This window comes from Acidiferrobacter sp., from assembly GCF_054609335.1.
The window spans coordinates 1-55,416 of record NZ_JBTRWP010000005.1 but is presented as its reverse complement, the minus strand read 5'-3'; the positions used below and the strand labels follow the sequence as shown (position 1 = coordinate 55,416).

The 55,416-nt window shown below is 63.0% G+C and carries 60 protein-coding genes and 1 pseudogene (1 of these 61 only partly in view); 21 read left to right on the top strand and 40 right to left on the bottom strand.

The genetic code is table 11. The features are described 5' to 3' along the window. The 8 genes in view from hrpB to ACYCTF_RS02275 are tightly spaced (at most 37 nt apart) and all read right to left on the bottom strand, a layout consistent with a single transcriptional unit that may run on beyond the window. Positions 1–1,992: the 5' portion of an ATP-dependent helicase HrpB gene (gene hrpB, locus ACYCTF_RS02310; RefSeq protein ID WP_461282518.1), read on the bottom strand. 483 nt of this gene lie to the left of the window's left edge; 1,992 of the gene's 2,475 nt are visible here — the first part of the coding sequence; it begins with the start codon at positions 1,990–1,992; its stop codon lies beyond the left edge, outside the window. Next, positions 1,989–2,903, bottom strand: coding sequence for a polysaccharide deacetylase family protein (locus tag ACYCTF_RS02305; protein ID WP_461282519.1), 915 nt, complete (start codon positions 2,901–2,903; stop codon positions 1,989–1,991). The genes hrpB and ACYCTF_RS02305 overlap by 4 nt, the downstream gene beginning before the upstream one ends. Before the next feature lie 4 nt (positions 2,904–2,907). Further along, positions 2,908–3,942, bottom strand: coding sequence for a bifunctional UDP-4-keto-pentose/UDP-xylose synthase (locus ACYCTF_RS02300; protein ID WP_461282520.1), 1,035 nt, complete (start codon positions 3,940–3,942; stop codon positions 2,908–2,910). A 37-nt stretch (positions 3,943–3,979) separates the two neighbouring features. After that, positions 3,980–4,897 (bottom strand): formyltransferase, encoded by a 918-nt coding sequence (locus ACYCTF_RS02295; protein ID WP_461282521.1) that lies wholly within the window; start codon positions 4,895–4,897, stop codon positions 3,980–3,982. After that, a complete protein-coding gene (locus tag ACYCTF_RS02290; RefSeq protein ID WP_461282522.1) occupies positions 4,887–5,828 on the bottom strand; it encodes a glycosyltransferase in 942 nt (313 codons plus the stop codon). Before ACYCTF_RS02290 ends, ACYCTF_RS02295 begins: the two co-directional genes overlap by 11 nt. A 3-nt stretch (positions 5,829–5,831) precedes the next feature. After that, positions 5,832–6,998 carry a DegT/DnrJ/EryC1/StrS family aminotransferase gene (locus tag ACYCTF_RS02285; protein WP_461282523.1) on the bottom strand — a complete coding sequence of 389 codons (1,167 nt, stop codon included), beginning with the start codon at positions 6,996–6,998 and terminating at the stop codon, positions 5,832–5,834. A 1-nt stretch (position 6,999) separates the two neighbouring features. Then, the gene (locus ACYCTF_RS02280) at positions 7,000–7,365 is read right to left on the bottom strand and encodes an EamA family transporter (protein ID WP_461282524.1); all 366 of its coding nucleotides are present in this window, start codon (positions 7,363–7,365) and stop codon (positions 7,000–7,002) included. 2 nt (positions 7,366–7,367) lie between these two features. Beyond that, complete coding sequence (locus ACYCTF_RS02275; protein ID WP_461282525.1) at positions 7,368–9,044, bottom strand: glycosyltransferase family 39 protein; 1,677 nt, start codon at positions 9,042–9,044, stop codon at positions 7,368–7,370. Between the two features lie 171 nt (positions 9,045–9,215). On the opposite strand from ACYCTF_RS02275, the gene ACYCTF_RS02270 reads away from it, so the two are divergent. Further along, positions 9,216–9,668, top strand: a complete 453-nt coding sequence (locus ACYCTF_RS02270; RefSeq protein ID WP_461282526.1) for a c-type cytochrome — start codon at positions 9,216–9,218, stop codon at positions 9,666–9,668. Here the strand turns inward: ACYCTF_RS02270 and ACYCTF_RS02265 are convergent. From ACYCTF_RS02265 to ACYCTF_RS02245, 5 genes are all read right to left on the bottom strand, one after another. Further along, positions 9,665–10,189: a metallophosphoesterase family protein gene (locus ACYCTF_RS02265; RefSeq protein WP_461282527.1), complete on the bottom strand. Its 525-nt coding sequence runs from the start codon at positions 10,187–10,189 to the stop codon at positions 9,665–9,667. The two genes, ACYCTF_RS02270 and ACYCTF_RS02265, sit on opposite strands and share 4 nt — an antisense overlap. Before the next feature lie 137 nt (positions 10,190–10,326). Then, a complete protein-coding gene (locus tag ACYCTF_RS02260) occupies positions 10,327–12,375 on the bottom strand; it encodes a sodium-translocating pyrophosphatase (RefSeq protein ID WP_461282528.1) in 2,049 nt (682 codons plus the stop codon). Positions 12,376–12,439: 64 nt separating this feature from the next. After that, on the bottom strand, positions 12,440–12,655 hold the full coding sequence (locus tag ACYCTF_RS02255) for a hypothetical protein (RefSeq protein ID WP_461282529.1): 216 nt from the start codon (positions 12,653–12,655) through the stop codon (positions 12,440–12,442). A gap of 2 nt (positions 12,656–12,657) precedes the next feature. After that, complete coding sequence (locus ACYCTF_RS02250) at positions 12,658–13,923, bottom strand: 6-phosphofructokinase (RefSeq protein ID WP_461282530.1); 1,266 nt, start codon at positions 13,921–13,923, stop codon at positions 12,658–12,660. A 56-nt stretch (positions 13,924–13,979) separates the two neighbouring features. Continuing rightward, positions 13,980–14,336, bottom strand: coding sequence for a hypothetical protein (locus ACYCTF_RS02245; protein WP_461282531.1), 357 nt, complete (start codon positions 14,334–14,336; stop codon positions 13,980–13,982). Positions 14,337–14,576: 240 nt separating this feature from the next. Here ACYCTF_RS02245 and ACYCTF_RS02240 point away from each other — a divergent pair. Together ACYCTF_RS02240 and hemB are read left to right on the top strand one after the other, a co-directional pair. Then, a pseudogene (locus tag ACYCTF_RS02240) lies at positions 14,577–15,215 on the top strand (adenylate kinase); the annotation flags it as partial. A gap of 597 nt (positions 15,216–15,812) precedes the next feature. Beyond that, positions 15,813–16,838: a porphobilinogen synthase gene (gene hemB, locus ACYCTF_RS02235; protein ID WP_461282532.1), complete on the top strand. Its 1,026-nt coding sequence runs from the start codon at positions 15,813–15,815 to the stop codon at positions 16,836–16,838. On the opposite strand, the gene phoU is transcribed toward hemB, so the two are convergent. The 8 genes from phoU to phoB form a co-directional block, all read right to left on the bottom strand. Then, positions 16,835–17,566 carry a phosphate signaling complex protein PhoU gene (phoU, locus tag ACYCTF_RS02230; protein ID WP_461282533.1) on the bottom strand — a complete coding sequence of 244 codons (732 nt, stop codon included), beginning with the start codon at positions 17,564–17,566 and terminating at the stop codon, positions 16,835–16,837. The genes hemB and phoU overlap by 4 nt on opposite strands. A gap of 16 nt (positions 17,567–17,582) precedes the next feature. After that, positions 17,583–18,353 (bottom strand): phosphate ABC transporter ATP-binding protein PstB, encoded by a 771-nt coding sequence (gene pstB, locus ACYCTF_RS02225; RefSeq protein WP_461282534.1) that lies wholly within the window; start codon positions 18,351–18,353, stop codon positions 17,583–17,585. Between the two features lie 201 nt (positions 18,354–18,554). Continuing rightward, entirely contained in the window at positions 18,555–19,817 is a 1,263-nt protein-coding gene (locus ACYCTF_RS02220) for an OprD family outer membrane porin (protein WP_461282535.1), read from the bottom strand. A gap of 233 nt (positions 19,818–20,050) precedes the next feature. Further along, entirely contained in the window at positions 20,051–20,380 is a 330-nt protein-coding gene (locus ACYCTF_RS02215) for a precorrin-3B synthase (protein ID WP_461282536.1), read from the bottom strand. Positions 20,381–20,408: 28 nt separating this feature from the next. Then, complete coding sequence (locus ACYCTF_RS02210; protein ID WP_461282537.1) at positions 20,409–21,164, bottom strand: DUF481 domain-containing protein; 756 nt, start codon at positions 21,162–21,164, stop codon at positions 20,409–20,411. A gap of 76 nt (positions 21,165–21,240) precedes the next feature. Beyond that, positions 21,241–21,864, bottom strand: a complete 624-nt coding sequence (locus ACYCTF_RS02205; RefSeq protein ID WP_461282538.1) for a hypothetical protein — start codon at positions 21,862–21,864, stop codon at positions 21,241–21,243. Between the two features lie 12 nt (positions 21,865–21,876). Next, on the bottom strand, positions 21,877–23,199 hold the full coding sequence (phoR, locus tag ACYCTF_RS02200) for a phosphate regulon sensor histidine kinase PhoR (protein ID WP_461282539.1): 1,323 nt from the start codon (positions 23,197–23,199) through the stop codon (positions 21,877–21,879). Between the two features lie 2 nt (positions 23,200–23,201). Beyond that, positions 23,202–23,891: a phosphate regulon transcriptional regulator PhoB gene (gene phoB, locus ACYCTF_RS02195; protein WP_461282540.1), complete on the bottom strand. Its 690-nt coding sequence runs from the start codon at positions 23,889–23,891 to the stop codon at positions 23,202–23,204. A gap of 85 nt (positions 23,892–23,976) precedes the next feature. On the opposite strand from phoB, the gene ACYCTF_RS02190 reads away from it, so the two are divergent. Genes ACYCTF_RS02190 through ubiB form a run of 5 tightly spaced genes read left to right on the top strand, consistent with a single transcriptional unit; the run spans position 23,977 to position 27,855 of the window. After that, positions 23,977–24,339, top strand: coding sequence for a gamma-butyrobetaine hydroxylase family protein (locus ACYCTF_RS02190; RefSeq protein WP_461282541.1), 363 nt, complete (start codon positions 23,977–23,979; stop codon positions 24,337–24,339). 3 nt (positions 24,340–24,342) lie between these two features. After that, positions 24,343–25,101: a bifunctional demethylmenaquinone methyltransferase/2-methoxy-6-polyprenyl-1,4-benzoquinol methylase UbiE gene (gene ubiE / locus ACYCTF_RS02185; RefSeq protein WP_461282542.1), complete on the top strand. Its 759-nt coding sequence runs from the start codon at positions 24,343–24,345 to the stop codon at positions 25,099–25,101. Then, positions 25,101–25,595, top strand: a complete 495-nt coding sequence (locus tag ACYCTF_RS02180) for an RDD family protein (RefSeq protein ID WP_461282543.1) — start codon at positions 25,101–25,103, stop codon at positions 25,593–25,595. Before ubiE ends, ACYCTF_RS02180 begins: the two co-directional genes overlap by 1 nt. Before the next feature lie 2 nt (positions 25,596–25,597). Beyond that, positions 25,598–26,194: a ubiquinone biosynthesis accessory factor UbiJ gene (locus ACYCTF_RS02175; protein WP_461282544.1), complete on the top strand. Its 597-nt coding sequence runs from the start codon at positions 25,598–25,600 to the stop codon at positions 26,192–26,194. Then, entirely contained in the window at positions 26,194–27,855 is a 1,662-nt protein-coding gene (gene ubiB / locus ACYCTF_RS02170) for a ubiquinone biosynthesis regulatory protein kinase UbiB (RefSeq protein WP_461282578.1), read from the top strand. The genes ACYCTF_RS02175 and ubiB overlap by 1 nt, the downstream gene beginning before the upstream one ends. 44 nt (positions 27,856–27,899) lie before the next feature. Here the strand turns inward: ubiB and ACYCTF_RS02165 are convergent, their stop codons facing one another. Continuing rightward, positions 27,900–28,100 carry a hypothetical protein gene (locus tag ACYCTF_RS02165; RefSeq protein ID WP_461282545.1) on the bottom strand — a complete coding sequence of 67 codons (201 nt, stop codon included), beginning with the start codon at positions 28,098–28,100 and terminating at the stop codon, positions 27,900–27,902. 12 nt (positions 28,101–28,112) lie between these two features. On the opposite strand from ACYCTF_RS02165, the gene ACYCTF_RS02160 reads away from it, so the two are divergent. Further along, a complete protein-coding gene (locus tag ACYCTF_RS02160) occupies positions 28,113–28,439 on the top strand; it encodes a BrnA antitoxin family protein (RefSeq protein WP_461282546.1) in 327 nt (108 codons plus the stop codon). Positions 28,440–28,597: 158 nt separating this feature from the next. Here ACYCTF_RS02160 and ACYCTF_RS02155 read toward each other — a convergent pair whose 3' ends face one another. The 6 genes from ACYCTF_RS02155 to gpmI all read right to left on the bottom strand — a co-directional run bounded on the left by ACYCTF_RS02155 (position 28,598) and on the right by gpmI (position 34,258). Further along, complete coding sequence (locus ACYCTF_RS02155) at positions 28,598–29,092, bottom strand: PIN domain-containing protein (RefSeq protein WP_461282547.1); 495 nt, start codon at positions 29,090–29,092, stop codon at positions 28,598–28,600. Further along, entirely contained in the window at positions 29,082–29,324 is a 243-nt protein-coding gene (locus ACYCTF_RS02150; RefSeq protein ID WP_461282548.1) for a CopG family transcriptional regulator, read from the bottom strand. Before ACYCTF_RS02150 ends, ACYCTF_RS02155 begins: the two co-directional genes overlap by 11 nt. A gap of 391 nt (positions 29,325–29,715) precedes the next feature. After that, positions 29,716–30,192 carry a GNAT family N-acetyltransferase gene (locus ACYCTF_RS02145; RefSeq protein ID WP_461282549.1) on the bottom strand — a complete coding sequence of 159 codons (477 nt, stop codon included), beginning with the start codon at positions 30,190–30,192 and terminating at the stop codon, positions 29,716–29,718. Positions 30,193–30,196: 4 nt separating this feature from the next. Continuing rightward, positions 30,197–31,522: a S41 family peptidase gene (locus ACYCTF_RS02140; protein ID WP_461282550.1), complete on the bottom strand. Its 1,326-nt coding sequence runs from the start codon at positions 31,520–31,522 to the stop codon at positions 30,197–30,199. 25 nt (positions 31,523–31,547) lie between these two features. After that, positions 31,548–32,714 carry a murein hydrolase activator EnvC family protein gene (locus ACYCTF_RS02135; protein WP_461282551.1) on the bottom strand — a complete coding sequence of 389 codons (1,167 nt, stop codon included), beginning with the start codon at positions 32,712–32,714 and terminating at the stop codon, positions 31,548–31,550. After that, entirely contained in the window at positions 32,711–34,258 is a 1,548-nt protein-coding gene (gene gpmI / locus ACYCTF_RS02130; protein ID WP_461282552.1) for a 2,3-bisphosphoglycerate-independent phosphoglycerate mutase, read from the bottom strand. The genes ACYCTF_RS02135 and gpmI overlap by 4 nt, the downstream gene beginning before the upstream one ends. Before the next feature lie 138 nt (positions 34,259–34,396). Here gpmI and ACYCTF_RS02125 point away from each other — a divergent pair, with 138 nt between their 5' ends. The 5 genes from ACYCTF_RS02125 to ACYCTF_RS02105 all read left to right on the top strand — a co-directional run bounded on the left by ACYCTF_RS02125 (position 34,397) and on the right by ACYCTF_RS02105 (position 37,276). After that, positions 34,397–34,741, top strand: coding sequence for an ArsR/SmtB family transcription factor (locus ACYCTF_RS02125; protein ID WP_461282553.1), 345 nt, complete (start codon positions 34,397–34,399; stop codon positions 34,739–34,741). Positions 34,742–34,750: 9 nt separating this feature from the next. Next, a complete protein-coding gene (locus ACYCTF_RS02120; protein WP_461282554.1) occupies positions 34,751–35,164 on the top strand; it encodes a rhodanese-like domain-containing protein in 414 nt (137 codons plus the stop codon). Positions 35,165–35,172: 8 nt separating this feature from the next. After that, positions 35,173–35,430 (top strand): glutaredoxin 3, encoded by a 258-nt coding sequence (gene grxC, locus ACYCTF_RS02115; protein WP_461282555.1) that lies wholly within the window; start codon positions 35,173–35,175, stop codon positions 35,428–35,430. A 348-nt stretch (positions 35,431–35,778) separates the two neighbouring features. Next, complete coding sequence (secB, locus tag ACYCTF_RS02110) at positions 35,779–36,246, top strand: protein-export chaperone SecB (protein ID WP_461282556.1); 468 nt, start codon at positions 35,779–35,781, stop codon at positions 36,244–36,246. Further along, positions 36,227–37,276 (top strand): NAD(P)H-dependent glycerol-3-phosphate dehydrogenase, encoded by a 1,050-nt coding sequence (locus tag ACYCTF_RS02105; RefSeq protein WP_461284509.1) that lies wholly within the window; start codon positions 36,227–36,229, stop codon positions 37,274–37,276. The genes secB and ACYCTF_RS02105 overlap by 20 nt, the downstream gene beginning before the upstream one ends. Here ACYCTF_RS02105 and ACYCTF_RS02100 read toward each other — a convergent pair. From ACYCTF_RS02100 to ACYCTF_RS02080, 5 genes are all read right to left on the bottom strand, one after another. Next, positions 37,273–37,860 (bottom strand): thioredoxin fold domain-containing protein, encoded by a 588-nt coding sequence (locus tag ACYCTF_RS02100; RefSeq protein ID WP_461282558.1) that lies wholly within the window; start codon positions 37,858–37,860, stop codon positions 37,273–37,275. The two genes, ACYCTF_RS02105 and ACYCTF_RS02100, sit on opposite strands and share 4 nt — an antisense overlap. Before the next feature lie 44 nt (positions 37,861–37,904). Beyond that, positions 37,905–39,743 carry a protein-disulfide reductase DsbD gene (gene dsbD / locus ACYCTF_RS02095; protein WP_461282559.1) on the bottom strand — a complete coding sequence of 613 codons (1,839 nt, stop codon included), beginning with the start codon at positions 39,741–39,743 and terminating at the stop codon, positions 37,905–37,907. 88 nt (positions 39,744–39,831) lie between these two features. Beyond that, positions 39,832–42,126, bottom strand: coding sequence for a type I DNA topoisomerase (topA, locus tag ACYCTF_RS02090; RefSeq protein WP_461282560.1), 2,295 nt, complete (start codon positions 42,124–42,126; stop codon positions 39,832–39,834). 85 nt (positions 42,127–42,211) lie between these two features. After that, on the bottom strand, positions 42,212–42,694 hold the full coding sequence (locus ACYCTF_RS02085) for a DUF494 family protein (protein ID WP_461282561.1): 483 nt from the start codon (positions 42,692–42,694) through the stop codon (positions 42,212–42,214). A 92-nt stretch (positions 42,695–42,786) separates the two neighbouring features. Further along, the gene (locus ACYCTF_RS02080) at positions 42,787–43,824 is read right to left on the bottom strand and encodes a LysM peptidoglycan-binding domain-containing protein (protein WP_461282562.1); all 1,038 of its coding nucleotides are present in this window, start codon (positions 43,822–43,824) and stop codon (positions 42,787–42,789) included. Positions 43,825–43,907: 83 nt separating this feature from the next. Here ACYCTF_RS02080 and def point away from each other — a divergent pair, with 83 nt between their 5' ends. The 4 genes from def to ACYCTF_RS02060 are packed head-to-tail and all read left to right on the top strand — an operon-like array spanning position 43,908 to position 46,956. Next, complete coding sequence (def, locus tag ACYCTF_RS02075; protein WP_461282563.1) at positions 43,908–44,411, top strand: peptide deformylase; 504 nt, start codon at positions 43,908–43,910, stop codon at positions 44,409–44,411. A gap of 7 nt (positions 44,412–44,418) precedes the next feature. Further along, positions 44,419–45,342: a methionyl-tRNA formyltransferase gene (gene fmt, locus ACYCTF_RS02070; RefSeq protein WP_461284508.1), complete on the top strand. Its 924-nt coding sequence runs from the start codon at positions 44,419–44,421 to the stop codon at positions 45,340–45,342. Continuing rightward, entirely contained in the window at positions 45,335–46,618 is a 1,284-nt protein-coding gene (gene rsmB / locus ACYCTF_RS02065; protein ID WP_461284507.1) for a 16S rRNA (cytosine(967)-C(5))-methyltransferase RsmB, read from the top strand. The genes fmt and rsmB overlap by 8 nt, the downstream gene beginning before the upstream one ends. Continuing rightward, entirely contained in the window at positions 46,615–46,956 is a 342-nt protein-coding gene (locus ACYCTF_RS02060) for a tetratricopeptide repeat protein (protein WP_461282566.1), read from the top strand. The genes rsmB and ACYCTF_RS02060 overlap by 4 nt, the downstream gene beginning before the upstream one ends. Positions 46,957–47,113: 157 nt before the next feature. On the opposite strand, the gene ACYCTF_RS02055 is transcribed toward ACYCTF_RS02060, so the two are convergent. From ACYCTF_RS02055 to ACYCTF_RS02030, 6 genes are all read right to left on the bottom strand, one after another. Further along, complete coding sequence (locus ACYCTF_RS02055) at positions 47,114–47,404, bottom strand: type II toxin-antitoxin system RelE/ParE family toxin (protein ID WP_461282567.1); 291 nt, start codon at positions 47,402–47,404, stop codon at positions 47,114–47,116. Then, positions 47,397–47,642, bottom strand: coding sequence for a type II toxin-antitoxin system ParD family antitoxin (locus tag ACYCTF_RS02050; protein ID WP_461282568.1), 246 nt, complete (start codon positions 47,640–47,642; stop codon positions 47,397–47,399). Before ACYCTF_RS02050 ends, ACYCTF_RS02055 begins: the two co-directional genes overlap by 8 nt. A 70-nt stretch (positions 47,643–47,712) precedes the next feature. Next, positions 47,713–48,609, bottom strand: a complete 897-nt coding sequence (locus ACYCTF_RS02045) for a lysophospholipid acyltransferase family protein (RefSeq protein ID WP_461282569.1) — start codon at positions 48,607–48,609, stop codon at positions 47,713–47,715. After that, positions 48,602–49,492, bottom strand: coding sequence for a lysophospholipid acyltransferase family protein (locus ACYCTF_RS02040; protein ID WP_461282570.1), 891 nt, complete (start codon positions 49,490–49,492; stop codon positions 48,602–48,604). The genes ACYCTF_RS02045 and ACYCTF_RS02040 overlap by 8 nt, the downstream gene beginning before the upstream one ends. Continuing rightward, positions 49,485–50,423: an LpxL/LpxP family acyltransferase gene (locus ACYCTF_RS02035; protein ID WP_461282571.1), complete on the bottom strand. Its 939-nt coding sequence runs from the start codon at positions 50,421–50,423 to the stop codon at positions 49,485–49,487. Before ACYCTF_RS02035 ends, ACYCTF_RS02040 begins: the two co-directional genes overlap by 8 nt. 34 nt (positions 50,424–50,457) lie before the next feature. Then, positions 50,458–51,141 carry a tRNA 2-thiocytidine biosynthesis TtcA family protein gene (locus ACYCTF_RS02030; protein WP_461282572.1) on the bottom strand — a complete coding sequence of 228 codons (684 nt, stop codon included), beginning with the start codon at positions 51,139–51,141 and terminating at the stop codon, positions 50,458–50,460. 232 nt (positions 51,142–51,373) lie between these two features. Here ACYCTF_RS02030 and metK point away from each other — a divergent pair, with 232 nt between their 5' ends. Genes metK through metF form a run of 3 tightly spaced genes read left to right on the top strand, consistent with a single transcriptional unit; the run spans position 51,374 to position 54,729 of the window. Beyond that, positions 51,374–52,558, top strand: a complete 1,185-nt coding sequence (gene metK / locus ACYCTF_RS02025) for a methionine adenosyltransferase (protein WP_461282573.1) — start codon at positions 51,374–51,376, stop codon at positions 52,556–52,558. A 9-nt stretch (positions 52,559–52,567) separates the two neighbouring features. Further along, positions 52,568–53,881, top strand: coding sequence for an adenosylhomocysteinase (ahcY, locus tag ACYCTF_RS02020; RefSeq protein WP_461282574.1), 1,314 nt, complete (start codon positions 52,568–52,570; stop codon positions 53,879–53,881). A 2-nt stretch (positions 53,882–53,883) separates the two neighbouring features. Then, positions 53,884–54,729, top strand: a complete 846-nt coding sequence (gene metF, locus ACYCTF_RS02015; protein ID WP_461282575.1) for a methylenetetrahydrofolate reductase [NAD(P)H] — start codon at positions 53,884–53,886, stop codon at positions 54,727–54,729. 64 nt (positions 54,730–54,793) lie between these two features. Here metF and ACYCTF_RS02010 read toward each other — a convergent pair whose 3' ends face one another. Continuing rightward, positions 54,794–55,258, bottom strand: a complete 465-nt coding sequence (locus ACYCTF_RS02010) for an RloB family protein (protein WP_461282576.1) — start codon at positions 55,256–55,258, stop codon at positions 54,794–54,796. Between the last annotated feature and the right edge of the window lie 158 nt (positions 55,259–55,416).

Here is a 55,416-nt window from a genome sequence, read left to right as displayed (position 1 = left end):
GGGCCACCCGTCCGCGGGCCGCGACGAAGCGAGCCACTGAAGCCGCGCGCGCAGCGCGCACGCCTCATCATCCCAGGCCAGCACGCCCAAGCCGCCGCGCCGCACCGCCGCTTCCAAAATACCCCCGAAATCGGCATCCACGGGCAAGGGGGCGGGCAGGGCCTTAAAAACGATGTCCCCGAGCGCCCGCTCCCGGTGCGCGGCGAAGGCCTGCGCCCGCTCATCCCAGCGCGTATGCAAACGCTCGACCGCCGTCTCCTGTAGTCGCGCCCACACGCGGCTTGGTATGGGGGTTGCCAAGCGGATCCACGGACCGTCCGCGGTCTCCTCGACGATCAACGCAACAAGCGCCTCCTCGCGACTCAAGGGGTCCGCCAGCGGCAGCCGCGCCCGCGGGCCGCAGGCGAGCTTGAAGACCGGGGCCTCCCCACTCTCTACGCGCAGGGCAATGCGATCGCGATAAGCGGGGATCAGAAGCTCGGCCAGGACGTCGGCGGTGGCGTCCGTCCCCCCCCAGGGCGGCACCCCCATCCGGCGCGCGAGCCTGCGAAGCCTCAAGCCAGGCGCCGAGCGCGGGTGTGCTCGTAAGAGCGCAAGGCGCGTGGTGACCGACGCATCGTCGCGATCGCGTGCGAGGTCACGTTCGTCCAAAAGGGCACCCAGTGCGCAGACGAGTGGATAGCGTGCGGGGTCGGCCTGCGCCAAGACCGCACCCAATCGCGGGCTCAGGCCGTAGTCCACGGCGCGACGGCCGGCAGGGGTGACGGATCCGCCACCGTCCACGAGCCCCAGATCCCGAAGAAGACCGCGTGCGGCATCGAGCGCGGCAATCGGGGGCTTGGTAAGCCACTTGAGGGCCTGGGCATCGGGCGTGCCCCACGCGGCCAGATCGAGTGCAAGCCCGCTTAGGTCGCTCTGCTCGATCTCGGGCTTTGCGAAGCGCGGGCGCCCCCGGTGGTCGCCCTCGGTCCAAAGACGCAGGCAATGGCCTGGGCGCACACGGCCGGCACGGCCGGCACGCTGATCAGCGAGGTCCTGGCTTGCCGGGGAGGTGAGAAGACGCGTCAATCCACTCGTGCGGTCGAAAGATGCAGCGCGCACGAGACCTGCGTCAACCACGGCATCGACGCGCGGCAGGGTCACGCTGCTCTGCGCGACAGCGCTTGCCAGGATCACGCGACGGCGCCCGGCGTGCTCGCGCACCAGATCCTGTTCGGACGCGCTCATCGTTCCATGGAGGCGATGGACTGCAAACCCCATGCTCGAGGCATCTTTCAAGAGGGCGCGTTCACAGAGGACGATCTCGCGCATGCCCGGGAGGAACACGAGGACATCGCCGCGCGTAAGCGCGAGGACCCGCAACACGCCATCGCGAACGAGGCGATCGAGACGCGCATCGGGCGGTCTTGGCAGATACTCGATCGTGACCGGGAACTGCCGGCCCTGCGATTCGATGAGGGGCGCGTCCGGGAAGTGTTGGGCGACAGTCTCCATGGCCAAAGTCGCCGACATGAGCAAAACGCGCAGATCCGGCCGAAGACCGGCCTGGACGTCACGCACCAGGGCAAGTCCGAGGTCAGTGGCGAGATGCCGCTCATGGACCTCGTCGAAAATGACAAGACCGGTGTCATCCAGCCCGGGGTCGCGCTGCAGACGTCTCGTCAATATGCCCTCGGTCACGACTTCGATGCGCGTCGCGCGTGAAACGACCGTTTCGGTGCCCGTGCGGTAGCCGATCGTCGCCCCTACGCGCTCGTCACGGCTTGCCGCCATCCATTCGCACGCCAATCGCGCAGCGAGCTTGCGGGGCTCGAGCATGAGGATCTTGCGGGTTTCAAGGAACGCGAGGTCGAGCAGGGCAGGCGGTACGAAAGTGGTCTTGCCGCTGCCTGTGGGTGCCGACAGAACCACCACTGGGTGGCGCATGAGGGCCGCTTTGAGCGCGCCCAGGCTTTGGCCTACCGGCGGCGGATCGGACGCAAACCCGCTCAAGCGACGGCGTTGCCCTGGACGGCGAGCGTCCCTGAGCGCCCATCGATCTCGGCCAGGATAAGTTCATGCGCGGGTATAATGGCAGGGGTCGCAAGCGCGGCACGCGCGACGTCCGCCAAGGTGACGAACTGCACGCGCATAGACACTGCACGCGTCAGAAACTCGCGAAACCAGGCATATTTGGCCATGCCCTCGATTTCCGCGTGGAGGGTCATGACATTGACGTCATTACGGCGCAGCAGAGAGAAATAGTGGGTCGCGAGCGACTCTTCGGGGTAATCAGGGCGCCCCAAGAGTTCATCCAAAGTCGGTAGGGTGCTCGGGATCTGGAGGGTTTGAAACCGCTCTTTGCGAACCGTCGGAAAAAACGGGCAGACCCCGCGTGCATCGCTCGCGTACGTGAGGCCCGCCTCGTCATAGACGGTGAGGCTCTGAGCGTCGGCCTGCCAGCCGGCGGCCGCCGCAGAGGTCGCCGGGGTCCCGAAGACCCGCTCGAACTCAGCACGCGCCCGCCCGAATTCACGACGCACCTCGCCTATGCGCATGTGATGCAGGCCGTCCTGCCAGCGGATGTGGTCGTAGCAGTGGATGCCGACGTCGTGGCCGGCATCCCGCACCGCGCGCATGAGCCCGGCATGACGCACGCCGATGTGTGGACCTGGCCACAGTACGCCATTTAAGAGAGTGCGAACGCCATAGGTGCTCACGACGCTGGTGCGCCTCACCTTCTTCAAGAAGCCGGGACGAAAGACCCGCCGCAGGGCGCGGCCGGTGTTGTCCGGCCCCAAGGAAAAGAAGAAGCTCGCGCGTATCCCCAGCTCGTCAAAGACTCGCGCCAGGGCCGGGACACCGAGGCGCGTACCGCGCTCGGTATCCACATCGACTTTCAGGGCGAGAACGAGGTCGGGCATTCCCTTATTGGAGCTCCTGCGAAGGACGGCCGAGATGATAATCCAGCGTCTTGCGTAGCGCCGTCGTCAGGTCGGTCCGCGGCTCCCATCCCAGATAATTCCGGGCATTCTCTATGGACGGTACACGCGTCAGGATGTCCTGATAGCCTTCGCCGTAATACTCCTTCGAGTTCACCGCCACGATCTTCACCTGATCGGCAAGCTTGGCATAGCGCGGGTAAGACCGGACTAGGTTTACAAGGGCATCCGCCAACTCTTTGATGGAGCAATCGTTGCGGGGATTGCCGATGTTGAAAATCCGGCCATCGGCGCACCCGTCCCGGTTTTCTATGATGCGCAACAAGGCATCGACACCATCGTCGATGTAGGTGAAGCTGCGCCGCTGGTTACCGCCGTCGACGAGCTGGATGTCCTTGCCCCGCAGGATATTGCCGAGGAACTGGGTCAGGACGCGCGAGCTGCCTTCCTTGGGTTCGAGGATATTGTCGAGTTTCGGCCCGATCCAGTTGAAAGGCCGGAAGAGCGTGAAGGGTAGGCCTTCCTTCCCGTAGGCATAAATGACGCGATCCATGAGCTGCTTGGAGCACGAGTAGATCCAGCGCTGCTTATGGATCGGCCCCAGAACCAGATGGCTCGTCTCCTCATTGAAGGGCGTATCCGCGCTCATTCCGTAGACCTCCGAGGTCGACGGGAACAGCACGCGCCGCTTATGGCGCACGCATTTGCGCACGATATCGAGATTGGCCTCGAAGTCGAGCTCGAAGACGCGCAAGGGATCGGTCACATAGGTCGCAGGGGTGGCGATAGCCACCAAAGGCAGCACGACATCGCACTTCTTTATGTGGTATTCGATCCACTCGCGATTGACCGTTATGTCGCCTTCCACGAAATGGAAGCGCGGATTCCCGAGACAGGTCTCGAGCTTGTCGTTGTTCATGTCCATGCCGTAGACCTCCCAATCCTTCTGCTCGAGGATGGTCTGCGTCAGACTGTTACCGATAAATCCGTTGACTCCCAGAATAAGGACTTTCAGGGCCATTACGCTTCTCCAAGATAATGACGGGGGGCGGTTGCCATCAACCGACGCGCTCGCCTGTTATGAATTGCCGGCTTTCGGGCGCGACAGTACTCGCCCATTCCAACCTTTCGACACGAAATCCACCATCACGGGTCGCCACGATGAGCGGCTCGACTGATATCACATGACCGGGGGTCGGTGGCGCGAGCGCGGTCAAGTCGACGGGTCGACCCCACCAGATCACGAAGCGCAGGCCCCGCACCTCACCGAAAGCGCCCGGATAGGGCTCAGTGAGCGCACGCACGAAATTGAATATCGACGCCCCGTTGCGATCCCAGTCGATACGTCCATCCTCCGGCCCCCGGCCGCTAAAGGTCGTGGCCTTGCTCTCGTCCTGAGGGCGGCGGGGCGCGCGGCCCGCCCTGATCGCATCATGGCTGCGCGCAAGCACCTTGACGGCGGCATCGGTCACCTTTAAAAAGACGTCTTGCGCGGTATCGTCGGGGCCTATGGTGCAGGCCTCCTGATCGACGATATCACCAGCGTCAGCGCGCCCAACCATGTGATGAAGGGTGGCGCCGGTCTCGCGCTCGCCGTGAATGATGGCCCAATTGACGGGCACCCGCCCCCGGTAGCGCGGCAATAGCGACCCATGCATGTTAAAGGCGCCAGCAGGCGGGATCGCAAGGATCTCGCGCGGGATCATGTTCCGATAATAAAACGAGTAGATCACATCCGGACGCCATTCGCGAATCCGCGCGACGATCGCCGGGTCCTTCAAGGACGAAGGGACAAGCACCGGTACGCCCGCCTGCCGCGCCAGGTCCGCGACCGAGCGAAACCAGATCCTTTCGCGCGGATTATCCTCGTGCGTAAAGACCGCCGACACCACCACCCCGCGCGCAAGCAACCACTCGAGGCAGCGGTAACCCACCTCATGGTAAGCAAAGACTACGACGCGCGCGCTACTTGTCATCGATCGCCTGAATCACCTCGCGGATCACAAAGCGAGGTCGCTTACGCACCTCCAGATAAATTCGGCCAATGTATTCGCCGATAATGCCGAGACCGAAGATCCCAAGCCCCACAAGAAAGTACATGATGCCAAACAGCGTGAAGACGCCCTGAACCTCGGGACCCACGAAGATCCGCTGCAAAAGGAGATAAACCACGAGCAGGGCGCTCAAGAGCGACACCGCAAAACCGAGCATGGTGAAGATCTGGAGCGGCACCAGCGAAAAGCCGGTCATGAGATCGAAATTCAGCCGCAACAGGTTGTAGATGTGGTACTTCGAATGCCCGGCGGCACGCGGCGCGTGCGCCACTTCGATCTCGGTAGGCTTGGCGGCGAAGCTGTAGGCGAGCGCGGGTATGAATGTGGAGACCTCGCCGCTCGTCGCGATATTGTCCACAATATGCCGGCGGTAGGCACGCAGCATACACCCCTGGTCGCGCATCTCGATACGCGTGATACGCGCCCGCACCATATTGATAAAGCGCGAGGCGTTGCGGCGAAACCAGGTGTCCTGGCGATCGCGTCGGTAGCCGCCGACGACATCGTAGCCTTGCTCGATCTTCTCGACGAGCCGGGGGATGTCCTCGGGCGGGTTCTGCAGGTCGGCGTCGAGGGTCACGATGATGTCGCCGCGCACATATTCGAAGGCCGCCATGATGGCCATATGCTGGCCAAAGTTGCCGTTGAAGTCGATCACGCGCACCTGGTCCGGGCGCTCTTGGTGCAACTCCCGAAGGATCTCGCCGGAACGGTCGGCACTACCGTCGTTTGTAAACACGATCTCGTACGGCCGACCCATGCCATCGAGGACCGCGATCAGGCGCTCAAAAAGGGGGCGTAGATTCTCCTCCTCGTTGTAAACGGGAACGACGGCGCTCAGGTAAGGGCGCATCCGTCAGGCCTTCTCGAACACATCGGCCATGGCCGCGATGACACGGTCCTGGTCGGCGTCCGACATCATGGGAAAGAGCGGCAGACTCACGATACGCTCCGAAATGGTCTCGGCGCGCGGAAAATCGCCCACCTGATAACCGTAGTGGTCCCGGTAGTAGGGATAGAGATGCGCCGCGCGGTAATGGATGGCCGTGCCGATATTACGGGCCTTCATCTCGGCCATGAAGCGCTCGCGGTCCATACCCGCCGCTTCTGGGTTCAACAAAGGCGCAAACAAGTGCCAGGCCGGGCGATGGGGATAGGAAGGCGATCCCGGCAACTCCCATTGGGGCCAGGCAGCGAGCCGCTCGAGATAACGCTGCGCGAGCTCGGTGCGTCTCTGGATGAAACCCTCCAGGGCCGGAAGCTGATGGAGACCCAGCGCCGCCTGCATGTCCATCATATTGTACTTGAACCCGGGCGCCACGATCTCGTAATGCGCCGCTCCCTGCTTGCCGAACCGATTCCAGGCCTCCCTATCCATGCCATGAAAGCGCGAGAGCGCGACATCGGCGGCCAGGTGTTCGTCCGTCGTTATGACCGCACCGCCTTCGCCGGTCGTGATGTTCTTGTTGGGGTGGAAGCTAAAGACTTGCGTATCGCCGAACGCGCCGATGCGCCGGCCCTTGTATTCCGTACCTATCGCATGGGCCGCATCTTCTATGACCCGCAGATTATGCTTACGCGCCAGCGCGTAGAGCGGGTCGAGATCCACAGGTACGCCCGCGAAATGCACGGGCACGAGCGCCCGCGTACGGGGCGTGATTGCCGCCTCGATCCGGGCGACATCGATGTTATAGGTGCCGGGCTCGACATCGACCAAGACCGGCCGGCCGCCCGCTATCACGATCGTGTTCAAGGTGGCTGCGAAGGTCATGGGCGAGGTTATGACCTCGTCGCCCGGGAGCAGGCGCAGGGCCGCGAGCGCCAGGTGGAGGCCCGCGGTCGCCGACGACAAGGCGAGCGCGAATCCGCCCCCCGTGTAGGCCTTGAGGGCCTCCTCGAACTGCTTGACCCGGGGTCCTGTCGTAATCCACCCGGATCGCAGGCAGGCCACCACCTCATTGATCGCCTCCTCGCTCAACGTAGGGCGCGAAAAGGGGAGAAACTCCTCCTCGGAATGACTCATGTCAGCTCCTTGTTATGAGGTAGGTGCCGAGAATGATGACGGCGATCCCGGCAAGCCGCACGGGGGTCAGTGCTTCCTGGAAGAGGTAATAGCCCGCCACCGCGTTCATGATATAGCCGAGACTCAGCATGGGGTAAGCAAAGCTGACCTGGACGCGCGACAAAACCAAAAGCCAAACTACGAAGCTTATGACATACATCGCAAGCCCGGCGAACACAAAGGGGTTGAAGGCGACGCGCAAGCCAATGGGGACGATGTTCGCCCAATCGAATGCGAAATAACCGATACGCCGCATCCCCTCCTTCAAGACGAGTTGGGCCGCTGCATTCAGGAACACGCCAAGAAGTATGAGCGGCAAATAACGCATGGTCAGGACGCCTTATTGCCCACGATGACATTGAAGTGGTTGCCGACCACCATATACATCCGGACCCCACGTTTACGCAGGCTCTGGTAGGTCGGACGGCTCGTGACCATGTAAACGGTGCGATTACTGTCCCACTGCCGCCAAAACGCCGGACCCCGCATGACCCAGGGCGTCTTCTCGAGCGTCGTGCCGTAGCCGAGTTCGCCCTTGTAGTTCACGATCTCGACGCGTCGGCGCAGATAAAAAGGCACATCCTGGTAGTACCAACCATAGCAGGCGACGATCGCCTTCGGGGTAAGCAAGGGCCGCAGTTTCAAAGCCAAGGTCTTCACGCTGCGCGTGTCGAGGTAGGGGGCCGTGGCATTGACGCCCAACAAAAAGAGGCTGAAGCCGGCAGCAAGCGTGAAGACCCCGGCCGCAAGACCGCGCTTCAAACCGGCCCAGCTCGCCGCTACCGAAGTCAGGGCCAAAGTGGCGCCGAGCACCCCCATGGCGATGGCCATGGCATGAGGATCCAGGCTCGGGCGAGTAGCAGGAACCACGAAGGCGGCAGCTGCACCCAAGGCGAGCCCCACGGGCGCAATCGCCCGAAACGCCCATCGGTCACCCCGACCAAGGGGTTCGTCCCAACGCGCGTCGAGGTAACGGCCGATCAGGATGGCAAGCGGCGGGAACACGGGCAGGATGTAGGGGACAAGCTTGGAATCGGACGCCGAGAAAAAGACAAAGATCGAGCCTATCCAGATGGCGAGCAGCAAGGTCTCGGCGTGCGCCGCCCGGTCGCGCCATAGGGGCCTTAAGTTGAATCGCAGGCTTTGGACGATGAATGCGCTCCAAGGCAGGATGCCCGCCAACAGGATGGGCAGAAAATACCAGAACGGCTGATAGCGGTGCGCGACGTCCGTAAGGTAGCGCTCGAAGTGCTGGCGGACGAAGTAATAGTGCAGAAATGTCGGATGCTTCAACTGCACGAGGATGTGCCAAGGGGCGGCCACCAAAAAGAAAAGGGCGAAGCCGGTCGGCGCATACATACGCCGCAGGATGGACCAGTCCCAGAGCGCGATGATCCAAAGTCCGATGGCCATCATCGGAAAGACGACGCCGATCAGACCCTTGGTGAGGGTGGCGAGCGCCGCCAACACGAATGCCGTCCACATGCCCAATCGCCTACGCCACCCTGGGGGTTCGCGATGGGCTAACATGAAAGTGAAGAGCGTAAGCGACAGCAGCACCGAGACCGTCATGTCGAGCGTGACGAGATGACCCATCCCAAAATAGAGCAGGGAGGTCCCGAGGACTAGGGCAGACAGAAGTCCCGCGCGCCGCCCATACAAAGATCGGCCGACAGCATAAACCGCCACGCAGCCCAGAACCGCGAAAAACGCCGTCCAGAACCGCATGGACCACTCGCTTAAGCCGAGCACCCGAATCGACAGGGTCTGTAGCCAGTAGAAAAGCGGCGGTTTCTCGAAATACAGCACGCCGTCGAGTCGCGGGGTAATGTAGTGTCCGGTCGCCACCATCTGGCGCGGAATCTCGGAATAACGCGCCTCGTCGGGCACACCGAGCTCCCGGCTCCCGAGCATAATGCCAAAGAGGAGCGCCGCCACGAGAGTGACGAGAAAGACGTCGGACGACCAGGAGCGACGAGGCGACGTGGTTTGGGGAGTCAAAGACATGGCACAACGGGATCTGGAGTTGCGCGGCAGGGTAGCACATATGAGGGGCATAAGGCAGACCGATATTGCCGCCGGGCCTGTTTTTTCCCGTGAGGTCGGGGCGGTTGCGCCGTTTATCGCCATCCGCTACCCTAGCACGGTTAAAAAAACCGATGGATGGAGCCTTGAACGATGAAAAATTCGCGGATCAGAATACTGGTTGGCGCGGTCACCTTAGCGGTAACCGCGACGGCCTTCGCCTCCCCCGCCTCTGTAGCCCTCTCGCAAGCCGTGCAAAGAGGGGCGCACATATTCAACACCGACAGCTTTGGCAGCCATGAGCGCAATGCTCACGGGCAGCACACGACCTGCTCCACCTGCCATATCGATGGAGGTCGGGTCATGGGGCGCCTGCCGAACGGCAAGAGGATCCCGAGTCTTGTGAACGCGGCCGCCATCTTTCCGCGGTACAACCCGAAGATGCACAAGGTCATCACCTTGGAGACCCAGATCCGCTCGTGCGTGCATAACGGTCTGCTCGGACATCCGCCCGCTTACGGGAGCCAGACCATGGCCGACCTCGTCAGCTACCTCGGATCACTCGCCCATGGGCAGCGGGTGATGATAGGCGGCAAGCCGCACTAACGCGGCTTGGGCGGCGGCACCTCGCGAATCGCAAAGGTCATCTCCTCGAGATCGGCCATAATATAGGTCGCCGCCGCGCCCACCCCCCCCACGGTCCCCGGGTTGACCATGGTGGTCTTGCCACCCTTCACGTTCGGGACCGCTTTGACCTCGGCCACGTGATCGTGCCCACAACACACGATATCCCAGTCGCCCGTGCACGCCAGCGCGTAGGCATAGTGCGGGTAATGCACAAGAAAGACGCGGCGACCCCCGAGCCCTATGTCAGCGTCCTGGCCGTAATAACGCACAAAAGTCTCCGGTTCGTGGCCTAGCCGCGACATATGGAACGTGTCGCCGGTGTTGTTCCCGTGGATGGCGTGAACCGGCAAGCCGTGCCGGCGCAGGGTGCGCAGGGTGCTTGGGGCGACGATGTCGCCGCAGTGGAGCACGGCTTGCGCCCCGAGGACCCGGGCCTCGGCTACGGCGGCGTTCAGGAGTTCACGGTTGTCGTGGCTATCGGAGACGATGCAGATCTTCATGCGCGCAGTCTAACAAGTTCGGTGACGTCCGACACCTCGCGGTGAGATGCAGGCACATGCGGGCCGCCCCGGCGAACAGGCGCGCGAGGGGAAGAGACCCGCGGCCCGGTCGGGCCGCGGGCAGGAACGAAGGACCCCTAGAAGTGGAGCAAGGGGACCAGTAAGAGCGCCACGATATTGATGATCTTGATCATGGGATTGACCGCAGGCCCCGCCGTGTCTTTATACGGGTCGCCCACCGTATCCCCAGTCACGGCGGCCTTGTGGGCCTCCGAGCCTTTGCCCCCGAAGTGGTTGTCCTCTATGTACTTTTTGGCGTTATCCCAGGCACCGCCCCCGGTCGTCATGGAGATGGCCACGAACAAGCCCGTGACGATACTGCCCATCAAGAGGCCGCCCAAGGCCTGCGCCCCGAGCAGGATACCGACGGCCACCGGCACAAGAACTGGCAGCAGCGAGGGGATGATCATCTCCCGGATCGCCGCCTTCGTGAGCATGTCGACCGCGCGCGAGTAATCGGGCCGACCACTGCCGTCCATGATGCCTGGGATCTCCTTGAACTGGCGACGCACCTCGACCACGACCGCGCCCGCCGCCCGGCCGACCGCCTCCATAGCCATGGCACCAAACAGGTAGGGGACAAGCCCGCCCAGGAAGAGGCCGATGATCACCATATGATTAGAGAGGTCGAAGCTCACGACCCGGCCTGTGCGCGCCGTGAGCTCGTGCGTAAAGTCGGAAAAAAGCACGAGCGCGGCAAGCCCCGCCGATCCTATGGCATAACCTTTGGTGACGGCCTTGGTGGTGTTCCCCACGGCGTCGAGCGGGTCGGTCACCGCTCGCACCGCAGGCGGCAGGTTGGCCATTTCGGCAATGCCGCCGGCGTTGTCGGTTATGGGGCCGTACGCGTCAAGGGCGATGATCATGCCGGCAAGCGAGAGCATAGCGGTCGCGGCGACCGCTATGCCGTAGAGTCCCGCGAAGTGATACGCGAGACCTATGCCCCCACAGATCACGAGCACAGGTGCGGCCGTAGCCTTCATCGACACCGCAAGCCCGGCTATGACGTTCGTCCCATGCCCCGTAGTCGAGGCCTGCGCAATCGAACGGACCGGCTTGTACTCGGTGGCCGTGTAATATTCGGTGATGACGACCAACAGACCCGTGACGAGCAGACCGGTCAACGCCGAATAGTAGATGTCGTGGACCGACAAGGGCAGGCTACCCGCGGAAAAGGCGGGGATCCCGCGCATGAGCCAAACCGTGACCGGATAGAACGTGATCGCCGCGATCACCCCTGTGACGATCAAGCCGCGGTAGAGGGCGTTCATGATCTTGCCCCCATCGCGCGCCCGCACAAACCAGGTGCCGATGATAGAGGCGACGATGGAGGCGGCACCCAGCGCGAGCGGGTAGATAAGCGCCCCGCGGAAACCTGGAAAATCCAGATGGCCAAGCAATAAGGTGGCGACCACCGTGACCGCGTAGGTCTCGAAGAGGTCGGCGGCCATGCCGGCGCAATCGCCGACATTGTCCCCCACGTTATCGGCGATGACGGCGGGGTTGCGCGGGTCGTCCTCCGGGATACCAGCCTCCACCTTGCCCACGAGATCGGCACCGACATCCGCGCCCTTGGTAAAGATTCCGCCGCCCAGACGGGCAAAGATCGAAATCAACGAACCCCCAAAAGCGAGCCCCACGAGGGGCGAGACGTCGATATGGCCCGAGGCCGGCGTGAGCGCGAGCAGCACCGCGAAGTAGCCGGCCACGCCCAGGAGGCCCAAGCCCACGACCAAAAGACCGGTAATGGAGCCGCCGCGAAAAGCGACACGCAAAGCCGCGTTGATGCCGCCCGAGGCGGCAGCGGCGGTGCGAACGTTCGAACGAACCGAGACGTTCATGCCGATATAGCCGGCAAGCCCCGATAAGATTGCGCCGATGGCGAAGCCAATGGCCGTCAGGGAATGAAGGAAGAAGAAGATCAGAACGAAAAGCAAGACACCGACCAGGGCGACGGTACGGTATTGGCGATTCAAGTAGGCCTTGGCGCCTTCCTGAACGGCTTGCGCAATCTCCATCATGCGCGCCGTGCCGGTGGGTTGCTTCATAACCCAAAGCGTGGAAATACCGCCGTATAACAGTGCCAATAGGGCACAAAAGAACACGACCGCAAGATCGACAAACATGCTATGGCTCCCCTAGGATGACAATGCAAAAAATGGCAAATCCCGGGGGCGGGCGCCTTTGATGTTATGACTTCTTTAGCGCCAACCCCCCTTCGAACCGGGTACCCGGCTCGAAACCAAAAACACGGTCCAACCCCACCTCGCGGATCAAACCGTCGACCGCAGTCTGCCCGTGCTCGCGGAAGACCTCCGAAAGTATGACCTTGGCTGCGTTGCCGTTATAAAAGCCCCCAAAGTCAGCTTGCACCTGCAAGAGCTCGCGGGCCTTGTCAATTGTCATGGTCAGACCTTGAATTCGCCGCGCAGCTTCTTCTTGACCGCCGCGTTTTTCAGGCGCACATACTGGGGGAGACCGTTCTTGTAAGGGGGATAGTCTTCTCCCTGGATCAAAGGCTCGAGATAGGTCCGGCATTTCCGGGTGATGCCGAAACCATCTTCTGTAATGAAATCGTCCGGCATCTTCTTCTCGACATTCGCCACATCCGCGAGATTCGCGACGCCAAGCTCCCACTTATAGGGACGGCTCGACTTGCGAACGATGATCGGCATGACGGCATTATGGCCCTTCAGAGCCAACTCCACCGCCCTCTTTCCAAGGGCATACGCCTGCTCGACGTCGGTCTTGGAGGCGATGTGGCGTGCGGCGCGCTGCAGATAGTCCGCGACCGCCCAATGGTATTTGTATCCGAGCTTGTCCTTTATCCGTTGAGCGACGACCGGGGCCACGCCGCCCAATTGGGCGTGACCGAAGGCATCCTTGAGACCACTCTCGGCGAGGAACTTTCCATCCTTGCCCTTCACGCCCTCGGATACCACGATGGCGCAGTAGCCATGGGCCTTTACGGCCTGGTCGACACGCGCAAGGAATGCGGGCTCGTCGAAGACGCGCTCGGGGAACAGAATGATATGGGGCGCATCGCCCACTTTCTCGGCCGCCAGCCCGCCGGCTGCCGCTATCCACCCCGCATGGCGCCCCATGACCTCCATGACGAAGATCTTGGTCGAGGTCTTGGCCATACTCGCGACATCGAAACCCGCCTCGCGGATAGAGACGGCCACATATTTCGCGACGGACCCGAAACCCGGGGAACAATCCGTGAACGGCAAGTCGTTATCCACGGTTTTCGGCACCCCGACGCAGACCACGGGGTAGCCCAGGCGCTCGCCGATCTGCGAGACCTTATATGCGGTATCCTGGGAGTCGCCACCACCGTTATAGAAGAAGTAGCCGATGTCATGGGCGCGGAAGACTTCGATGAGACGCTCGTACTGCGCCTTATTCTCCTCCAACCCCTTCAGCTTGTAGCGACATGAGCCGAATGCCCCCGCTGGGGTATGGCGCAGGGCCCGTATGGCCTCGATCGACTCCTTGCTCGTATCAATCAGGTCCTCGGTAAGTGCGCCGATGATGCCGTTACGTCCAGCGTAGACCTTGCCGATTTTGGTTTTATACCGACGGGCGGTCTCTATAACCCCGCACGCCGACGCGTTGATAACGGCTGTCACGCCGCCTGATTGGGCATAGAACGCGTTTTTGGGCTTTGCCATAACTCTCGTCTGCTCCTTGGGCTAAATGGAAAAAGGGAAGGGTGTCATTCATGGCTTCAAGCATCGGGGTGGGCGGGGGGGTCGCGGCGGCTTTCGTGGTCAGCTTGCAGCTGTAAGAGGTGGGTTACACACTCGCCGATGTCATCATAAACATCGCGGCCCGTGCCGTAGTGCTCGTTGGGACCATAGAAGAATTGGCATCGATAGCGGCCTTCGCCAACCTTGAAGGCCACGAAGCTGGCCCCGCGTTCGGTCCAGAAGAGGGTGGGGCAGACAGTCAAGACCGGCGAGTCGGGGTCGAGCCGCAACTCACTATCAGCGGCCTCCAGGGGCACGGCCTTGCCGTAGCGCTCCGCAACCGCCGACCGGACTATCCACAGCTCCGTATCGTTAAAGTCTGGTATGTCTGGCATCGAGAAGCGCCTCTCCGCAGGCGAGGCCCCAGAACCAGCCCCGCAAAGTGCCGCTAGCGTAACGCAAAAAGGTCCGGAATACAGGATGTGTCGCAGACTTTTTTTGCCTTCGCTTGTTCCTCCAAAAACATTGACGGCAAGGGAGGCAGAATGTAGCTTACGATATGGGATAGACCCTGCTCAGGGAAAACATATAAAGAACCACAACCTGGTCAATTCGAGACTAAAAGCGAGACTACCATGCGAATCGTGTTATTGGGAGCACCGGGCTCCGGAAAAGGGACACAGTCAAAACTGTTGGTCGAAAAGTACAAGATTCCCCAAATCTCCACAGGCGATCTTCTTCGAGCGGCGGTCGCCGCGGGGACCGAGCTTGGTAAGCGGGCCAAGGCGGCGATGGACAACGGGCAACTCGTGAGCGATGAAATCGTGCTCGGGATGATCCAAGACAGGCTGAGCCAGGCCGATGCGAAAAATGGCTTCATCCTGGACGGCTTTCCGCGCAACAACCCCCAAGCGCAAGCCCTCGATTCCCTCCTCGCGCGCCTCGGCCAACCTCTGCAACTTGCGCTTCTCGTCGACGTCAACCACGAGATCCTCCTGAAACGCCTGACCGGACGGCGGACCTGTGCCGACTGCGGCCAGATGTATAACATCTACTTCCAGGCATCCAAGGTGCCGGGGCGCTGCGACAAGTGCGGCGGCACGCTGCAAGAGAGGGCGGACGATAAGGAAGAGACGATACGCAAACGCCTCGATGTCTACGAACAACAGACCGCCCCGTTGATCGCCTACTACAAGAGCCAAAACAAGCTGCGCAGGATTGTGGGCGAAGGCGACGTGCAGGAGATCTTCAGAAACGTCGCGAACATCATTGAGGGCCACATCCACCCCCTGGCAACCTTACGTCCGGTGGCGACACCACCCCCGGCGGCCAAACTGAAGCCCGCGGCCGTGAAGCCGCAGCCGATCAGCGCCGTCGCGACCGGAAAGCCGGCCCTGCAAAACGCCGTGACGGAGAAGAAGGCGGCACCAAAGAAGGCCACTGCGGTAGCGGCCACGCCCAAAAAGGCCAGCGTGAAGAAGGTCGCACCCAAGCAGGCGGCAGCGACAAAGAAGGCGCCGGCAAAAAAAGCGGCGGTGAAGAAGGTCGCACCGAAGAAAGCAGCGGCGGTGAAGAAGGTCGCACCGAAGAAGGTGGCGCCCAAGAAAGCGGCACCCAAAAAGAAGGCGGCCGTGAAGAAGGTGGCGCCGAAGAAGAAGGTCGCACCGAAGAAGGTGGCGCCCAAGAAAGCGGCACCCAAAAAGAAGGCGGCCGTGAAGAAGGTGGCGCCGAAGAAGAAGGTCAACAAAGGCCGTCGCTAGAGGAGTGGGCAGGCGGGTCCTCCGGGGCTCGTCTGCCATGCGCGGCATCGATTTCGTCGCGAATTCGCAAGCCCCCTTTCCGCCAAACCGCAAGCGCGGTAATCTGGCGACATGTCATTTGCTAGCAGTCGCGCCCCCTTCCCTCTCACCCGCATGCGCCGTAGCCGCAGGCTCGGTTTCTCGCGGAATCTCGTACGTGAGCATTCGCTCTCGGCATCGCACTTGATCATGCCGGCCTTTATCATAGAGGGCCAGGGCCGAAGTGAAGATATCGCGGCGCTACCGGGTATCCAGCGCTTGTCCGTCGACCGCCTCGTGGAGGCGGCACGCCTATGGTCAGCGGATGGCCTGGCGGCCGTGGCCTTGTTTCCGGTCGTGCCTAAGGGCAAGAAGTCGGCGCAGGCCGAGGAGGCCTTCAACCCGGAGGGTCTGGCACAGACCGCCGTGCGCGCCCTCAAGGCGGCGCTCCCCGAATTCGGGGTCATCACCGATGTCGCCCTCGACCCCTTCACCATCCACGGCCAAGACGGCCTAATCGATGACTCCGGCTACGTCATGAATGACGAGACCACGGAGGTCCTCGTCCGCCAGGCCTTGAGCCACGCCCGCGCGGGCGCGGATATCGTAGCCCCCTCGGATATGATGGATGGGAGGATAGGTGCCATTCGCGAGGCACTCGAGGACGGGGGCTTCCGACACACCCAGATCCTGGCCTACGCGGCCAAATACGCGTCGGCCTTTTATGGTCCGTTCCGCGATGCCGTGGGCTCCGGCGAGGCCCTCGGACAGGCCGACAAGTCGACCTACCAGATGGACCCGGCCAACGGTGACGAGGCCCTCCATGAGGTAGGGATGGACCTCGCTGAAGGGGCTGACATGGTCATGGTGAAGCCGGGACTTCCCTACCTGGACGTGATCTACCGGATCAAAGAGGCATTTCGCGTGCCGACACTGGCCTATCACGTGAGCGGTGAGTACGCGATGCTCAAGGCCGCCGCACAGAACGGCTGGCTCGACGAACGCAAAGTCGTCTGGGAATCGCTCATCGCCCTGCGGCGGGCCGGCGCCGACGGCATCTTGACTTACTACGCCGCCACTGTCGCCCGCTGGCTGCGCGAGGGCCATTCGGCCCCCTAGAGGGGGCGCGAATCCGGGCGACCGAGGATCTCAGTCTCTATCTGCTCGAGGCTCGTGTGACGCACGTCCTTGCCCTTGACGAGGTAGATGACGTACTCGCAGATGTTGCGGGCGTGATCGCCGATCCGCTCCAGTGCCCGCATCGCCCATATGACGTTCAGGACGCGCGAAATGGTCCGCGGATCCTCCATCATGAACGTGATCATCTGGCGCATGAGGCCGTCGTATTCCTTGTCCACCTGACGATCCTCGCGGGCGACCCGCACCGCCGCCTCCATGTCGAGGCGCGCAAACGCGTCGAGGGCGTCGTGCACCATTTGCCGCACATGGTTGCCGAGCGACTGAACCTCAACATAGCCATCCTTGGGGCGCTCCTCGGCAGCCAGACGCACGGCCATGCGCCCGATCTTCTCGGCCTCGTCCCCGATGCGCTCAAGGTCCGTGATCGTCTTGATGACCGCCATCACGAGGCGCAGATCGCTCGCGGTCGGCTGGCGACGCGCGATGATCTGATTGCATTCCTCGTCGATGGTGACGTCCATCTTGTTGACCTTGTAGTCGTTCTTAATTACCTCATCGCCCAGAACGGAGTCGCCCTTCACCAAGGCCGCCATCGCATCGACAATCTGCTGTTCGACGAGGCCGCCCATATGGAGGACGCGCGTACGGATATCCTCGAGCTCCGCGTTATAACGGCGTGAGATATGCGGATTGATGTGGGACTCCATGGTCACTCCTGGCTTCTCAACCGTATCGCCCGGTAATGTAGTCTTCCGTCTGCTTCGACGCCGGGTTTGTGAATATGGTGTTCGTATCGCTAAATTCGACGATCCGACCCAGGTACATGAAAGCAGTATAGTCGGAAACGCGCGCCGCTTGCTGCATATTATGGGTCACGATAACGATCGTGTAGTTCTGTTTCAATTCGTAGATCAGTTCCTCGATCTTGAGAGTAGAGATCGGGTCGAGGGCCGACGCCGGCTCGTCCAAGAGCAGGACCTCGGGCTTCAAGGCCACCGCGCGCGCCATGCACAGTCGCTGCTGCTGCCCCCCCGAAAGGCTGGTGCCGCTCTGACCCAGTTTGGCGCTGACTTCGTCCCACAAGGCGACTTGGCGCAAGGCCTCCTCGACACGGTCATCGAGCTCGGCCTTGGGAAGACGCTCGTAGAGCCGAATGCCGAACGCCACGTTCTCGTAGATCGACATAGGGAACGGGGTCGGTTTCTGAAAGACCATCCCGATGCGCGAGCGCAGGCGATAGAGGTCCTCTCCCGGGAGCAGGACGTTGCGATCATCCAACAGGATTTCGCCGGTCGCCCTCTGGTCCGGATACAGTTCGTACATGCGGTTGAAAGTCCGCAGCAAGGTCGACTTGCCGCAACCGGAAGGCCCGATGAACGCAGTCACCATCTTGGTGGCGACCGAAAGATTGATGTCGTGGAGGGCGGCTTCCTTCCCGTAATAGAAATGCAAATTGCGGATCGTGATCTTGGTGGCGTTCTGCGCGGGTTCCATCGATGGGGATCCTGCCAACTCCTCGGCAAATGGGTACGACTCCCCAGAGGTGGGGGTAATACCGCCCATTATGCCACAGCTCTTCCGGATGGCGGCACCATCGGTGCAAGGCTCCATGACGCCCCCTTTAGGGCCAATTGAGAACAAGAGAAGCGGGCGTGCGGGCCACACGCTGCGGCCCGCACCCCAGACAGCTGCCGCCTAGAAGTCGTACTCGACCATGATGCGGTTATAGACGAAGCGGTGAACGACCGGCAGATTGTGGGCGACACCTACGCGGTCGCGGACCGACAGGCCCTTCAGGGGACCGCCCAGGAAATAGGTCAGGTCCAAATCCGCCTCGTTGGTGCGCGCCGAGCTGTACCCGCTGTAGACGGTGTTGAAGTAGTCGGCGAAGCTCGCGATGACGCGCAGCTTGTGCTGAAGCAGGAAGGTCGTGGCCGCAATCTTGACCGCATGCCCCGTGGTTTTGCGATCGACCATGCCCTGAATCATCGAGGTCGTGTACAGGGGATCGGTCGCGTAGCCCGTGGTGTAGGGCGAGACGACATCACCGTTCCCGAAGGCGCCCGGATGGGCCGGAAGATCGTCGTAACCCACGCTCAGCTGGCTCCCGGCGTACTTGAGCCCCGCCATGGCGCCATACACCGTGGCGTCGACCGGGCCCAGATACTGCTGGCCGGAGCCAGTTTCGCGGAGCACTTGGGCGCCCACGAAGGGCCTGACGCTCCCGGCACCCGGTAGGGTGTAAGAACCCTCGGCATAGGCCATTTTGGCAAGGCCATAGAACTGATAGCCCCACACACCGGTCTTCAGGCCTGCGGCGTGGTAGCTCGCGCCGACGGCGGCGAGACCCGGCTCCGTCTTGCCCGTGAGGCCACCGGTACCGCCGACGTTGAAGGTCCCAGTGGAGTTATACAAATCCGTCTGCGAAAAATGATTGGAGGTGCGGCTTTTGAAGCGCGTGATGCGCATGGCCGAGATCGTAAGGCCCTTGATAGGCTTTACGGCAGCCAGCAAGCCTTGGTAGGTGGCCGGGATCATGCGCGAGTCTGAGGGGTTCACCCAGGGGCTCGTGATGGACTGATCGCCAGCGCGCACCAGGACCTTACGGTTGGCGTACTGAACAAAGGCCTGACCCAGGGTATCAATGCCGTCGAAGCCCGCCAACGTCCCGTCAACCAGCGCGGGGTTGGAGTTGTTCAGACCCAGGGAGTGCGCGGTATAGAACGTGAGGCCCACCCCGAAACCGCCCACGGATCCGCTCAGGACATTGAGCGCGCCCCCTAAGGAGAACGCCTGTTGGCCGGCGACGGGCCCACTATAGTGGCGCGTGAAGTCGTAGGCGCGGATGTCGCCATTGACCTTCATGCCTCCGAAAAACCCCTTTCCGGCATAGGCATGGCCCACACCCGCGCAGGCCAGAACGAGACCTGCCAGCGTTGCTCGCGAAATGCGTTTCATACTCCCCCCAGTGTTGTTGCGAATGGCCTCATGATGGACCCGAGCCTAGCTTGAGAACGGCGCCATCGTAGTAGCTATTTGTGACACGATTGTGACAACCGAGAGGGGGTGAAAAGAGCGACATACTCGATAAACGTGCCTATTTTATGCGCGGGCGCAGCGCGTGGTCGAGTCCACGGAGTGGTGTAAATCCCTCGGCTGATGCGGACGCTGAATATGTACCAAGCCCGGCGTCAGGCGTTGGGCGCGCCCGACGCGTCGAGACGCGCCAGAAGCCGCATGCCACCGACCAGACTCTCGACATAAGTCGCGATATCACTATCCGTGCAGGACAGCGGGAGGGGCCAGTGCACATGGCGGCATCCGGGCGGGGGGGCCTGACATGCCGCCAGGGCCACGGCATCCAAGGTCACGAGAAGATCGCAATCGGTGGCCGTAGTGCCGACAGGGCAGGCGCGCGCCTCAATCCAAGACGCTCCCAGGGCCGCCGCAATGCGCGATGCGCGCACGGCTAAGTCCGGCGTGGACGAAAGGAAGGTCAGGCGGGCGCGGCGCTTGTACATGACGCTTGCGATGGCGGGTCAAGAGGTCTCAAGGGAAAGAATAGATGAGATTCAGCGTGGTGAAGGTTGACGTGGGCACGAAGCCCGCAGGCGCGCTCGTGTAGTGATCGACGACCTCGGAGACCTTGAGGGCGAAATTCCCACTTATCGGGGCGGTGAGCCCCGTGGTCGAAGTGAGGAGCGTGCCCGTGGTCGTGGCGAGAACCGTGAGCCTTTGGCTGAAGATGGTCTTTTTTCCGAATCGCCAGCGATAATCCGCGCCCAATCGCACCATGGGGGCGTTTTCATGGCCGCCCATAAGATAGTAGTTCTGGCGGTAGCCGACGCCACCGTCGACCTTGAAGCGCATCGACCCATGGCGTAGGAAGCGATGGCCTGCGCCCACGGACTCGACTTGATAGTGCCGGTAACCGTCGAAAGGGTTACGATCGTAGCGCAGAGCAAGGAGGAAGAAATTTTCCTTCTCGCCGCTGAAATAGTGGGCGCCCTTCAAGTTGACGACTAAACGATTGGCGCTTACGAGCCCGAGACTTGAGGCATAGTCATAACTCAATCTCCCAGTAAAGCGCCAGAGGCCCTGTCCGTAGCGGACCCGATCGCGGGTATCCAGGGTGCGCGTGTTGCTGGTACCGGTGGCCGCTGCATAACCTAGCCCCGCCTGCCCGCTCAGACTGTGCTTGGGCGCGGCGAGTCCCTTGCTGGCATATGCGCTCGCCACCCCCGCCAGGGCCAGCACGAGTGACAGGACGAGGCGATGGACGCGAGACCGGCGGTTCCCAGGCACGCACGCGGCCCACGGGAGCGACGACGACTCCGCGGATGGACAAGTCCGGCCGCCGCCGGAGGCCTGGATGGCCAGGCTAGCCCTGCGCAGGCCAGCCACGTTCGAACACTCGACCCTCGTCTTCGCCCGCCACCACGCCCGCGCGCAGTGGCGTGGACAACATCACCGTCGCCTTGGCTGGCAGGAGCAAACGATGCACATATTTCTGAAAGAACAGCTTGTCGGGTATGAGCACCGTGCTTCCCTGAGATTCTTCGACCTCGGCGTACATACGGTTGGAGTCGCAATCCTTGCCCTGGATGCCGTCGGGCGCGACCTCGATAGGCAGGCCAAGCCGACAGGGGCGCCATATCAGCACGATGAAAGTGGCCGTGATATGGCGCAAAATGCTCCACACCACGACCATGCCCGCGCCTAAGACCGTCAGGAATCCCGCGAAGGTGTCGAGCGCCCCGCTTAGCTGGAAGCCTGCGATTCGCCGAGTGACGAGCAAGAGCGGAGTGTAGAGCAGAGCGATGATGAAGCGTCCGATCGCATGCAGGGCCATCACCGAGAAAAGACTGTTGCGCGGCAACAGCGCAAGCGCGCGGTTTAGGTCGCGCTTTAGGGAGCGCAGCACGAATAGTCCGCCGACCAACACCAGAAAGGGCTTCCAGAGGTTGACGAGGACGCGGTGGGTAGACACGGCGTCAAGTTGCATGGCCCGATTATACTATACCGCGGACGGCGATACGGGCGAGCGCAAGGGGCCAGTCTTAAGTCTGCTTGACGGAAACACGCATGTGAACGTACTGCCGAAACCAAGGGCGCTTTCGACGACGAGACGCGCATCGTGACGCAAGAGGACCTGGGCTACTATGGCAAGCCCGAGGCCCGTACCGCCCGAGGCCCTTGCGCGGTCGCTACCGACCCGATAAAAACGTTCGGTAAGCAGCGGGATATGGCGTTCGGCTATGCCTTCGCCCGTGTCGATTACAGCGAAACGCCCCTCCACGGCATCGGCGCGCCAACTGAGACGGACGGTGCCGCCGGCCGGGGTGTGACGGATGGCGTTTTGCACGAGATTCGTGAAGGCGCTGCGTAACTCCTCCGCGTTCCCGATCAGATCAGGACCGTCCACCTCGACCTCTATGGCATGCCGGCGCTCGGCACTCAACGCCACCGCGATACTCGATAGTCCCTGCAGGAACGCCGCCATGTCGATTGCCTCGTCATGGGCGCGAGCGGGCGTGGTTTCGAGTCGCGAAAGGGACAAGAGATCATCCACGAGCCGTCGCATGCGCTCGACTTGTTCGCGCATAAGCGCGATGGCCGAACGCGCTTCATCGTCTTTGGCGTCGGCAAGATCCGCGAAGGTCTCCAGAAAGCCCTGCAAGACGGTCAGGGGCGTGCGCAATTCGTGCGAGACGTCGGCTACAAAGTGCCGGCGCATCTCCTCGAGCCGCTTCACGTGCGTGATGTCGCGCGCCATCACGAGCTTTTCCCGCGCCCCAAAGGGGATGATCTGCACGATGACCGCAAGCGGGTCGACCGGACCCTTGAGGATCAGCGGCTCATGATAATCGCCCGCGGCGAGATAAGCCCCGAACGCCGGGTCACGGATTAAATGGACAATACGCGCGCCCGCATCGCGCTCGGCATGCAGACCGAGCAGCCGCTCGGCGGGGGGGTTCGCCCATTCTATGACATCGCGCTGGGTGAGGACGACCATGGCGTCGGGCATGGCGCTCGCGGCCGCCTGCAGGCGATCGAAAAGCCCTGTCAAACGTTCCTTATGGCGCTCGCTGGCGCGATCCCCCTTGTGAACCTCGCGTATGACCTCGTCCCATAGACCGCCGAGTTCCGGGATGGGTGCGGGTCGGCCGCGCACAAGCCAGCGATGGAGGCGCGCCAATTTGATGAACAGCAGCGTGATCAGGAGCCCCAGCGCGACCGAAACCCCCACCACGGGATGGCCGAAGACCGATCCCAGCAGGCCGCCCACCGTGGCGACCGACAAAGCCACCCACAAATCGCGCCGCAACTCGGGATGCAAGCCTATTGATCTCCAGAAAATCGATACCCGACCCCTCTTACGGTCTGAACGTAACGATCATAACTGCTCGGCGTGAGCGCCTTGCGTAGACGCCGAATGTGCACGTCGACCGTGCGCTCGTCAATATACGTATTGCTCCCCCACACAGCATCGAGCACCCGCTCGCGGCTATGGACGCGCTCGGGGTGGGTCATAAAGAAATGCAGCAGCCGAAATTCGGTGGGCCCCAGGGTCAGGCGCTCATCGTCGGCGAGGACTTTATGGGTGGCTGGATCGAGCAGCAGGCCGCCCACGGCCACGATGTCATCCGACGCCATGGGTGCCGTACGCCGCAACACGGCGCGCACCCGCGCAATGAGCTCGCGAGGCGAGAACGGCTTGGTCATGAAATCGTCGGCGCCGGTGTTGAGCCCTCGGACCTTGTCTTCTTCCTCGGTGCGGGCGGTGAGCATGATAATCGGGATATTCTGGGTCAAGCGCTCCCGGCGCAAGCGCCGGGCATAGTCGACCCCATCCACACCGGGCAGCATCCAGTCGAGCAAAATCAAGTCCGGGAGATCGGCCAGCAAACGCGCCTGGGCCTCCTCGGCATCTTGGGCTTCGGCGCAGCTAAAATCGGCCTGCTTCAAGGCAAACCGGACCATGGCGCGGATTGCTGGCTCATCGTCGACAACAAGGATCTTTCCAGGCATGATGTCCTCCCTGTCGCCCATTCAACACAAACAGTATGACGCTTTTGTGTCAGGCGCAACGGTGGCGCTAGGAGACCCTCTACGCATGCGCAAAAACACGGTTCGGCCGACCGACATCAAGCTCCATCAAAAATCCCGCATTCTCGAGGTGGTGTTCACCGACGGGAGCCGGTTCGAGTTCCCGGCCGAATATCTGCGCGTGTATTCGCCTTCAGCCGAAGTGCGCGGACATGGTCCGGGCCAAGAGGTCCTGCAGGTCGGCAAGGGGTCGGTCAATATCGTCGGGGTGGATCCGGTCGGGACCTACGCGGTATTGCTGCGCTTCGATGACGGCCATGACACGGGGATCTACTCCTGGGATCTGCTCCATAACCTGGGCCTGAACCAGGAGGCGCTCTGGAACGAATACTTGAACCGCCTGGAACAGGCCGGACACGGGCGGGCCTAAGATATGGACAACGAGCAGACAGAACCCAGCACCCATTTCGGTTACCGCGAAGTCTCGGAGAGCGAGAAAGGGCGGCTTGTCGGACGCGTCTTCAGGTCGGTCGCCAGCCGCTACGACCTCATGAACGACCTCATGTCGGGGGGCTTGCATCGCGTCTGGAAGGCATTCGCCTTGGGGCTTGCCGCCGCCAAACCCGGTGAGCGCGTCCTGGACCTGGCCGGCGGCACGGGCGACCTGGCAGCAGCCATGGCCCGGCGTACCGGCGACAAGGGCCTTGTGATCCTGAGCGACATAAACGACGCCATGCTTGGTGTCGGCCGCGACCGCCTCATCGATAAAGGGGTGAGCGACTCGGTAAGCTATGTCCAGGCCAATGCCGAGACGCTGCCGTTTCCGGACAACACCTTCGATCTCATAACGATCGGGTTTGGGCTGCGTAACGTGACCCGCAAGGAACAGGCGCTTGCGGCCATGCGTCGGGCGCTCAAGCCCGGGGGGCGCTGCATCGTGCTCGAGTTCTCCCACCCCCGATCGCAGCTTTTCGGGCGCCTGTATGACGCCTACTCCTTCGGCGTGGTCCCGAAACTCGGGCGCTATGTCGCGCGGGACGAAGAGAGCTACCAGTACCTGGTGGAGTCAATTCGCAAGCATCCGGACCAGGAAGGGCTCAAGGCCATGATGGAGGGCGCCGGGCTCGGGCGCGTGGAGTACTGGAACCTCACAGGCGGGATCGTGGCCGTGCACAGGGGCTACAAGCTCTGATGGCGACCGCGCTTCCGTCCATGGAGCATCGATCGGGTGAGGCGACAGCACACCTCTGCTACGCTGGATTCTGGCGGCGCATGGCCGCGGATCTGATCGACAATATCGTGCTGCTGCCGGTGATGGGGGCATTGGTCCCGACACGCTGGCCCACGCATGTGACCCTCGTGACGATCGCCCAGGCCATGGCGGCGCACCCCTTGCGCCAGCTCCTTGGGCTCATCTTCGGGATCGTGTACTCGGTGGTGTTCTGGGTGAAGTTTCTTGGGACGCCGGGGAAATTGCTGCTCTCCTGCCATCTCGTCGATGCGCACACCCTGGGGCCCTTGAGCGTGAATCAAGCACTCCTGCGCAACCTCGGATACCTGGTCTCCTACGCGACCCTCGGGTTGGGATTCCTGTGGATCGCCTGGGACGCGCGCAAACAGGGTTTCCACGACAAGATCGCGGGCTCGGTGGTGCTGTATGCGCCACGCCGCACCCAACGGGGGTAGGTGTGCGCATCGCGCTTTTCGCCCTGGAAAAGATACTGAACGCGCCGTTCCGCCTGGATCCGGAGGCACGCAAGGACATGGGCGCGCTTGAGGGCCGCGCGGTACGCGTGGCGCTTGAGGCACCAGCCCTGTCGTTCGATCTGGCATTCACCAAGGATCGCATCGTGGTGCGGGCGCCCGATGGAAGCTGCGACGTCACGGTGCGCGGCTCGGCTATGCAGCTCCTGGCGCTCGTGCGCGCGAAGCCCGAGCAGACCCAAAAGATCGTCGCCTCCGGACTCAAGATGGAAGGCGATATCGACACCGCACTTGCCATGAAACGGCTCTTCGAAAACGCGCCGGTGGATTGGCAGGAGGCGCTCGCAAACATCATGGGCGATGTCCCGGCGCACTTTGTGGTACGCGGCCTGCGCCGCGTCGGGGGGTCTCTGCGATACGCCGCCACGCGCCTTGCGGCGAACGGGGTGGCCTTCCTGCAAGACGAGGAGCGGGCCCTGCCACGCCCCTGGGAGATGGACGAGTTTCTGGCGGCCGTAGACACCCTGAGGGATGACGTGGAACGGCTCGGCCAGCGCGTGCGGCGCCTTAAGGCACGGTGATGCTGACCTTCGGGCGCGCGCGCCGCCTTTTACGGATAGCCGCGGTCTTCATCTCCCATGGTCTGGATGAGTTCGTCGTCAACCTCCATCTCTTCAGGCCCTATGCCTATGTCATGCGGCTCGCGCCCTGGCGGTGGCGGTCGACGACGGCCCCCCGGGGCGAGCGGCTGCGACGCGCCTTAGAGGAACTGGGGCCCATCTTCATCAAGTTCGGGCAGATGCTGTCGACGCGGCCCGACCTTATACCCGACGACATCTTGGTCGAGCTCGCGCGTCTCCAGGATCGCGTACCACCGTTCCCGAGCGATCAGGCCGCAGCCCTCATCGAAGCCGCCTACGGTATGCCGCTCGCTCAGGCCTTCCGCACCTTCGACATGACGCCCATAGCCTCGGCATCGGTCGCGCAGGTCCACTTTGCGACCTTGCACGACGGGACCGAGGTGGCGGTCAAGGTGCTGCGGCCAGGCATCGAGATCATCATGAGACGCGATCTGGCGCTCCTCCAGACCTTGGCACAGCTGGCCGTGCGCTATTGGCCCGATGCCCGCAGGCTGCGACCGCTCGAAGTGGTGGAAGAGTACAAGAAGGTCGTGCACGACGAGATGGATTTGGCCCATGAAGCGGCCAACGCGAGCCAGTTGCGCACCAACTTCCTGGATTCGACGCTCCTCTATGTCCCCAAGATCTTCTGGGACTACACGCGCCGCACGGTGATGGTGATGGAACGGATCACGGGCGTACCGATCTCGAATCGGGAGGCCTTGATCGCAAACGGCGTCGACCTTCGCAAGCTCGCACACAACGGGGTGGAGATCTTCTTCACGCAGGCGTTTCGCGATGGTTTCTTCCATGCCGACATGCACCCGGGCAACATCTTTGTATCCTTCAGCGGCCAATACCGGGCAGTCGATTTCGGGATCATGGGGACGCTGAGCGCGGATGACAAATATTACTTGGCCGAGAACATCCTGGGTTTCTTGAATCGGGACTACCGTAGCATCGCGGAAGCGCATGTGCGCGCGGGCTGGGTCCCCAAGAGCACGCGCGTAGACGATCTCGAAGGCGCGATCCGGACGGTGTGCGAGCCGATCTTCGCCAAACCAATTAAGGATATCTCCTTTGGCCGTCTGCTCTTGAGCCTCTTCCAGACCGCACGGCGCTTCAATATGGAGGTCCAGCCCCAGCTCGTATTGCTCCAGAAGACCCTTTTCAATATCGAAGGGCTCGGACGGCGCCTCTACCCGGACCTGGATCTCTGGATTACCGCCAAACCGTTCCTGGAGCGGTGGATGCGCGAGCAACTTGGCCCGCGGGCGGTATGGAACGCCATCCGCAAAGAGTATCCGAACTGGATCCATGTGCTCCCGGAGATCCCACGCTACCTGGGCGCCGCGCTCAAGCAGGCCAAAGACGGGGAGCTCTCGGTCCGCGCACAGTCCGACGAGATCGAGCGCCTGGCGAACGACATGCGTGTACGCCATCGCCGCATCATGATCGGCCTGCTCGGCGGCATGCTTGCGACCGCGGGACTCATGATCTTCGGTGTGACCCACCCCACATTCGTCGCCCGCTACCTGGGCGTCCTGGAAATCGCAGTTGGGGTACCGGGCTTCCTACTGCTCGCATGGTCCTTGCTCGACCTGGGGCGCAGGCCCGAGTAAGCAAGGTCCGGAAGTAGGGCGCATGCGAGGCGCCCCGCCGCCCCTCAGAAATCGTAGCCTAGACGCAGACCCACGACCGGCCAGAGCTTATGGCGGCTCGCGCGGGCGTTGGCGTTGGCGTTGGCCTGGGCCTGGGCCTGGGCGGCCGCCACGTCGGAGGTAAGTGTGCCATTATTGCAGGGATTGCTCGCGCTCAATTGAACGTTGGGGCTGCCGGTAAAGAGCACACCGATGTCGAAGCCCATGGAGAAGCCCGGGTGGCGCGCCGCCTTGCCCCCCCAGCCTATGCCAAAATAGGGCGCGAGACGCCGGTGGTAACCTGGCCGATGAAAGCCCGCTACGATTTGAGTAAAGCCCGGCGCGGTGCCGTGGTTCCCGCAGCACCCACCAAGACGCGCATCACGATTCGCCTCGATAAGGGCATTCTGGCGTGGTTTCGCAACCAAGTGAATGCGGCCGGGGGCGGCGACTACCAGAGCCTCATCAATGAGGCCTTACGGGTATATATCGGACAGGGCACGGAGGTGCCCCTGGAAGAGACGTTGCGCCGCGTCATTCGCGAAGAGATGCAGAGGATCGGGTAGTGAGAGTTGCAGCATACCGTCACCGTGAGCACGATCATCCTATCTGATGGATTTTCTGCCCATCGCGGTCACAACTTGTGATGGACTAAGAGAACTCTCCCTCAGGGACCTTGATCAAGACGACCTCCTCGGGAGAGTCTCGGGTCCGTGGGGCCAGCTTAGGGCGCTTTCCGGACAGACGGGATCTTACTAGAACCAAACGCGGTCAGATCATCGCCTGGGTTAGGCGCGCCGGTCGTGAACGGATTGAGGATACGCGTTCCCCAAACGTCCAGCCGATCCTGCATATCCTCGGTCAGCAAAACCACGCATCCTCCAATACGCGCAGCCGCAACAATCTGAGCGTCCCACCAGGAAAATCCGAAATGGTCCATGAGCTCCCAGGCCGCGTCTAGGAGGGTGGCATTCGTTGATAACGGGTTCCAGGCGAGCAAGGCACGAAGATCGCGGCGGGCATCGGCAACAGGGAGCCCAGGCTTGAGTTTTTGCGTAACGTTGACATAAAACTCTTGCAAGACCTGAAAACTCAACCGCCCGTTTTGGCCCCGCCATAAGGCCTCCATCCAACTCCGGGCGGTAGCTAGTTTTTGCGGTTGACCCGCATCGCGCGCGTAAAGAAGGATGTTTGTGTCAACAAACACCTTACCGCTCATGGAGGAGATCTCGGACGGGATAGGGCCTGTCCGATGGGTCCACGGTCCCTGAGAGCGGCACCGCGACCGCTCCCAGATAACCTTCCATCGCTAAAGCGTAACCCTCCTCGCGCTGCTTTCTCTCCCTGAGCATATCGCCCACAATCCGCGAAACGCTGGTCCGGTTTTTGGCAGCCAACACGCGCGCCCATTCGGCGGTCGCATCATCGATGGCAATAGTCATGTTGCGCATGGGGTCACCACTGATTTCGTGTAACACGCAATTAGTGTAGCACGGCATGAGTGTGCTGGGTCAAGTCATGGGCGATATGGCTTGCGATTCTATGTGGCGCCCACCATAAGTACCCCGCAGCACGCGAACGGCCGGCGCTAAGCAATATGGAGTCATTTCGTTCGGCGCCTAAAGGCGCCAATCGAATCGCGGGGTAATGGCACCACACCATGCGCACCATAATGGTGTCGGCCGATTCGCGCCCTACCGCTTCACGTCGCGCATGACGGCCAGGGATCGGGCGGGAAGGGCTCGCGGCCGGCGGCGTCTGGGAAGGAGAGGCGCCGTTTGGCGCCACGCACAAAGGGCAGCCCAGCCCCCCGTGGTCACGCGGGGGCTGTCGATCGCGCGCTCAGCCCCAGTCCAACCGCTTGGTGAAGCTCGCCACGCTCGGCCGTTCTTCGTAGCCGAGCGAGGGATAGAAACCGCGCCGGTAAGAGTCGCGTTCGCGGCTATTCAAAACACTGATCCGGAAACACTTGCGGGTCGCAGCCTCATTCTCTATGGCCGCCATCAAGGTCTTGCCAACCCCCCGGCCGCGCGCCTCGGCGATGACGAAGAGCTCCGTCACATAGAGTTCACGGGCGGCGAAAAGGAGATGGGTCACGATCTCTCCATGCACGTAACCGACCACCGCACGGTCATGCTCGGCCACGAGCAAGAGCGCGTTTTCCTCGGTAATCAGCGCGGCGAGACGTTGGCCCAGCGTACTGCCATCGGCCTTGAATGCAGGATTCCACCCAAGCTCCCGGTGGAGCAGCATGATCCCCGGGAGATCATTCGGTTGGAGCGGTCGTATCTTGATCGGCAAAGCGTCCTTGCGTGCCATGGCATCACCCCTTCAAGTGCCGAAATATCGAGATACCCCGCAACAAGTCAAACGCCTCGCGCAGTTGGTAGTCCTCGTCGAGCAGCTTGCGCGTGGCCGGCGAAAGCGCGTGCGGCTTCGGTGCGGCCTTGGGCGGGTTGGGGTTGGCAAGATGTCCTGGCAAGTTCGTCTCGCGCAGGAAGCCGTTGGGCGCCCCCGATACGAACTTCCCTTCGTGAACCACGATATTGGGCGCGATCCCGAGATTCTGGATCGAGCGACCATTGGGCGTGAAGTAGCGGGCCGTCGTAAGGCGCAAGGCGCCCCCGTTGCCCATGGGCATGATCGTCTGCACGCTGCCCTTGCCGAAGGTCTTGGTGCCCATAATGACCGCGCGGCGATTGTCCTGGAGCGCACCCGCAACGATCTCGGCGGCCGACGCCGAACCGCCGTTCACGAGTACGACCATGGGCGCGCCATGCAGCATATCCGGCCCGTGGGCACGGAACACGACGTCCGAGCTCGGTATGCGACCGCGCGTGCTCACGACAACGCCGTGGTTCATGAAGTCGTCACAAACCGCAACCGCGGCGTTTAATACGCCACCGGGATTATCGCGGAGATCGAGCACGAGCCCCTTCAGGGGACCATGGTTCGCTGCGATCAGATGCGTAAGCGCACGCGTGACGCCCTTGCCGGTGTCTCCCTGAAATTCGGAGATGCGCAGGTAACCGTATCCGGGCGCGAGGAGGTGACCCGCGACGCTATGGATCTTTATGATCTGGCGCTCGAGCCGGAACGTCAGGGGTTGGGCCTGCCCCTTGCGCACGACCGTGAGCGCAACCGTGGATCCCGGGCGCCCACGCAGCAGGTGCACGGCCTTGCGCAGCGACAGTCCCTGGATGAAGGTCCCGTTGATGCGGACGATGAGATCGCCCGGCTTGATGCCGCTACGGCCTCCCGGCGTGCCGTGGATGGGGGTTACGACCTTCAGAAAACCTTTGTACTCCGTCACCTCGAGACCGACGCCGCCGAAGCGCCCGGTGGTGTCGACACGGAGCTGGCGGTACTGGCGGGGATCAAGGTATTGGGAATGCGGGTCGAGATTGTTGACCATGCCGCGCAGGGCGTTGTCGATCAATGTGCGGCTGCTGACCGGAACGACATACTCCGCCTTGACGATATTGAAGACCTCCGCAAAGGTCCGGAGCTCGCGCAGCGGGAGCTGCGAGAGGGTTGCGCGCTCATGCGCGGCCCGATCCGCCTCCACCGCGCGCTCGACCGTGAGACCGGCCCCCAGGAAGACGCCCGCCAACAGGATCAGGGCGTAGCGAGTGAGGCTCTTCTTCATCGCAGCAATTCTCCAAAAAATGCGCTCAACGCGCCAACCAAACCAAGGGATTGAGCGGCTGGCCGTCGTGGCTGATGTCGAAATAGAGCCCCGCCCGCGAGAACCCGCCGCTGTCTCCGACGGTGGCGATGACCTCTCCGGCGCGAACCACGTCCCCTACATGCTTCAAGAGGGCCTGATCATGGCCATACAGCGTCATATACCCGCCCCCGTTTTCCAGTATCAACAACAAACCGTAACCGCGCAACCAATTTGCGTAGACCACCCGCCCGGGGAACACGGCACGTACCGGCTCCCCCGATCGCCCGGGGATGAGTACACCCCCCCAGCGGCCGAGACCCCCCGGGGCACGCTCGACACGCAAGGCTTGGTAGCGGGCCGGGATCGGCATAGGCAGATGGCCGCGGTATCTAGCAAACGGGCCCTTCATCTGAGGGATCGGGCCTGCGACTTTGGGGAGACGGCGGAGTCCTTGCACCAGCGCGCGCAAACGCTGGGCACGCAGGCGCAAAGCCAGCAAGCGGGCGCGACCGGAGCGGGCGCGGCGGTTCAGGGCGCCCACGGCCGCAGTACGACGCGCGAGCGCCGTGTCGAAACGTTGCGCCTGGACCGCCTCCACGCGCGCCCGTTGCCGCAGCTTGGCAGTCTGCGCGGAGTCGGCGACCATGGCCGACCGCAAGGCCGATGTGGTGTGCCGCAGGACCGCGAGACGCCGCGCTCGCGCGCGCAGGATATAACCGTAATAGGTCATGATACGCGCCAGGAACTGCGGGTCCTTTTGGCTAAAGAGGATCTGCGCCGCGCCCTGGCGGCCGGTGGCATAGGCCGCACGCGCTTGGCGGTCGATCTCGTGGCGCTCGCGCGCCTCCGCCTTACGCAGCGCAGTCTCGCGCGCAGCGAGGGCTTGCACCTTCTGTCGTGATCGATCGACTGCGGCCTGGGCCCGCAAGAGCGCGCGCTCGGCGTGGGCGACCCGGTCCTCCGAGACACGCAGGGCATCAAGGGCCTTGCTGCGTTCGCGCAGGGTCTGATCGAGATGCTGCTGCAATGCCGCCTCGCGCGACCGCAGGAGCCGCAGATCGTGTCGGGGTCCAGCGTAGGCTGCCCACGATGTCGTCAGAATGGGGAGGGCCAGAGCGAGGCGGCCGAGCAAGTTGGTGAGCGGCCGCTTTCGGAGCCTCCCCGCGTTCACGCCAACTCGATCAACGATTGTCCGGTCATCTCGGACGGCGGCGTGATGTTGAGGAGGCGCAACAGGGTCGGTGCCACGTCTTCCAAGGAGCCCTGGGGGCTGATGCGCGCATCGCGCCCCACATACACGAGCGGCACGGGGTTTGTGGTATGCGCCGTGTGGGCCTGTCCGCTCTCGGCATCGAGCATTTGCTCGGCATTACCGTGGTCCGCGGTGATCAGCATCTCGCCGCCTTTCGCCCGCACCGCCTCGGCCACGCGCGCCAAACATTTGTCGATCGCCTCTATCGCACGCACCGTCGCTGCGAAATCCCCGGTATGCCCGACCATGTCGGGATTGGCGAAGTTACAGATGATGACATCATGGCGCCCGGCCGCGACCGCCCGGATCACCTCGTCGGCGACTTGGCTTGCGCTCATTTCAGGCTTGCGATTGTACGTAGGCACGTCGGTCGGCGAGGGCACGAGGACGCGCTCCTCGCCCTCGAAGGGCGACTCTTCCCCGCCGTTGAAGAAAAACGTGACATGCGCATACTTTTCGGTTTCAGCGACACGCAGCTGACGCTTCCCAAGTTCGGCCAGATAGGCCCCGAGGACATTGACGAGGCGCGCCGAGGGAAAGGCCACGGGCACATTGAAGTCGGCCTGGTATTCCGTGAGACTCACAAACCGCCCGAGGCGCGGCTGCGCCGCCCGGACGAAGCCGTCGAATGCCGGATCGACGAACGGCCGACTGATCTGGCGGGCCCGATCCGAGCGGAAGTTCATGAACACCACCACGTCACCGTCATCGATGAGACGCGGCGCCTCGCCCGGCGGGGCCACGATCGTGCCTTTGACGAACTCGTCCGTCTCCCCACGCGCGTAAGCGAGGGCCAGGGCCTCGGCGGCGCTTGTCGCCCGATAGTCGGCCTTGGCCACGGTCAACAAATCATAGGCCGCCTGGATGCGCAGCCATCGGTGGTCGCGATCCATCGCGTAGTAGCGCCCAATGACGGATGCGATGCGCCCACGCCCAAGAGCCGCGAATTTGGCCTCCATCGCCGCAAGCGAGGCGCCGGCACTCTGCGGGAGCGTGTCGCGCCCGTCGAGAAAAGCGTGCAGATAGACCTGGTTCAGGCCACGAGTCACGGCGAGCTCGACCATGGCATGGATGTGGTCTTCGTGACTGTGGACTCCACCCGGCGACAAGAGCCCAAGCACATGCAAGCTCTTGTGGCTGTCGCGGGCCAAATCCACCGCGTCTGTCAGTGTCTTATTCGTAAAAAACGTGCCCGAGGCGATCGCGCGGTTGATCCGCGTGTACTCCTGGTAGACAACGCGGCCGGCACCGAGGTTCAGATGACCGACCTCGGAATTCCCCATCTGCTTCGATGGCAGACCAACGGCGGCTTCGGATGCCTGGATGAGGCTGTGACTCGCAGACGCCCAAGTCTTGTCCCACCACGGTTTGCGGGCAGCCGCGATGGCGTTGTTTTCGATCTGATCGCTGTGACCCCAGCCGTCCAAAATAACGAGCACCAGGGGTTTCGGTGTAAAAGGCATCAAACGCGCTCCGGGCGGGATTCCGTTAGCCGGTCTTTTAAATCCCACTTATATTGTATAATGTTTTGTTTCGGGCGATAGCCGGCCGGTAATGGCTTACTGTGCCGTAACTCGTCCTTACGACCTAAGGGAGTCGATATGGTACCTTCCGAGATCATCCAGCCGCTGGAAGATATCCTCATCACCAACGAGGACGATATCCAGCTCGCATCACGGGCGCTTAAGGCCATTGCGCACCCGCTGCGACTGAAGATCCTCTGCATACTCGGCGCCGCCACGGAGGTGAGTGTACAAGATATCGTAGTCCAGGTGGGCACTTCGCAGAGCAATATCTCCCAGCATTTGTCCATTTTGCGTGACAAGGGCATCCTGGCCTCACGCAAACACGCGAACAAGGTCTTTTACCGCATCGCGGATCCGCGCATCCTGCAGCTCATCGGGGCCATGCGCATGGCGTTCTGCACCTTGCCCGATCCGCGCTGAGGAGCTCTCATGACAGCGTTTGTGATTGCACATTGGTACCTCTTTGTGGCGCTCGTGATCGTCGGCGGCCTGCTGGCGGCGGGCTCCGCGCTCGATGGGGGCTCGGGCGGCCAAAAAGTGACAAGCCAGGAGGCCGTCCAGATCCTGAACCGCAAGGCCGCCGTGATCGTGGACGTCCGGGAACCTCAAGAATTCACGAGCGGACATATTGCACGCGCCATCAATATCCCTTTGGGACAGATGGCGGCGCGCAGCCAAGAACTGAAAAAATACAAAGAGAAGCCCGTCATCCTCTGTTGCGCCAGCGGCGCGCGGTCGGCGCGCGCGGCGGCTTTGCTGCGCAAGGAGGGTTTTACCGACGTGCGCAACTTAGCCGGCGGGATGTCGGCATGGCGCGGCGCCAATCTCCCCACCGTATCGTAAGGGTCCTTATGGCCAAAGTCTTGATGTACACCACGCGTGTGTGCCCCTACTGCCAGATGGCCTCGCGTCTTCTCGAAAAAAAGGGGGTCGCGGTCGAGAAAATTCGTGTGGACGAAGAGCCCGCACGGCGTCAGGAAATGGTCGATCGGGCGCGCGGCGCGAATACGGTCCCGCAGATATTCATCGGTGACCTTCATGTCGGCGGCTACCGGGAGCTCGCGCAACTGGACGTCAAGGGGGAGCTCGATCCGCTGCTGGGCCTCTGATCCGGCGCGCGAAGCGCCCATCGTCAAGAACGACGTCTATCAGGCCGAGGGGTCCCCGCTGGGACCGCCTTCGGTCGTGGCGGGGGCGGCAGCGTGCCAGCCGAGTCCTTGCTTTTGCTTAGGGGTGGTAACACAATTCACGTTCCTCAAGGGACTGCCGCCAGATGGGCGGAAAGTCGTACTTGTGGAGAGATGAGCAGCGCAGTCAGGCTCTTTAGCCCAAGAACCCGCCGAAGCGACTCAAGCCGCTTGTGTGTGGACGCCGCAGGAGTCTCCTTCCTTTTGGGGAGGAGAGGATGTCGGCCCGGCCAATAACCTCGTTCAACCACTTTACAGTAAGGAGCCCTTGTGGCGGATCAAAACACGGACCCGGAAATCGTCTTCAGTCTGGAAAAGATCTATGTGAAGGACATTTCCTTCGAGGCCCCACACGTCCCCGCCATTTTTCTTGAAAAGGCGGCGATGGAAGTCGATATGCAGCTTGGTATCGAACACGGCCACATAAACCCGGCGGAAGGACTCTACGAAGTCGTGTTGGCCGTGACCGTGACCGCACGCATGGATAAACGCACCGCCTTCCTCACGGAGACCAAGCAGGCCGGTGTGTTTCGGATCACGGGCGTCCCCGACGAGGAGCTCGTGAAGGTCCTGGAGATTGCGTGCCCCAACATCCTGCTGCCGTTTGCCCGCGAGGTGGTAAACGACCTCGTCAGTAAGGGCGGTTTCCCGCAATTGCTCATCAATCCCGTCAACTTCGAGATGCTTTACCAACAAAAGCAGGACGGCGAAGCCCAAGATGGGTCGAGCGCCCACTGAGCCGCCCGCTCGGCCTAGGATATCGGAGACGATCGGTGTCCTGGGCGCGGGAGTGTGGGGGACCGCGCTTGCCATTGTCCTCGCGCGCCTCGGGCGCAGGGTTTTGCTCTGGGGCTCAGATGAGGCGCGCATGGCGCGGCTGGCGCACGAACGCGTCCACACATCAGCCCTTCCTGGTATCCGCTTTCCCGACGGCCTGGAGATCGAAAGCGACCTGAAGCGGGTCTGCCAGACCGCCGATGGTCTCTTGCTAGCGGTCCCAAGCGGCGCCTTCAGAACCGTGCTGCGCGCGGTAGGACCGCTCTGCGACGACCAGACCACTCTGGCGTGGGCCACCAAAGGCCTGGAATCCGGCTCCCATAAGCGACTTTCGGAGATCCACGCCGAGATCCGGCCTGGAAGGCCCGCGACCGTGTTGACCGGACCGAGTTTCGCCCGCGAAGTGGCCGCCGGGCTGCCAACGGCGCTCACGGTCGCGTCAGATGATCCCGCGACCGCCGAGACGGTGGCATCCTGGCTCCGAGGGGAGCGCCTGCGGATCTATACGAGCGACGACGTGATCGGTGCCGAGATCGGCGGGGCGGTGAAAAACGTCTTGGCGATCGCCGCCGGGATCAGCGACGGACTGGGCTTCGGCGCCAACGCCCGCGCCGCCCTCATCACCCGGGGTCTCGCCGAACTCCTGCGTCTTGGTATCGCAGTCGGAGGTCGGAGCGAGACGCTCATGGGTTTGTCGGGCGTAGGCGACCTCGCCTTGACCTGCACAGATGACCTGTCGCGCAATCGGCGGGTAGGTCTTGCGCTCGCACGCGGACGATCGCTCGGTGACATCATAGGAGAGCTCGGACAGGCGGTGGAAGGGGTGGCGAGCGCCCGCGAGGTGTACGCCCTGGCTCGCGCAAGCCACATCGACATGCCCATCACGGAGCAGGTCTACCAGGTTCTGTTCACAGGCCGCAGCCCCGAGGCCGCGGTGGCGGCGCTTTTGAGTCGCGACCCCAAGACCGAGGCCTCCGGCCTCACACCTTAATCCTTGACGGCCGCCAGGATCTGCTTCAAGGCCCACACCGGAGGTGCGCCTGAGTTCATGATACGGATCGTGCCGTCGGCCTTCTGGTAGACCAGGATGGGCACGAGCGGAAAGCCCGCGGCCAGCGTATCGAGCCTCAGGTTGTGGGCGAGTTCGCGGCGCACGGCCGGGGATACCGGTCGCGGGGCAATCGAGCCCCCGGTCTTCCAAGAGTAATGAGCCTCCAGGGCACGCAAGGCGGCGCGCTTATGGGGCGCCTCGAGGAGCGCCGCCGCCTTGCCCACGCTGGATGAGGTGAGATAACCGACCGGGATCTCATGGACGGTCAGGTGGTAGGGCCCGATCAAGCCCTGCAGCCGTTCATAAAGAATATGGCAATAGGGGCAGTTGGGGTCGAAGAAGTCATAGACCACGCGCGGCCCATCCCCCTCCGTGATGGCCGTGGCCCCTGCCAAGGCCCGGTAGAGCGCGAGCCTACGGGCCTGCTTGGCCGCAGCGGGCGCGGCCTGCGCCCCAGCAGCGGAACCAAAAAGACCAAGGACCAGCACCATGGCAAGCCCAAGCGACAGGCCCGCGGCCCTCATCGAGGCGTGGCCAGGACGCGAAGCGCTGTGGGCGCCCCCGCGACTCAATTGGAGACCTCGCGGCGCAAATCCGTCGACCGCGTCCCCTGCGACCCCACGGGGACCGGATCGGCGAGATGGGTGAGAAGGGCATGGGGGCCCTCATAACCGGGCCAGAGCCCGACACGCGCCCCGCGACCATTCAAAAGAACCAGGGTCGGCGGCCCAAAGGCGTGCAGGCGCGCCAGCAAACGCCGGGTGCGCGCATTGCTGTGCGTAACATCGGCGCGCACCAGCACGACTGAATCCAATGCGGCCGCGACGCGAGGGTCGTGGAATGTGTTGGTCTCCATGCGCCGGCACTGGACACACCAGGCCGCCCAAAAATCTACCAAGACCGGCCGGCCGTGGGCCGCGGCCAGGACGCGGCGCAGGCCGCTTTGGCCATGGATCGTCTGAAACGCAAGCTTTGGGCCCGAGAGCGATAGAGCGCCCGCGCCCGTGAGGCGCGCAAGAGGGGCCAGCGGGTCGCGAGCCCCGGACAGGGCGCCCGTGCCGAGCACCAAACCGTAACCGAGCACGGCGATACCGAGGCCCTTGGCGACACCCGCGTAGCCCGGCGCCTTAGCAGACAAGGGCTCGAGCGTACCCAGGGCCACGCTGCCTATGATGGCCAGCAGCGACCAGAGCCCCAAGGTCACGGGACCCGGCAGGATACGACTTTCGAGCCAAATCGCGACCCCGATCATGACAACGCCGAAGATCGCCCGAATCTTGTCGAGCCATGGACCGGCCTTGGGGAGAAAATGACCCGCCGAGGTCCCGACGGCGAGCAGTGGGAGGCCCATGCCAACGCTCAGGGCAAACAGCGCGAGACCCCCGAACAGGACATCACCCGTACGCGAGATGAGCAACAGCGCGCCGGCCAGGGGGGCGGCCACGCAAGGACCCACAATGAGTGCGGAAAATCCCCCCAGGACCAAGCTGCCGAAGACTTGGCCGCCCTGGCCGAATCGACCCAGGCGTTCCTGCACCGCGGACGGCATCTGCAGGTCGTACAAGCCGAACATGCAGAGCGCGAGGACCACGAACAGGGCGCTGAAGGCCGACAACACCCAGGGGTTCTGGAAGGCCGCTTGCACATAGTGTCCGGTAAGCGCCGCGACCACGCCAGCGCCCGTGTAGGTCACGGCCATGCCGGCCACATAGGCAAGCGAGAGCGTGAACGGGCGGGCGCGCCCCCGACATTGACCGATGACGGTGGCCGATAGGATCGGGATCATCGGGAAGACGCAAGGGGTAAACGCGAGCCCAAGCCCGGCCACCAGAAACAGGGCGAGTGTCGTCCAAGGGGGGGTGGGCTTGGCCGGCGTGAGAGAGGCGATGGGCTTGAGGGAGCCCGTCTTAAGGCTAGCCGTAGGCGCTTGCGCGCGCGGCGAACCAGTGGAAGACGTCTTGAGAGGGCCCGCGGGAGGCCAACCGCTTATTGGGGTCTTCAGGACGACCGTCTTTGTAAGCGGCGGGTAGCAGATACCGGCATTCGCGCAGCCCTGGTAACGCGCCGTCACACGGATCGCGGAGACGCCGGGGGCCCCGGCGAACGGGATCGCAAGAACCGTCCGACCTTCATACACCTGTTGGTGGCCGAGCGCCGCATCGTTGACCCACCGCCCCTGGGGGAGCACGAAAGGTGCGAGATGGACGCTGCGCGGTCCGACAGACAGATGGATGCGACTGCGGTACAAGTGATAGCCAGGCGCGGCGGTCCAACGCACGAGGAGCTTGCCGTGCGCAGCCGCCGCGTGGAAGCGAAAGGCCTGATTGGGGGCCAGCGGACGAGCGGCCGCAGCCGCAAGCGCGCCCCACAGGGACACCACCACTACAAGAACCGCTCGCCTGATCATCGGGCCCCGTGCTTCATGTTGTCTCCCGGTATAGAGACGATCCGGGGCCCGACTTATTCCCTGTCCCGGACGCGCGGGCCTCGGGCACCTAGGAGTTGCCTTCCGCGCACTCGGGGCAGGGGATGGCATAGCCGCATTCTTTTTGCGGACAGACCTTCTCCGTACCCCGACGCTTGGTGGTCTTCACCGTAAGAATGGGGTGGCCGCATTGCGGGCACGGCTCGGCGAGCGGCGGATTCCACACAGCATATTTACAGTCCGGATAACGCGAGCAGGAGTAAAAGAGCTTCCCATACCGGGACTTGCGCTTGAGAAGTTTTCCCTCTCGGCACTCCGGACACACCACCCCGGTGTCGGTCGGCCTCTCCAAGGGCTCCATATGCCGGCAGGTCGGATAGTTACTGCAGCCCACGAAACGACCGTAACGGCCGCGCTTTATGACAAGCGGGCTCGCGCACAGGGGACAGCTGCGATCAGGAATGATCTCGGCCGCCGGCGCCTCGGCCTCCTCACCCAGATTGCGCGTGTAATCGCACTCCGGATAGCCGGTGCAGCCAATGAAGTAGCCATTGCGCCCGAGTCGCTTGGACAGCGGCTTCTGGCACTGCGGGCAGGCCTCCGCCAAGACCTCCACGCCGGGCCGCTCGGCATCCTCCTTGTCGCTGACTTGGCGATGGAATTCGGCCCAGAAATCCCGCAACAAGGGTATCCATTCCTTTTCGCCACGCGACACTGCGTCGAGATCATCCTCGAGACGCGCCGTGAAATCGTAATCGACGTAGCGCTCGAAGTGCTGGGCGAGGAATTTGTTGACGACCCGCCCAACATCGGTGGGCTGGAAGCGGCGCTTGTCCAAGACGACATATTCGCGCTGCTGCAGGGTCGAGATGATGGTCGCGTAGGTCGAGGGGCGCCCGATCCCGAACGCCTCCAGCGTCTTCACGAGACTCGCCTCCGAGTAGCGCGGCGGCGGCTCGGTGAAATGCTGCTCCTTGTGGATCTCCTTCAACGCAATGCGATCGTTCTCGCGCATGTCCGGGAGCAAGCGATCGGCCTCGTCGTCCTCCCCCTTCTTGTCGTCCAGGTCCTCTTGGTACACAGCCATGAAACCCGGCACGAGCACCACCGAGCCCGTCGCCCGGGAGACGTCGCCGGGACCGGCCTCGAGATCGACCGCCATGGTGTCGAGCACCGCTGGGATCATCTGGCAGGCCATGGTGCGCCGCCAGATGAGGTCATAGAGCTTCATCTGGTCGGCAGTCAGAAGGGTCCGCAAACCCTCGGGCAAGCGCGCGACCGAGGTCGGCCGTATGGCCTCATGGGCCTCTTGTGCATTCTTGGAGCGCGTCTTGTAGACATGGGGGGCCGGCGGCACGTTGTCTGCCCCGTAGCGCTCCTGAATCGTCGCGCGAATCTCAGTCAATGCGTCCTGCGCCAGGGTGAAGGAGTCCGTACGCATATACGTGATGAGACCCACGGTCTCGCCTTCGATGGTGATGCCCTCGTAAAGCTGCTGCGCGGTGCGCATGGTCCGTTGGGCGGTGAAGTGGAGCTTGCGCGACGCCTCCTGCTGGAGGGTAGACGTGGTGAACGGCGGCGCCGGGTTGCGCTTGCGCTGTTTGCGTTCGACCGCAAGCACCCGGTAACGGCCGTCCGCCGCCCCCGCCTTGAGTCGCCCCTCGATCTCCGTGGCGCGCGCGCCGTCGGGCACCGCGAACTGGTCGAGCCGGGCCCCAGAAAGGGTCGTGAGCTTGGCGCGAAAGGCCTGGCCCTCGGCCTCCATCTCCGACTCTATAGTCCAATACTCACGCTCAACGAAGCGCTCGATCTCTTCCTCGCGCTCCACGATCAGGCGTAACGCCGGACTCTGCACGCGGCCTGCCGACAAACCCCGGCGGACCTTCTTCCAAAGCAAGGGCGACAGATTGAACCCGACGAGATAATCGAGGGCGCGACGCGCCTGCTGCGCGTTGACCAGATTCTCCGAGAGCGCGCGAGGCTCGGCCACCGCCTTCTGGATGGCGCGCTTCGTGATCTCGTGAAAGACGACGCGATACACGGGCTTGTCGGCGATGAGGCCCTCGTCTTTCAGGATCTCGTAGAGGTGCCAGGAGATGGCCTCGCCTTCGCGATCCGGATCGGTAGCGAGGTACAAGGCGTCAGCGCCCTTCATCGCCTTGATGATGAGATCGACGTGCTTGCGATTCTTCTCGATGACCTCGTACTTCATACCGAAGTCGTGCTCGGTATCGACCGCGCCCTTCTTCGGGACGAGGTCGCGCACATGCCCGTAGGAGGCAAGCGCGGTGAATCCCTTACCCAGGTATTTGCTCATCGTCTTGGCCTTCGCAGGCGATTCGACGATAATGAGATTCTTAGCCATGTGTCTTATGTAACAAACGAGTTGGGCGCACTATGGGCCTTGGAGGATGCAAACGCCACCCGGCGATTTCCTGGGGGAGGAACCGCTAATTGAGAGCGCCTTGGGTTTCGTTGAACACGAGGTCCTCCATCCAAGCGTAGGCCTGCTCCTGACCCGGCTGATTGAAGAGCACCATGAGAATGATCCATTTTAGCTGCTCCAGATCCATCTCATCTGTCTCAAGCGCCATGACACGGTCAATGACAAGCTCTCGCGCCGCGGCGTCCAGTACCCCGCCCTGCTCCAGGAACAGGAGGAAACCGCGCGCCGACGTATCCATTTTCTTGTGCTCGTCCTCCGAGTACACACGCAGGGACTTCAAGGACGCGCTGGTGGGCAATACCGCCTGGTTGTTCCTCAAGGCCGCGAGCCCCTCGAGCCACGCAAAGGCCTTGACGATCTCGGCCTTAGGAAAGCCGGCTTGCGCCAGCTCATCGACCAGGGACTCCTGGTCGGGCTGGAAGTCGGGTCCCTCGTCCATGTAGTTTTCGAACAAATACATCAGGACGTCGAGGACGTTTTCTTTCATTTCAGGATCTTGCACTCTACGGTCCGCTCCTGAGGTACGGCGCGTGGCGCCTTTAGCTAAGAGCATGGAGCAAACCGCGGTCAAGGTCAATCTTACGGCGTCGCGACCGTATCACCCACGTGGATCTCGCGGCGCGCCTGCATGATGACACCATAGCTCACGTGCGCGAACGTCCGGAAGATCATGAGCAGCCCCAGCGGTTGTCTGCGGCCGCGCTCCGTCTCGTGCGCGACAGGGTCGTAGAAGCGACGCGGGCGACTATAGATACGCAGCACATAGCCGCGACGGATGCCGGCATTTTTGCCCACATTGATGGCGAGCGCGGCGTAAGTGCCAAGATTCAGGTTGTCGTGGGTCGCCGCCACCACGGCCCCATGGATCTGCTTCTTAGGGGCGCGCGGATAATAATAGGGGATGGGCGGCTGCGGTTGCCACGGAATCAGGCGGTCGCCCGCTTGCACCTCGCGGATCGACGACAGGACCTCGAGCTCCGGCAGATGGCCGCGCCGCACAAGCTTGGCGCGCCCGATGTATTTCGTCTCATAGGCCAGGAAATCTCCGTCCTGGTCGCGCAACGCCGGGCCGCGTCGGTAGATCTCGTAAATCTTGGCCGGATGGGCACCGAGATCGCGGGCATAAAAACGGCCCACGGGACCCAGAAAGGTGTGCCGATGGACCGCCCCCGCCACGTAGCCCAGGCGCCCAAAGGCGCGGCGCGACAGCGCGAGCGGTCGCTGCAGGAAGGGTCCTATGACATTCGGACTCAGGGTGGGGATAGCCCCGACCAAGGCGTGCGAGCCCATCGCGGGCTTCAGCACGACCGTATTGCCGGAGCGCCCGCCCACGGCCTGGACCGGCCCCTCATCCACCAAGTAGGGCTTGCCGTGGGCATAGCGAAGCGCGATGACGTCGCCGGGATAGATGAGGTCGGGGTTGCGAATCTGGATGTTCCGATTCCAGATCCCGGGCCAACGCCACGGGTCGCGAAAGAAATGATTCGCGATGCCCCAGAGCGTATCGCCCTTACGGACCACATAGCTTTGTGGGACGTGGGGGACGACTAGGCGACCCGCCCACGCTGCGGGCGACAGGGCCGCCACCAGTAGAAGACCTAAGCGAACTCGACGCATGGGGTGGAGTGTAGTGGGTGATTCGTTGGTCGTCCACCCGCCGGAAGAGCGACGGACACGGAATTCCGGTATAATGCGGCTTCATGGCACTGCGCGAAATCCTTCGTTATCCGGACCCTCGGCTGCGCAAAAAGGCGCTGCCAGTCGCGCGCGTGGACAAAGAAATCCAGGATCTGGTGCGAGACATGGCCGAGACCATGTACAAAGCCCCGGGCATAGGCTTGGCGGCGACCCAGATCGACGTGGCCAAACGCGTCATCGTCATCGACGCGAGCGCCGACCATAAGGACCTCAAGGTCTTCGTGAACCCCGTCATCAGTGAGCGATCCGGGGTCTTCGGCGTCGAAGAGGGCTGCCTGTCCGTACCGGGCGTATTCGAGGAGGTCGAACGAGCCCAGAGGGTCACGGTGCGCGCGCTGGATCAGCATGGGACACCCTTCGAGCTCGTCGCGGAGGATCTGCTCGCGGTATGCATTCAGCACGAAATCGACCATTTGGACGGCAAGGTCTTCGTCGACTACCTCTCGCGTCTGAAACAACAGCGCATCCGCAAGAAACTCGAAAAGCAGCAGCGGCTGGCGATGTGAGCCGGTTGTGAGGATCGTCTTCGCCGGCGCACCGGCCTTCGCCTGTCCGACCCTGGAGGCCTTGCAAGCGGCAGGCTACCCCGTCGTCGCGGTCCTCACACAGCCCGATCGGCCGGCCGGCCGTGGACGCAAGCTGACCCCAACCCCGGTCAAGACCCTCGCAGACGAATTCGCGATCCCGGTCCACACGCCCGAAAACGGGGCCGTTGCCGAGCAAATCGTGCAGGAGTATCACCCCGACGTGGTCGTGGTGGTGGCCTATGGGCTCATCCTGCCGGCCAGCCTCTTGACCATCCCGCGATTCGGCTGCCTGAACATTCACGCCTCACTGCTCCCACGCTGGCGTGGGGCGGCACCCATTGCCCGGGCGATCGAGGCGGGCGACGCACAAACCGGCGTCACGATCATGCGCCTGGACGCAGGACTGGACACGGGCCCCATGCTGGCCCACGCCACCACCGACATAGGACCCACGGACACCGCCTTGACCTTGGCCGATCGGCTGGCGCGGCTTGGGCCCGAGACATTGCTCCCGGTACTCAACGCCCTGCACCGCGGCGCCTCTGTGCCGGAGGTCGCACAGCCGACCACGGGCGCGACCTATGCGCGCAAGCTGCGCAAAGAGGAAGGGGTTATCGACTGGCAACGAGAAGCGCTCGCCTTGGATCGGCAGATCCGGGCCCTCACGCCCTGGCCCGAGGCGCGCACCGTAATCGGCGACGTCGCGACCAAGATCTGCGCGGCGCGCGCCGTGGAGATCGAGGGAGAGCCCGCCCCGGGCGTGGTGCTCCAGGTCAAGCCGGACCTCTTGATCGGCACCGGTCGCGGGGCGCTTTGTGTAACGAGTCTGCAGGCGGCGAGCGGACGCGCACAAGTGGCGGCGAGCTTTCTTCAGGCGCACCCCCTGCGCCCTGGGGACCGGATTGGCTGAAGCCCGCCACGCCCTGAACCTGCGAGCGCGGGCCACGCGGGCGGTCGCCGCCGTGCTCGGCGGGCGGGCCTTGGATGCGGCACTCGATGAGGATCGCGTGCGGCACGGCCGCCATCCGCTCGTGGAAGAACTGGCGATAGGAACCATCCGCCACACGCCGCGCCTCCTCGCGCTCGCGGCACCCCTCCTCAAGCGGCCGTTTCGCAAGGCCGACCAGGACCTCCAGGCACTGATCCTCGTCGGGCTCTATCAGGCCCGCTTCATGGCAACACCGATCCCGGTGGCGGTATCCGAGGCGGTCGCCACAACGGAGGTGCTGGGCAAACCCTGGGCCAAGGGGGTCGTGAACGCGGTGTTACGCGCCGCTGCCGCCAAAAACGACGCCAGCACCCGGGACGACCCCAACCACCCGGAGTGGCTGGTGGCGCGACTGAAGGCCGCCTGGCCTGACACGTGGCGTGCGATCTTGGCGGCCAACGACGAGCGCGCGCCGCTCACGCTGCGCGTCGATACGGAACGAGTCACGCGAACCGAGTACCTGCAGCGACTTGCCTTGGGCGGCGTGTCCGCCCACGCCCACCCGCTGGTAGAGACGGCGGTCATACTCTCCCACGGCGCCCAGGTGCTGGAGCTGCCCGGATTCAAGGAAGGACTGGTAACGGTCCAAGATGCGGCCGCGCAGCTGGCAGCGCCCCTGCTCGCCGCCTGCGCGGGCGACGCCGTGCTCGATGCCTGCGCCGCACCAGGCGGCAAAACCGGACATATCGCACAAAGCGCGCCGCAGGCCCACGTGACCGCCGTTGACTACGATCCGGCGCGGGTCGCGCGCCTGCGGCAGACCGTGGAGCGCCTCGGGTGCGACGCACGGGTCCGAGTACTGACCCAAGACCTCACCACAGACCCCCTCGCCGACCGCTTCCAGCGCATCCTGATCGATGCGCCGTGCTCGGCGACCGGCGTGATCCGGCGCCACCCGGATATCAAATTGCATAGGCGGGCAAGCGACCTTACACCGCTGCGCCTTGCGCAAGCGCGGCTACTCGACCGGCTCTGGCAAAATCTGGCTCCTGGGGGCACCATGGTCTATGCGACTTGCTCGGTGCTGCCCGAGGAAAACGAGGAGCAGATACTGGCGTTTCTTGAACGCACGCCTGACGCGCGCGAGGACCCCTGGAGCTTCGGGGCCGGTCGGCGCGCCCGCACAGGTTGGCAGTTTCTTCCCGGCGAGTCCGGGATGGACGGGTTCTACTATGCGCGCCTCGTGCGGCGCGCGTGAACGTTGCGAGGAGACCGGCCACGGATACAGAAGCTCTGGAAAAAATGCTGGCGCGCGGGCAGGACAACCTGCTTTTGCGCTTCGGGCTGGGCGGCGAATACGCGCGCCGCGGGGAATACGATAAGGCGATCACGCACCTCGAAGCGGCGGTCGCCTTCGATGCGAAACACGCCGCCGCCTGGAAGCTCCTCGGCAAGGCGCTCGCCACCTGCGGGCGCCTCGATGATGCCCGCCACGCCTACCGGAGCGGGATAGACGCCGCCCGCGCCGACGGGCATGTGCAGGCGGCGCGCGAGATGGAGGTCTTCCTGAAACGGCTCGACAAATCGTCCCCCTAGCCTGATCCTCCGACCACCAAGGGGTTTCGCCTTATGTGTCAAGCCACTAGCCTGAAAACGCAGTTCCGGCTGCTGTCTACATCTGGTAAGTTTTGACCAGTTCGTAGGCCCGCTTTTGGGTGGCGTTGGCGATGGTGAGGACGGGGTAGTTGACGATTCACCGTGCGAAATTTTTGGCCATGTCCATCCGCTGATGGAGGATGCGCACAACCAGAAGGCCGTCAGAGCCGACCGTGTAAAAGATCACATGACGCTCGTGAGGAAAGCGCCGGTAACCAGGGCGGATATCCTCGGCGGCACTCCCCATTTCGGGGTTCGCGGCCAGTAATTCTAGGCACCGGCTGAGGGCAATGTAATATGTCTCCGCTTGGCGAACACCGAACTCCTCAATGGATCGCTCCAAAATATCTTCGATGTCCCGGGCCGCAGCCTCGGAGAGCTTAACCATCCGGACCGCGACGGCCCTTCACGTCCTGCCAAATCTCCCCAAGTGAACGACTCGACACGCCGCTCTTCTCTCCTACGATGAGGGCCTGCATCAAGGCTTCCCGCTGACCCTGATATTCCTGATCGCGACGGATAAGATCGCGGACATAATCGCTCACGTTGCTGTAATGGCCGGTTCTTACCTGATCTTCTATCCAGCCCTTCATGGTGTTGGGCAGGGACACATTCATGGTTGCCATAGTTAGGGTACCTCTCGCCTGAACGATGGCACGTCATGACAATCTTTGTCAATCTTGCCGCCCATTCGTCCTAATAGACCGGGGGCAGCCCCGGGGGGCGCGTCTTGAAGCGCTTGTGGACCCAGAAATATTGCTCCGGACGCTCGCGCACCCCTTCTTCGATGGCGCGATTGGTCGCCGTGGCATCGGTCAAGACGTCACCGCTCGGAAAATTGGCAAGCGGCGCGCCGAACACGATCTCGTAGCCCCGGCCGCGCGGCTTCTGCCATACATAACACGGAACGACCTGCGCCGAGACCGCGCGGGCGAGCCTCCCCACGGCATGAAGGGTGATGGTCGGCACCCCGAAAAACGGCGCAAAGACACTGGAGCGCTCGCCAAAGTCCTGATCCGGGAGATAAAACAGGACACGCCCCTCTTTCAAGGCCTTCAAGACCGGCCGCACCCCCTCTTGCTGGGTGATCATAGTCGCCCCGAAACGTCCGACGCTGCGGCGGAAGGCGGCCTCGAAGACAGGGTTGGGGAGACGGCGATAGACGTTGACCATGGGCCGTTCGGTCGACAGGAGACAGGCCACCTCGAAGCCCGCGAAGTGGGGGGCGAGCAAGATCACATTCCCGCGCGCCAAGGCCCGATCATAATGTTCGCGTCCCCGAAACGAGATCAGGCGCGAGAGACGCGCGGGGCTCGCCCACCAGGCGATCATGACATCGAAAAATCCTTGACCCAGGGAGGCGAAGTGGGTGCGCGCCAAGCGCCTGCGCCAGGCCTCACTCTGCTCGGGGAAACATAAACGCAGGTTCGTAGCCACGACCCGCCGACGCGAGCCAAGCACGCCATAGCCGATCCCCCCGAGGATGCGCCCCAAGAAGGCCAGCACCGGCAGGGGGAGATGACTCAGACACCAAAAAACCCCCAAGGCCACGCGCGAGGCAGCCTGCCGGAGACTCCCCGCACGCTCAGTCATAAAGAGACCTCCCATCCCGATGCACGCGCTTGAAACGCTTGTAAGTCCAGAGATATTGCTCAGGCATCCGACGAATCCCCTGCTCGATAGCGGCGTTCATGCGGGTCGCGTCGGCGAGCGCATCGTCCGTCGGGAAGGGCGCGAGCGGTGGACCGATCTCGACCTCATACCCCCCCGCCCCCGGCAGCTTACGGGTATAGCAGGGCAGCACCACGGCGTCGGTGAGATGAGCGATGCGCGCAAGCGCCGTGAGCGTCGGGGTCGGTATCCCGAAAAAGGGCGCGGGGACCGCCTCGGCGTCGCCCGGATCCAGGTCGGGCAGATAATAGAAGGGCTTGTGTTCGCGGATGCTGCGGATAAGCGAGCGTAGCGGCGCGTCGTGACGCCAGAGCGTCGCTCCATACTGCGTGCGCCGCGCCAGCAAGGCGTGCTCGAGAATGCTAGCGGGGGCGCGATACATGCTGATGCACGGGCCGAGACTCGAGATCCGCAGGCCGCCGGCCTCCAGGGCCAGGAAATGCGGGGCGAGCAGGATGACGTTACGGCCGCGCGCGAGCGCCTCATCATAGGGTTCCCGCGCAATGATGCGCACGCGCCGGCGCAGTTCGTCCTCCGAGGCCCACCAAAGACGCAGGGTCGCGAATGCGTTTTGTCCTATGGCCAGAAAATGGCGGCGCACTAAGCGCTCGCGCGCGGCCCCCGAGAGTTCGGGAAAACAGAGGCCGACATTGACGCGCGCGATATGGCGCGGACGTACAGCCAGCGCGTAGGCCAAGGCCCCGAGGCCCGTCCCTGTCATCAGGAGCAGCGGCCAAGGCAGAGCCGCAAGCCCTCGCAAGAGCCCGCCCACCATTCGCTCACCCCACCCGAGTCGTTCAGTCATAAGGGGAGACGCCGTCATCGCGGGTCTTGAAGCGCTTCATGGTCCACATGTACTGCTCCGGCATCTTCAAAACGGCTTGTTCTATGGTGGCATTCATGGCGGCGGCGTCCCCCGGCTCGCTGCCCGTCGGGAAGCTGGCGATCGGGGGCTCCAGCCACAGCTCGCAGCCACCGCGTGCCAGAAGCCGCGTAAAGCATGGGATGACCACTGCATCGGTCATGCGCGCGAGGCGTCCGAGGGTCGGCAAGGTCGCGGCCTGGACCCCAAAAAAGGGGGCGTACACCGATTCCTTAGGCCCGAGATCCTCATCCGGCACGTAGGAGGCGCCGTAGCCGGCCTTCACGGCGCGCACCAGGGCGCGTATCCCAGCCTCGCGCGCGAACACGCGGCCACCGAAGCGCTCGCGCCCGCGCGTCATGACGAAGTCCAGGACGGGGTCCTTCATGGGCTTCACGAATCCCACGTAAGGGAAGTAGCGGGACAAGGCGAGGCTCGCCTCAAGACCCACGCAATGACAATGAAGGACGATGACGCGGCGGCCGGCGGCGCGCGCCGTCTCGTAATGCTCAAGTCCTGTCACACGCAGACAGCAATCGATCATCCGCTCGTCGCCCCACCATAGGACCGCTATGTGAAAGAGCGCGAGCGCCGCCAACCGGAAATGCTCCCGCACCGCTCGCGCCTGGCGTTCGACGCTCCAGTCGGGGAAACAAAGTGCGATATTGATCGCGGCGATGCGCCGCCGCTTCGCGTTCCCGCGATAATAGAGGTGACCCAGGATCCTCGCGATCCGCGCGCGCATCGCGAGGGGCAGATAAAGACTGCCCCGCAACAGGGCGACGGCCGCCCAGGACGGCCAGTGGCGGGGCGCAAGCAAGTGCCAGCGAAAAGGCGCGCGATGGGCGCCGGTGAGATCAAAGGCCGCAGTCATGGGGGCGCATTGTGCCAGAGCCGCGCCGCGTCGGTCACCGCGGGGCGCCATCAGGGGATTCGGCGGTACCGAGGAGGGGGCGCACGGCCTTCAGGAGATTACGAAATAGCACCTTGTGGCGCGACTCCTCGGCGGCCAGCATGGCCTTCATAGCGGCGCGCTCGGCGGGCTTTCGGAAACACGCCGGGCAGTTGTCGGCGATCACAGGAAGCGCGGCTGTGCGCGCGAAGTCCCGCAACTGGCGTTCGCGGACATAGACAAAGGGGCGGATGACGCGCAGATCCCCGGCGTCGATTTGATAATGGGCGCGCATGGTACGCAAGGTCCCGGCATAAAAGGCGCTCATCAGGAAGGATTCGGCGATATCATCGAGGTGCTGGGCCAGCGCCAGGACATTGTAGCCGTGGTCGCGGGCGACGCGATACAAAGTTCCGCGCCGCATGCGCGAACAGTAGCTGCAGAACGAATCGTTGCCGAGCGTCGTCCGGGCACGTTCGGCAATGGCCTGCCGTTCATAGAAATACGGGACACCGAGGGTCTGCATATAGGGGCTGAGCGGCGCGGGGTCGAAGCCTTCTATGCCCGGATCCACGGTCGCCACCCCGAGGTCGAAGGCGACCGGGGCCTTTTTCTGCAAATGGCGCAGCACCTGCAGAAGGCTCAGGCTATCCTTGCCCCCGGACACGCCCAGAAGCACGCGATCTCCCTCGCGAATCATGGCGTAATCAAAAATGGCCTGGCCTGTCAATCTCAACAATGGCCTTGGGGGAATGGGCGACATCCGGCTATGTTAGCCTTTAGACGGCGCCTTGCCAAAAACGCAGCCGCCATCTGTCTTTTCACGAGAAAGCTATGTTATGGTATTGGTTTCTAGCAGACTAGCCCTCGCCCGATTTCGGCGTATTTTCACTTCTTCTTTAAGGACCTCACCCAAGAACCCGGGAGCCATCATGTCGAAAACCTATCTCTTTACGTCTGAGTCGGTGTCCGAAGGTCACCCCGACAAAATCGCGGACCAGATCTCGGACGGGGTGCTTGACGCCGTACTGACCCAGGACCCCCATGGGCGTGTCGCGTGCGAGACGCTCGTGAACACGGGGCTCGTGGTGTTGTCGGGGGAAATCACCACCAAGGCGATCGTCGACTTCACCGAGATCGCGCGCTCGACCATACGGCGCATCGGCTATGAGGCACGCATGGGCTTCGATGGCGATGCCTGTGCCGTGGTAGTTGCCATGGACAAGCAGTCACCAGACATCGCGCAAGGGGTCAATGAAGGTGAGGGGCTGGACCTGGAGCAGGGCGCGGGCGACCAAGGCCTCATGTTCGGCTACGCCACGAACGAGACCGAGACGTTGATGCCCATGCCCATCACCTTCGCGCATACACTCATGCAGCGACAGGCCGCCGTGCGCCGCTCTGGACGCCTGCCCTGGCTGCGGCCGGACGCCAAGAGCCAGGTGACGATACGCTACGAGAACGACATCCCGGCCGCGATCGACACCATCGTCGTCTCCACGCAACATGACCCTGAGGTGCGCTACGAGGACCTGAAGGAAGCGGTCATGGAGGAGATCATCAAGCCCTCGCTGCCCGAGGGCTGGCTCAAGAAAGAGACGCGCTTCTTCATCAACCCGACAGGCCGCTTCGTGGTAGGTGGCCCGGTCGGAGACTGCGGGCTCACGGGTCGCAAGATCATCGTTGACACCTACGGCGGCATGGCGCGCCATGGGGGCGGGGCGTTTTCCGGGAAAGACCCCTCCAAGGTCGACCGCTCAGCGGCCTACGCCGGGCGTTATGTCGCCAAGAACATCGTGGCCGCGGGCTTGGCCGCGCGTTGCGAGATCCAGGTCGCGTACGCGATCGGGGTGGCGCAACCGGTCTCGATCCGGGTCGAAACCTTCGGGACCGGGGTGGTGAGCGACAGCCGCATCGCCGAACTGGTCGCCGAACACTTCGACCTGCGGCCCAAGGCCATCATCCAAACCCTGGACCTGTTGCGTCCGATTTACGCAAAGACCGCCGCCTACGGCCATTTCGGTCGCACCGAGAGTGAGTTCCTGTGGGAGCGCACCGACAAGGCCGAGGCCCTGCGCGCGGCCGTCGAAGGCAAGAAGATCCAGTCCCTGCGGTAGGAGAGAGACATGAAATCGGCTGTACACGCACAAGAGACAAATGACTATAAGGTAGCCGACATTGGGCAGGCGGCCTACGGCCGCGCTGAGATCGCGATCGCGGAGACCGAGATGCCGGGCCTCATGGCCCTGCGCGAGGAATATAAAGGGAAAGCCCCCCTGAAGGGTGCACGAATCGCCGGCAGCCTCCATATGACGATCCAAACCGCGGTCCTGATGGAGACGCTCGTCGAGTTGGGCGCGGAGCTGCGCTGGTCGTCGTGCAATATCTTCTCGACCCAAGACCACGCGGCCGCTGCCATGGCCGCCGCGGGCATACCGGTCTTCGCCTGGAAGGGCGAGAGCGACGAGGAGTACTGGTGGTGCATCGAGCAAACCATCAACGGGCCCGACGGTTGGCACCCGAACATGCTGCTCGACGACGGCGGCGACCTGACCGCAGTCATGCACGAGCGCTATCCGAACCTCATGAAGGACGTGCGCGGGCTGTCCGAAGAGACCACCACCGGGGTGCATAGGCTCTACGAACTCGAGGCCAAGGGCAAGTTGCTCTGCCCGGCGTTCAACGTGAACGACTCGGTCACCAAGTCCAAGTTCGACAACCTCTACGGATGCCGTGAGTCCCTGATCGACGGGATCAAACGCGCCACCGACGTCATGATCGCCGGCAAGATTTGCCTCGTGGCGGGCTATGGCGATGTGGGCAAGGGCTGCGCACAAGCCTTCCGCGGCATGGGCGCGACCGTATGGGTCACGGAGATCGACCCGATCTGCGCCTTGCAGGCGGCCATGGAGGGCTACCGGGTAGTGACCCTGGACGAGGCCGCGCCGCTCGCTGATATCTTTGTGACCGCGACCGGCAACGTCCGCGTCATAGGCCTTGAGCATGTACGGGCCATGAAGCATGAGGCGATCGTCTGCAATATCGGGCACTTCGATTCCGAGATCGACATCGCCGCCTTGCGGACCCTGCCCTGGGAGAATATCAAGCCCCAGGTGGACCATGTAGTGTTTCCGGACGGCAAGAAGGTCATCATCCTGGCCGAGGGACGGCTCGTGAACCTGGGCTGCGCAACCGGTCATTCGAGCTTCGTCATGTCGGCCTCGTTCACAAACCAGGTCATGGCACAGATCGAGCTTTGGGGCCGGTCACAGGATTACAAGGTGCAGGTCTATACCTTGCCCAAGCACCTAGACGAGAAGGTCGCGCGCCTGCATTTGAATAAGATCGGTGCGCACCTGACGCGGCTTACGCCCGAGCAGGCCACGTATATCAATGTGCCGGCCGAGGGTCCTTTTAAGCCGACCCGGTACCGTTACTAAAGGTGGAGTCGCAACGGCATTACGCGCGGGTCTTCAGCTTCGAGTTCTTTCCACCGAAGAGCGAGGAGGCGCGCGCGGCCTTCCACGCCGCCCTGGAGCAACTCGCGCCACTCGACCCGCGATTCTTCTCGGTAACCTTCGGGGCCGGGGGGAGTACGCGGGAACGGACGCTGGAAACCGTCCGGGAGATCGCGGAGCGGGGCAAAGCGGCGGCACCCCACCTCTCGTGCATCGGCGCGACCCGCGAGGGCGTTCGCGAGATATTGGGTACCTACAAGGCGCTGGGCGTCCGCCACATCGTGGCGCTACGCGGCGATCTGCCCTCGGGCATGGTCGATCCCGGCGATTTCCGCTACGCCTCCGAACTTGTGCGCTTTATACGCGCGGAGACCGGAGACCACTTCCACATAGAAGTGGCCGCCTACCCCGAGGTGCACCCCCAGGCCGTGAGCGCCGAGGATGACATCAAGCACTTCCAGGAAAAGGTGGGGGCGGGCGCGAATTCAGCGATCACCCAGTATTTCTACAACGCCGACGCCTACTATTGGTTCGTCGACGCCTGCGAGGCGCGGGGGCTCACGATTCCGATCGTGCCTGGCATCATGCCGATCACGAACCACCGCCAGCTGCTGCGCTTCTCCGAGGCCTGCGGGGCCGAAGTGCCGCGCTGGATCCGGCGGCGGCTGGAAGATTTCGGAGACGACGCCGAATCGATCCGCTCCTTCGGTCTCGACGTAACCACATCCCTGTGCGCCGAACTCCTGGCCGCGGGAGCCCCGGGGCTCCACTTCTACACCCTCAACAAAGCGGCCGCCTCGAGCATCATCTGGGAGCGGCTCGGATTGTAGGCCTTAGGAGCGGACGCAAGACGCGCAAGGCTTACATCGCCCCACCAGGCATACACGCGTACGCTTACGGCGCCCCGGGCGAAACCATTTGATCGACCAGCCGATAGACAGTCGTTCCGCCCAAGGCCCGCGGCCAATCGCCGCATGGTGGCGTATCGCGACGCTTCGCCCGTCGTATCGCCGCACGAATACGGGCGTCGGAGACGGTTAAGGCCAAGTCCACTACTCCCTTGTCAAACCGCGGGCAGTGGCGGCGAAGGCGATCGGAACACTCGCGCGCCGATGCGAGGCCTTCGCCATCCTCGAAATGAAGGAGGAGCCAATACTCGAAACTTGGGTTACTGAGCGCGAAACCGAAATTATCGGAACCTTTGGACCAGGCATGGGGTTCGGTGAGCTGGTCTTCGGTCCATTGGTCTTTGTCCACGACAAGCCACGCCTGATCAGAAGCCCTCAGGCTCTGGCTCTTCAAATAAGCCTTCATTCGACTCAGGACGGCACGAGGCGCGCTGTGATTCCCGCGCCTCAAACAATGGACATGGACGAAGGATGATTCGTTAGTGACACTCTCAACCCGCTCAAGCGGGTGAGCTTCTTACTGAATGACACGGTTCATGGGCATGCTCCAGAGAGCCCGCACACACATCCTGCGGCGCTTGATTCCGTGCTTCGGAAAGACAACACCGA

Coding starts and splice junctions, on each gene's coding strand:
- ACYCTF_RS02305 (WP_461282519.1), bottom strand. CDS start 2,903: ATGCCCGACCTCGTTCTCGCCCTGAAAGTCGATGTGGATACCGAGCGC.
- ACYCTF_RS02300 (WP_461282520.1), bottom strand. CDS start 3,942: ATGGCCCTGAAAGTCCTTATTCTGGGAGTCAACGGATTTATCGGTAAC.
- ACYCTF_RS02295 (WP_461282521.1), bottom strand. CDS start 4,897: ATGACAAGTAGCGCGCGCGTCGTAGTCTTTGCTTACCATGAGGTGGGT.
- ACYCTF_RS02290 (WP_461282522.1), bottom strand. CDS start 5,828: ATGCGCCCTTACCTGAGCGCCGTCGTTCCCGTTTACAACGAGGAGGAG.
- ACYCTF_RS02285 (WP_461282523.1), bottom strand. CDS start 6,998: ATGAGTCATTCCGAGGAGGAGTTTCTCCCCTTTTCGCGCCCTACGTTG.
- ACYCTF_RS02280 (WP_461282524.1), bottom strand. CDS start 7,365: ATGCGTTATTTGCCGCTCATACTTCTTGGCGTGTTCCTGAATGCAGCG.
- ACYCTF_RS02275 (WP_461282525.1), bottom strand. CDS start 9,044: ATGTCTTTGACTCCCCAAACCACGTCGCCTCGTCGCTCCTGGTCGTCC.
- ACYCTF_RS02270 (WP_461282526.1), top strand. CDS start 9,216: ATGAAAAATTCGCGGATCAGAATACTGGTTGGCGCGGTCACCTTAGCG.
- ACYCTF_RS02265 (WP_461282527.1), bottom strand. CDS start 10,189: ATGAAGATCTGCATCGTCTCCGATAGCCACGACAACCGTGAACTCCTG.
- ACYCTF_RS02260 (WP_461282528.1), bottom strand. CDS start 12,375: ATGTTTGTCGATCTTGCGGTCGTGTTCTTTTGTGCCCTATTGGCACTG.
- ACYCTF_RS02255 (WP_461282529.1), bottom strand. CDS start 12,655: ATGACAATTGACAAGGCCCGCGAGCTCTTGCAGGTGCAAGCTGACTTT.
- ACYCTF_RS02250 (WP_461282530.1), bottom strand. CDS start 13,923: ATGGCAAAGCCCAAAAACGCGTTCTATGCCCAATCAGGCGGCGTGACA.
- ACYCTF_RS02245 (WP_461282531.1), bottom strand. CDS start 14,336: ATGCCAGACATACCAGACTTTAACGATACGGAGCTGTGGATAGTCCGG.
- hemB (WP_461282532.1), top strand. CDS start 15,813: ATGTCATTTGCTAGCAGTCGCGCCCCCTTCCCTCTCACCCGCATGCGC.
- phoU (WP_461282533.1), bottom strand. CDS start 17,566: ATGGAGTCCCACATCAATCCGCATATCTCACGCCGTTATAACGCGGAG.
- pstB (WP_461282534.1), bottom strand. CDS start 18,353: ATGGAACCCGCGCAGAACGCCACCAAGATCACGATCCGCAATTTGCAT.
- ACYCTF_RS02220 (WP_461282535.1), bottom strand. CDS start 19,817: ATGAAACGCATTTCGCGAGCAACGCTGGCAGGTCTCGTTCTGGCCTGC.
- ACYCTF_RS02215 (WP_461282536.1), bottom strand. CDS start 20,380: ATGTACAAGCGCCGCGCCCGCCTGACCTTCCTTTCGTCCACGCCGGAC.
- ACYCTF_RS02205 (WP_461282538.1), bottom strand. CDS start 21,864: ATGCAACTTGACGCCGTGTCTACCCACCGCGTCCTCGTCAACCTCTGG.
- phoB (WP_461282540.1), bottom strand. CDS start 23,891: ATGCCTGGAAAGATCCTTGTTGTCGACGATGAGCCAGCAATCCGCGCC.
- ACYCTF_RS02190 (WP_461282541.1), top strand. CDS start 23,977: ATGCGCAAAAACACGGTTCGGCCGACCGACATCAAGCTCCATCAAAAA.
- ubiE (WP_461282542.1), top strand. CDS start 24,343: ATGGACAACGAGCAGACAGAACCCAGCACCCATTTCGGTTACCGCGAA.
- ACYCTF_RS02180 (WP_461282543.1), top strand. CDS start 25,101: ATGGCGACCGCGCTTCCGTCCATGGAGCATCGATCGGGTGAGGCGACA.
- ubiB (WP_461282578.1), top strand. CDS start 26,194: ATGCTGACCTTCGGGCGCGCGCGCCGCCTTTTACGGATAGCCGCGGTC.
- ACYCTF_RS02165 (WP_461282545.1), bottom strand. CDS start 28,100: ATGGGCTTCGACATCGGTGTGCTCTTTACCGGCAGCCCCAACGTTCAA.
- ACYCTF_RS02155 (WP_461282547.1), bottom strand. CDS start 29,092: ATGAGCGGTAAGGTGTTTGTTGACACAAACATCCTTCTTTACGCGCGC.
- ACYCTF_RS02150 (WP_461282548.1), bottom strand. CDS start 29,324: ATGCGCAACATGACTATTGCCATCGATGATGCGACCGCCGAATGGGCG.
- ACYCTF_RS02145 (WP_461282549.1), bottom strand. CDS start 30,192: ATGGCACGCAAGGACGCTTTGCCGATCAAGATACGACCGCTCCAACCG.
- ACYCTF_RS02140 (WP_461282550.1), bottom strand. CDS start 31,522: ATGAAGAAGAGCCTCACTCGCTACGCCCTGATCCTGTTGGCGGGCGTC.
- gpmI (WP_461282552.1), bottom strand. CDS start 34,258: ATGCCTTTTACACCGAAACCCCTGGTGCTCGTTATTTTGGACGGCTGG.
- ACYCTF_RS02125 (WP_461282553.1), top strand. CDS start 34,397: ATGGTACCTTCCGAGATCATCCAGCCGCTGGAAGATATCCTCATCACC.
- ACYCTF_RS02120 (WP_461282554.1), top strand. CDS start 34,751: ATGACAGCGTTTGTGATTGCACATTGGTACCTCTTTGTGGCGCTCGTG.
- grxC (WP_461282555.1), top strand. CDS start 35,173: ATGGCCAAAGTCTTGATGTACACCACGCGTGTGTGCCCCTACTGCCAG.
- ACYCTF_RS02105 (WP_461284509.1), top strand. CDS start 36,227: ATGGGTCGAGCGCCCACTGAGCCGCCCGCTCGGCCTAGGATATCGGAG.
- ACYCTF_RS02100 (WP_461282558.1), bottom strand. CDS start 37,860: ATGAGGGCCGCGGGCCTGTCGCTTGGGCTTGCCATGGTGCTGGTCCTT.
- dsbD (WP_461282559.1), bottom strand. CDS start 39,743: ATGATCAGGCGAGCGGTTCTTGTAGTGGTGGTGTCCCTGTGGGGCGCG.
- topA (WP_461282560.1), bottom strand. CDS start 42,126: ATGGCTAAGAATCTCATTATCGTCGAATCGCCTGCGAAGGCCAAGACG.
- ACYCTF_RS02085 (WP_461282561.1), bottom strand. CDS start 42,694: ATGAAAGAAAACGTCCTCGACGTCCTGATGTATTTGTTCGAAAACTAC.
- ACYCTF_RS02080 (WP_461282562.1), bottom strand. CDS start 43,824: ATGCGTCGAGTTCGCTTAGGTCTTCTACTGGTGGCGGCCCTGTCGCCC.
- def (WP_461282563.1), top strand. CDS start 43,908: ATGGCACTGCGCGAAATCCTTCGTTATCCGGACCCTCGGCTGCGCAAA.
- ACYCTF_RS02055 (WP_461282567.1), bottom strand. CDS start 47,404: ATGGTTAAGCTCTCCGAGGCTGCGGCCCGGGACATCGAAGATATTTTG.
- ACYCTF_RS02050 (WP_461282568.1), bottom strand. CDS start 47,642: ATGGCAACCATGAATGTGTCCCTGCCCAACACCATGAAGGGCTGGATA.
- ACYCTF_RS02045 (WP_461282569.1), bottom strand. CDS start 48,609: ATGACTGAGCGTGCGGGGAGTCTCCGGCAGGCTGCCTCGCGCGTGGCC.
- ACYCTF_RS02040 (WP_461282570.1), bottom strand. CDS start 49,492: ATGACTGAACGACTCGGGTGGGGTGAGCGAATGGTGGGCGGGCTCTTG.
- ACYCTF_RS02035 (WP_461282571.1), bottom strand. CDS start 50,423: ATGACTGCGGCCTTTGATCTCACCGGCGCCCATCGCGCGCCTTTTCGC.
- ACYCTF_RS02030 (WP_461282572.1), bottom strand. CDS start 51,141: ATGATTCGCGAGGGAGATCGCGTGCTTCTGGGCGTGTCCGGGGGCAAG.
- metK (WP_461282573.1), top strand. CDS start 51,374: ATGTCGAAAACCTATCTCTTTACGTCTGAGTCGGTGTCCGAAGGTCAC.
- ahcY (WP_461282574.1), top strand. CDS start 52,568: ATGAAATCGGCTGTACACGCACAAGAGACAAATGACTATAAGGTAGCC.